This is a genomic window from Pseudomonas fildesensis, from assembly GCF_001050345.1.
In the GTDB taxonomy this organism is placed as follows: Bacteria; Pseudomonadota; Gammaproteobacteria; order Pseudomonadales; family Pseudomonadaceae; genus Aquipseudomonas; species Aquipseudomonas fildesensis.
Map to the genome: position 1 here is coordinate 57,672 of NZ_LFMW01000024.1, position 57,671 is coordinate 115,342.

The 57,671-nt window shown below is 60.5% G+C and carries 53 protein-coding genes (1 of these 53 only partly in view); 11 read left to right on the plus strand and 42 right to left on the minus strand.

The features are described 5' to 3' along the window. A protein-coding gene (locus ACR52_RS26130; protein WP_048730884.1) for an SDR family NAD(P)-dependent oxidoreductase crosses the window boundary here: on the minus strand, positions 1-426 show its 5' portion. It extends 375 nt beyond the left edge of the window; the window shows 426 of its 801 coding nt (coding positions 1-426); its start codon is at positions 424-426; the stop codon falls past the left edge of the window. Positions 427-739: 313 nt separating this feature from the next. Here ACR52_RS26130 and ACR52_RS26135 point away from each other — a divergent pair, with 313 nt between their 5' ends. After that, positions 740-2,608 carry a sigma-54-dependent Fis family transcriptional regulator gene (locus ACR52_RS26135; protein ID WP_048730886.1) on the plus strand — a complete coding sequence of 623 codons (1,869 nt, stop codon included), beginning with the start codon at positions 740-742 and terminating at the stop codon, positions 2,606-2,608. Between the two features lie 42 nt (positions 2,609-2,650). Here ACR52_RS26135 and ACR52_RS26140 read toward each other — a convergent pair whose 3' ends face one another. Further along, a complete protein-coding gene (locus tag ACR52_RS26140) occupies positions 2,651-3,580 on the minus strand; it encodes an electron transfer flavoprotein subunit alpha/FixB family protein (RefSeq protein WP_048730889.1) in 930 nt (309 codons plus the stop codon). A 16-nt stretch (positions 3,581-3,596) separates the two neighbouring features. Next, positions 3,597-4,346 carry an electron transfer flavoprotein subunit beta/FixA family protein gene (locus ACR52_RS26145; protein WP_048730891.1) on the minus strand — a complete coding sequence of 250 codons (750 nt, stop codon included), beginning with the start codon at positions 4,344-4,346 and terminating at the stop codon, positions 3,597-3,599. 522 nt (positions 4,347-4,868) lie between these two features. Here ACR52_RS26145 and ACR52_RS26150 point away from each other — a divergent pair. Further along, entirely contained in the window at positions 4,869-6,533 is a 1,665-nt protein-coding gene (locus ACR52_RS26150; protein ID WP_048730893.1) for an electron transfer flavoprotein-ubiquinone oxidoreductase, read from the plus strand. A 178-nt stretch (positions 6,534-6,711) separates the two neighbouring features. Here the strand turns inward: ACR52_RS26150 and ACR52_RS26155 are convergent, their stop codons facing one another. Next, positions 6,712-7,605, minus strand: coding sequence for an AraC family transcriptional regulator (locus ACR52_RS26155; protein ID WP_048730894.1), 894 nt, complete (start codon positions 7,603-7,605; stop codon positions 6,712-6,714). 221 nt (positions 7,606-7,826) lie between these two features. Here ACR52_RS26155 and ACR52_RS26160 point away from each other — a divergent pair, with 221 nt between their 5' ends. Further along, positions 7,827-8,879: an NAD(P)-dependent alcohol dehydrogenase gene (locus ACR52_RS26160; protein ID WP_048730896.1), complete on the plus strand. Its 1,053-nt coding sequence runs from the start codon at positions 7,827-7,829 to the stop codon at positions 8,877-8,879. Here ACR52_RS26160 and ACR52_RS26165 read toward each other — a convergent pair whose 3' ends face one another. From ACR52_RS26165 to ACR52_RS26190, 6 genes are all read right to left on the minus strand, one after another. Then, complete coding sequence (locus ACR52_RS26165; protein ID WP_048730897.1) at positions 8,880-9,683, minus strand: IclR family transcriptional regulator; 804 nt, start codon at positions 9,681-9,683, stop codon at positions 8,880-8,882. It lies immediately after the preceding gene. Positions 9,684-9,986: 303 nt separating this feature from the next. Further along, positions 9,987-10,952 (minus strand): L-arabinose ABC transporter permease AraH, encoded by a 966-nt coding sequence (gene araH, locus ACR52_RS26170; protein ID WP_048731059.1) that lies wholly within the window; start codon positions 10,950-10,952, stop codon positions 9,987-9,989. Between the two features lie 19 nt (positions 10,953-10,971). Further along, on the minus strand, positions 10,972-12,471 hold the full coding sequence (araG, locus tag ACR52_RS26175) for an L-arabinose ABC transporter ATP-binding protein AraG (protein WP_048730900.1): 1,500 nt from the start codon (positions 12,469-12,471) through the stop codon (positions 10,972-10,974). Continuing rightward, the gene (locus ACR52_RS26180; RefSeq protein WP_048730902.1) at positions 12,468-13,463 is read right to left on the minus strand and encodes a substrate-binding domain-containing protein; all 996 of its coding nucleotides are present in this window, start codon (positions 13,461-13,463) and stop codon (positions 12,468-12,470) included. The genes araG and ACR52_RS26180 overlap by 4 nt, the downstream gene beginning before the upstream one ends. A gap of 19 nt (positions 13,464-13,482) precedes the next feature. Further along, positions 13,483-14,304: an SDR family oxidoreductase gene (locus ACR52_RS26185; RefSeq protein ID WP_048730904.1), complete on the minus strand. Its 822-nt coding sequence runs from the start codon at positions 14,302-14,304 to the stop codon at positions 13,483-13,485. A gap of 318 nt (positions 14,305-14,622) precedes the next feature. Next, on the minus strand, positions 14,623-15,102 hold the full coding sequence (locus ACR52_RS26190; RefSeq protein ID WP_048731061.1) for a GNAT family N-acetyltransferase: 480 nt from the start codon (positions 15,100-15,102) through the stop codon (positions 14,623-14,625). 189 nt (positions 15,103-15,291) lie between these two features. Between ACR52_RS26190 and ACR52_RS26195 the strand changes: the two genes are divergently transcribed. The 3 genes from ACR52_RS26195 to ACR52_RS26205 are packed head-to-tail and all read left to right on the plus strand — an operon-like array spanning position 15,292 to position 17,230. Then, positions 15,292-16,539, plus strand: a complete 1,248-nt coding sequence (locus tag ACR52_RS26195) for an MFS transporter (protein ID WP_048730905.1) — start codon at positions 15,292-15,294, stop codon at positions 16,537-16,539. A gap of 34 nt (positions 16,540-16,573) precedes the next feature. Beyond that, positions 16,574-16,912 carry a hypothetical protein gene (locus ACR52_RS26200; protein ID WP_048730907.1) on the plus strand — a complete coding sequence of 113 codons (339 nt, stop codon included), beginning with the start codon at positions 16,574-16,576 and terminating at the stop codon, positions 16,910-16,912. A 51-nt stretch (positions 16,913-16,963) separates the two neighbouring features. After that, complete coding sequence (locus tag ACR52_RS26205) at positions 16,964-17,230, plus strand: hypothetical protein (RefSeq protein WP_048730909.1); 267 nt, start codon at positions 16,964-16,966, stop codon at positions 17,228-17,230. Positions 17,231-17,295: 65 nt separating this feature from the next. On the opposite strand, the gene ACR52_RS26210 is transcribed toward ACR52_RS26205, so the two are convergent. From ACR52_RS26210 to ACR52_RS26305, 20 genes are all read right to left on the minus strand, one after another. Beyond that, positions 17,296-18,213 carry a PfkB family carbohydrate kinase gene (locus tag ACR52_RS26210; RefSeq protein WP_048730912.1) on the minus strand — a complete coding sequence of 306 codons (918 nt, stop codon included), beginning with the start codon at positions 18,211-18,213 and terminating at the stop codon, positions 17,296-17,298. Further along, positions 18,206-19,672, minus strand: coding sequence for a purine-cytosine permease family protein (locus ACR52_RS26215; RefSeq protein WP_048730914.1), 1,467 nt, complete (start codon positions 19,670-19,672; stop codon positions 18,206-18,208). Before ACR52_RS26215 ends, ACR52_RS26210 begins: the two co-directional genes overlap by 8 nt. 211 nt (positions 19,673-19,883) lie before the next feature. Then, positions 19,884-20,885, minus strand: a complete 1,002-nt coding sequence (locus ACR52_RS26220; RefSeq protein ID WP_048730916.1) for an ADP-ribosylglycohydrolase family protein — start codon at positions 20,883-20,885, stop codon at positions 19,884-19,886. Next, on the minus strand, positions 20,882-21,595 hold the full coding sequence (locus ACR52_RS26225; protein WP_048730917.1) for a GntR family transcriptional regulator: 714 nt from the start codon (positions 21,593-21,595) through the stop codon (positions 20,882-20,884). Before ACR52_RS26225 ends, ACR52_RS26220 begins: the two co-directional genes overlap by 4 nt. 70 nt (positions 21,596-21,665) lie before the next feature. Further along, positions 21,666-22,226 (minus strand): DUF1285 domain-containing protein, encoded by a 561-nt coding sequence (locus tag ACR52_RS26230; protein ID WP_048730919.1) that lies wholly within the window; start codon positions 22,224-22,226, stop codon positions 21,666-21,668. A 29-nt stretch (positions 22,227-22,255) separates the two neighbouring features. Further along, positions 22,256-22,861, minus strand: a complete 606-nt coding sequence (locus ACR52_RS26235) for a DUF4823 domain-containing protein (RefSeq protein WP_048730921.1) — start codon at positions 22,859-22,861, stop codon at positions 22,256-22,258. A 116-nt stretch (positions 22,862-22,977) separates the two neighbouring features. After that, on the minus strand, positions 22,978-23,946 hold the full coding sequence (locus ACR52_RS26240; RefSeq protein ID WP_048730923.1) for a GTP 3',8-cyclase MoaA: 969 nt from the start codon (positions 23,944-23,946) through the stop codon (positions 22,978-22,980). 114 nt (positions 23,947-24,060) lie between these two features. Then, positions 24,061-24,729, minus strand: coding sequence for a TetR/AcrR family transcriptional regulator (locus ACR52_RS26245; RefSeq protein WP_048730925.1), 669 nt, complete (start codon positions 24,727-24,729; stop codon positions 24,061-24,063). A gap of 447 nt (positions 24,730-25,176) precedes the next feature. Beyond that, complete coding sequence (locus tag ACR52_RS26250) at positions 25,177-25,962, minus strand: TatD family hydrolase (protein WP_048730927.1); 786 nt, start codon at positions 25,960-25,962, stop codon at positions 25,177-25,179. A 63-nt stretch (positions 25,963-26,025) separates the two neighbouring features. Next, positions 26,026-27,015, minus strand: a complete 990-nt coding sequence (locus ACR52_RS26255; protein ID WP_048730929.1) for a DNA polymerase III subunit delta' — start codon at positions 27,013-27,015, stop codon at positions 26,026-26,028. Further along, positions 27,008-27,640: a dTMP kinase gene (gene tmk / locus ACR52_RS26260; protein ID WP_048730931.1), complete on the minus strand. Its 633-nt coding sequence runs from the start codon at positions 27,638-27,640 to the stop codon at positions 27,008-27,010. The genes ACR52_RS26255 and tmk overlap by 8 nt, the downstream gene beginning before the upstream one ends. Before the next feature lie 19 nt (positions 27,641-27,659). Further along, the gene (gene mltG, locus ACR52_RS26265; protein WP_048730932.1) at positions 27,660-28,793 is read right to left on the minus strand and encodes an endolytic transglycosylase MltG; all 1,134 of its coding nucleotides are present in this window, start codon (positions 28,791-28,793) and stop codon (positions 27,660-27,662) included. A gap of 1 nt (position 28,794) precedes the next feature. Beyond that, entirely contained in the window at positions 28,795-29,610 is an 816-nt protein-coding gene (gene pabC / locus ACR52_RS26270) for an aminodeoxychorismate lyase (protein WP_048730934.1), read from the minus strand. Then, on the minus strand, positions 29,610-30,854 hold the full coding sequence (gene fabF / locus ACR52_RS26275; RefSeq protein ID WP_048730935.1) for a beta-ketoacyl-ACP synthase II: 1,245 nt from the start codon (positions 30,852-30,854) through the stop codon (positions 29,610-29,612). The genes pabC and fabF overlap by 1 nt, the downstream gene beginning before the upstream one ends. 146 nt (positions 30,855-31,000) lie before the next feature. Beyond that, positions 31,001-31,237 (minus strand): acyl carrier protein, encoded by a 237-nt coding sequence (gene acpP, locus ACR52_RS26280; protein ID WP_003442511.1) that lies wholly within the window; start codon positions 31,235-31,237, stop codon positions 31,001-31,003. Positions 31,238-31,430: 193 nt separating this feature from the next. Beyond that, positions 31,431-32,174 carry a 3-oxoacyl-ACP reductase FabG gene (gene fabG / locus ACR52_RS26285; protein WP_048730941.1) on the minus strand — a complete coding sequence of 248 codons (744 nt, stop codon included), beginning with the start codon at positions 32,172-32,174 and terminating at the stop codon, positions 31,431-31,433. 45 nt (positions 32,175-32,219) lie between these two features. Next, on the minus strand, positions 32,220-33,158 hold the full coding sequence (gene fabD, locus ACR52_RS26290; protein ID WP_048730944.1) for an ACP S-malonyltransferase: 939 nt from the start codon (positions 33,156-33,158) through the stop codon (positions 32,220-32,222). Between the two features lie 140 nt (positions 33,159-33,298). Further along, positions 33,299-34,309 carry a phosphate acyltransferase PlsX gene (gene plsX / locus ACR52_RS26295; RefSeq protein WP_082143249.1) on the minus strand — a complete coding sequence of 337 codons (1,011 nt, stop codon included), beginning with the start codon at positions 34,307-34,309 and terminating at the stop codon, positions 33,299-33,301. A gap of 4 nt (positions 34,310-34,313) precedes the next feature. Further along, complete coding sequence (gene rpmF, locus ACR52_RS26300; RefSeq protein WP_008152339.1) at positions 34,314-34,496, minus strand: 50S ribosomal protein L32; 183 nt, start codon at positions 34,494-34,496, stop codon at positions 34,314-34,316. A 13-nt stretch (positions 34,497-34,509) separates the two neighbouring features. After that, complete coding sequence (locus ACR52_RS26305; protein WP_048730948.1) at positions 34,510-35,040, minus strand: YceD family protein; 531 nt, start codon at positions 35,038-35,040, stop codon at positions 34,510-34,512. Positions 35,041-35,145: 105 nt separating this feature from the next. Between ACR52_RS26305 and ACR52_RS26310 the strand changes: the two genes are divergently transcribed. After that, a complete protein-coding gene (locus ACR52_RS26310; RefSeq protein ID WP_048730950.1) occupies positions 35,146-35,724 on the plus strand; it encodes a Maf family protein in 579 nt (192 codons plus the stop codon). Positions 35,725-35,855: 131 nt separating this feature from the next. Here the strand turns inward: ACR52_RS26310 and ACR52_RS26315 are convergent, their stop codons facing one another. From ACR52_RS26315 to rluC, 3 genes are read right to left on the minus strand one after another with little or no spacing between them, the layout of a single operon-like run. After that, positions 35,856-36,839, minus strand: coding sequence for a S49 family peptidase (locus ACR52_RS26315; protein WP_048730952.1), 984 nt, complete (start codon positions 36,837-36,839; stop codon positions 35,856-35,858). Between the two features lie 21 nt (positions 36,840-36,860). Continuing rightward, positions 36,861-37,523, minus strand: a complete 663-nt coding sequence (locus tag ACR52_RS26320; RefSeq protein ID WP_048730953.1) for an HAD-IA family hydrolase — start codon at positions 37,521-37,523, stop codon at positions 36,861-36,863. Beyond that, entirely contained in the window at positions 37,510-38,469 is a 960-nt protein-coding gene (rluC, locus tag ACR52_RS26325; protein WP_048730954.1) for a 23S rRNA pseudouridine(955/2504/2580) synthase RluC, read from the minus strand. The genes ACR52_RS26320 and rluC overlap by 14 nt, the downstream gene beginning before the upstream one ends. A 768-nt stretch (positions 38,470-39,237) precedes the next feature. Here rluC and rne point away from each other — a divergent pair. Continuing rightward, entirely contained in the window at positions 39,238-42,444 is a 3,207-nt protein-coding gene (gene rne / locus ACR52_RS26330; RefSeq protein WP_048730956.1) for a ribonuclease E, read from the plus strand. 109 nt (positions 42,445-42,553) lie between these two features. On the opposite strand, the gene ACR52_RS26335 is transcribed toward rne, so the two are convergent. The 3 genes from ACR52_RS26335 to ACR52_RS26345 all read right to left on the minus strand — a co-directional run bounded on the left by ACR52_RS26335 (position 42,554) and on the right by ACR52_RS26345 (position 45,708). After that, complete coding sequence (locus tag ACR52_RS26335; protein WP_048730958.1) at positions 42,554-43,144, minus strand: nucleotidyltransferase family protein; 591 nt, start codon at positions 43,142-43,144, stop codon at positions 42,554-42,556. Further along, a complete protein-coding gene (locus ACR52_RS26340; protein WP_048730961.1) occupies positions 43,141-44,127 on the minus strand; it encodes an XdhC family protein in 987 nt (328 codons plus the stop codon). The genes ACR52_RS26335 and ACR52_RS26340 overlap by 4 nt, the downstream gene beginning before the upstream one ends. Before the next feature lie 249 nt (positions 44,128-44,376). Beyond that, positions 44,377-45,708 carry a dicarboxylate/amino acid:cation symporter gene (locus ACR52_RS26345; RefSeq protein WP_048730962.1) on the minus strand — a complete coding sequence of 444 codons (1,332 nt, stop codon included), beginning with the start codon at positions 45,706-45,708 and terminating at the stop codon, positions 44,377-44,379. A 339-nt stretch (positions 45,709-46,047) separates the two neighbouring features. Here ACR52_RS26345 and ACR52_RS26350 point away from each other — a divergent pair, with 339 nt between their 5' ends. Beyond that, on the plus strand, positions 46,048-47,046 hold the full coding sequence (locus tag ACR52_RS26350) for an AraC family transcriptional regulator (protein ID WP_048730964.1): 999 nt from the start codon (positions 46,048-46,050) through the stop codon (positions 47,044-47,046). A 146-nt stretch (positions 47,047-47,192) separates the two neighbouring features. On the opposite strand, the gene ACR52_RS26355 is transcribed toward ACR52_RS26350, so the two are convergent. The 3 genes from ACR52_RS26355 to ACR52_RS26365 are packed head-to-tail and all read right to left on the minus strand — an operon-like array spanning position 47,193 to position 49,540. Continuing rightward, positions 47,193-48,539, minus strand: a complete 1,347-nt coding sequence (locus ACR52_RS26355; RefSeq protein ID WP_048730965.1) for an ATP-binding protein — start codon at positions 48,537-48,539, stop codon at positions 47,193-47,195. Beyond that, positions 48,536-49,213 (minus strand): response regulator, encoded by a 678-nt coding sequence (locus tag ACR52_RS26360; RefSeq protein WP_048730968.1) that lies wholly within the window; start codon positions 49,211-49,213, stop codon positions 48,536-48,538. Before ACR52_RS26360 ends, ACR52_RS26355 begins: the two co-directional genes overlap by 4 nt. 18 nt (positions 49,214-49,231) lie before the next feature. Continuing rightward, positions 49,232-49,540: a hypothetical protein gene (locus ACR52_RS26365; RefSeq protein ID WP_048730970.1), complete on the minus strand. Its 309-nt coding sequence runs from the start codon at positions 49,538-49,540 to the stop codon at positions 49,232-49,234. A 137-nt stretch (positions 49,541-49,677) separates the two neighbouring features. Here ACR52_RS26365 and ACR52_RS26370 point away from each other — a divergent pair, with 137 nt between their 5' ends. Continuing rightward, positions 49,678-50,394, plus strand: a complete 717-nt coding sequence (locus tag ACR52_RS26370; protein ID WP_048730973.1) for a 4'-phosphopantetheinyl transferase family protein — start codon at positions 49,678-49,680, stop codon at positions 50,392-50,394. Positions 50,395-50,475: 81 nt separating this feature from the next. On the opposite strand, the gene ACR52_RS26375 is transcribed toward ACR52_RS26370, so the two are convergent. Both ACR52_RS26375 and ACR52_RS26380 read right to left on the minus strand, forming a co-directional pair. Beyond that, complete coding sequence (locus ACR52_RS26375; protein ID WP_048730974.1) at positions 50,476-52,086, minus strand: ATP-binding protein; 1,611 nt, start codon at positions 52,084-52,086, stop codon at positions 50,476-50,478. Continuing rightward, positions 52,083-52,808: a response regulator gene (locus tag ACR52_RS26380; RefSeq protein WP_048730976.1), complete on the minus strand. Its 726-nt coding sequence runs from the start codon at positions 52,806-52,808 to the stop codon at positions 52,083-52,085. Before ACR52_RS26380 ends, ACR52_RS26375 begins: the two co-directional genes overlap by 4 nt. A gap of 727 nt (positions 52,809-53,535) precedes the next feature. On the opposite strand from ACR52_RS26380, the gene ACR52_RS26385 reads away from it, so the two are divergent. Then, positions 53,536-56,433 (plus strand): ribonucleoside-diphosphate reductase subunit alpha, encoded by a 2,898-nt coding sequence (locus tag ACR52_RS26385; protein ID WP_048730977.1) that lies wholly within the window; start codon positions 53,536-53,538, stop codon positions 56,431-56,433. Positions 56,434-56,526: 93 nt separating this feature from the next. Here ACR52_RS26385 and ACR52_RS30825 read toward each other — a convergent pair whose 3' ends face one another. Then, positions 56,527-57,570: a hypothetical protein gene (locus ACR52_RS30825; protein WP_048731062.1), complete on the minus strand. Its 1,044-nt coding sequence runs from the start codon at positions 57,568-57,570 to the stop codon at positions 56,527-56,529. Positions 57,571-57,671: the final 101 nt, after the last annotated feature.

A 57,671-nucleotide genomic window follows, 5' to 3' on the forward strand; every position in this document is an offset into this window, starting at 1 on the left:
GCCGAAGTTATGCTCGCGCATCAGTTTGAGTTCGGCCTGGCAGCAGAGGAATACGCCACGGGCGTTGATGTTCATGATGCGGTCCCACTCGCTGACGGCCAACTCATCGACACGACCGAGGCTGACCACGCCTGCGTTGTTGACCGCCACATCCAGACGGCCAAATTGCGCCCTGACCTGCTCGATCAAACTGGCGACACTCTCGGGTTTGCTGACATCAACTTGCAGGGCCACAGCCCGACGACCCTGGGCCTGGACCAAGGCGGCAGCTTCTTGCGCGATTCCCAAGTCGTAATCGGCCAGCACCAGGTCTGCGCCCGCCTGGGCGAGGCTCAGCGCAATACCCTGGCCAATGCCACGGCCAGCGCCTGTTACCAGGGCAACCTTGCCGTCCAGGGAGAAATTCACAGCGTTGAATTCGCTCATGTACTGCCTCTGTCTTTATTGTTGTTGAGATGCGACCGTTCGACGCGGCCTGCTGAGACTGACAGAGCAAGTCGGATGCCAACACTTGGATACCCGGCCACAACGCCCGGAATAGAGCGCTAAACACGTAATTTTTCACAACCACCATGCCAGCCGCCGCAAGACATAACCGCTCGTGTCTCCCGTGGGACGCTGCGAATGCTGAGCGGTTATGTCTCACCGGCACCGGCTGACGGAATCAGCTTGAAGGGATTGGCCAAGCCGCCTTTAATGGCCATCAACAGAAAAATAAGATCTAACCTTCGGAGGTACCATGTCCTCTGGTTTTTCGAAGACTCATGTGGAACACGTGAGTCGCGTACTGCGCACTGCCCAGAATGCCCCGACGCTGCCGGTGCCCAACGCCATCCTCGATTCCTGGCGTCGCTCGGTACAGCATTACAAGCTCGACCCGGGGTCCTTACAGGGGCCCAGGGTGCTGGAGGCTCACCAGATCATTGAGCACCGCCAGCGAGTGGACGATTTCCTGCACCTGGCAGGTGATGAAATGTCACGGCTGCACAGTCGCGTTCGCGACGCCGACTACTGTGTGATGCTCACCGATACGCAGGGATGTACCGTCGACTACCGGATCGACTCGGCCCTGCGCGGCGAGTACCGCCGCTCCGGCATGGACGTCGGCACCTGCTGGTCGGAGAAAGAAGAAGGCACGACGGCTGTCAGCGCGGTGCTAATCGACAAATTGCCGGTCACCGTGCACAAGCTCGATCATTTCCGTGCAGCGTTTATTGGCAATACCTGCTCTGCGGCGCCGATATTTTCACCCAGCGGCGAGATCCTGGCGGTATTGGACGTTTCTTCAGTGCGTGCTCCGGATGACCGGCGTAGTCAGCATTTGATTCGGCAAATGGTCATTCAAAGTGCTACCGAACTCGAAAATGCGTACTTCATGTACAGCACCCAAGACCTCTGGGTATTACGCGCACACCCCCTGCCGGGTTACGTCGACAGCCAACCGCAATGCCTGTTCGCCTGGAACCGGGATGGCCGCATAAAAGCTCTCAACCCCGCAGCGCGGCGACTGCTGTTACAGCGTTGTGGCCGAATCCCCGCCCATATTGACGAAGCCTTTGCCTCAGCAAAGCTGCCCGCCGCCGGGGACGACAACATCCACTTTTTGCCGTCGATGGGGTTGCACGTGCGCCTCAAGGCGCCCCGCCGCCCCATAAGCTCCCCACTGGCCAGCAGCCCGTCCTCAGCGCTGGACCCCAAGGTTGCGCAGGCGATGGAGCTGGCGGTACGCGTCAAGGATCGCGGTTTGCCTGTGCTGATCCATGGTGAGACCGGTGCGGGCAAAGAGTTTTTTGCCCTGCAACTGCATGCCGCGAGCAAACGTCGAGACAAGCCCTTTGTCGCAGTGAACTGTGCAGCGATTCCCGAAAGCTTGATTGAGAGTGAATTGTTCGGTTATGCCGCTGGCGCTTTTACCGGCGCTTCGACCAAAGGCATGCGGGGTCTGTTGCAGCAGGCTGACGGCGGCACGTTGTTTCTCGATGAAATCGGCGACATGCCCCTTGCCCTGCAAACCCGCCTATTGCGAGTACTCAGCGAAGGTGAAGTGGCGCCGTTGGGCGGTGCACGCACCCAGGCCATCGATATTCAGGTGGTTTGTGCCAGCCACCGCGATATTGGCACGCTGGTTGAAGCCGGCAGCTTTCGTGAAGACTTGTTTTTCCGCCTGAGCGGTGCACGCTTCGATATACCGCCACTGCGTGAACGCAAAGACAAACTGGCGTTGATCAACACACTGCTGAACGACGAGTGCGAGCGCTCCGGCGAGCGTGTGGAACTGAGCGAATCTGCACTGGAAATGCTGTTGAATTACAGCTGGCCGGGCAATATGCGACAACTGCACCACGTGCTGCGATACGCGTGTGCCGTGTGTAAAAGCCCGGTGATCGGAGTGGATGATCTGCCAGTGACACTCGGTGCGAGTGCGCCGGTAAAGGGACCGGAGACCGTCAGTGGCAGCCCGGAACGCCAGGCGCTGATTGACACACTTGTGCGCAATCGCTGGAAACCGCTGTTGGCCGCGCGAGAACTGGGGATTTCCCGTGCAACGCTATACCGCAAAGTCAACTTGCATGGCATCACAATGCCTGGCAAGGGTTCGTACGACTGAGCCTGCGGCAGACGAACTCTTTGCTCGCCTGCCGCTGGATCCTTACAGTGCCTGCTGCAGCGCAGGTACGGCTTCGAACAAATCCGCCACCAGGCCGTAATCAGCCACCTGGAAGATCGGTGCTTCTTCGTCCTTGTTGATCGCAACGATCACTTTGGAGTCTTTCATACCGGCCAAATGCTGGATCGCGCCGGAGATACCGACGGCGATGTACAGCTGTGGCGCAACGATTTTGCCGGTCTGGCCGACCTGCATGTCGTTGGGTACGAAACCTGCGTCGACGGCCGCGCGGGAAGCGCCGACCGCAGCGCCCAGCTTGTCGGCCAGGGCGTACAGGTGTTTGAAGTTGTCACCGTTCTGCATGCCACGACCGCCGGAAACGACGATTTTGGCAGCGGTCAGCTCAGGACGATCCGACTTGGCCAGTTCTTCGCCAACGAAGCTGGAAATGCCAGCGTCGTGGGCAGCCGCAACGGCTTCAACAGCAGCCGAACCACCTTCAGCAGCAACCGGGTCGAAACCGGTGGCACGCACGGTGATCACTTTGATGGCAGCGGTCGATTGCACGGTGGCAATAGCGTTACCGGCATAGATCGGGCGCTTGAAGGTGTCGGCGCTTTCTACCGAGATAATCTCGGAGATCTGGTCAACGTCCAGTTGCGCAGCAACGCGCGGCAGGATGTTTTTGCCGTTGGAGGTCGCGGCAGCCAGGATGTGGCTGTAACCGGCGCCCAGCTCAGTAATCAGAGGGGCAACGTTTTCCGGCAACTGGTGAGCGTAGGCCGCGTTATCGGCGACCAATACTTTGCTCACACCAGCGATTTTTGCAACGGCTTCAGCCACGGCGCCAACGTTCTGGCCTGCGACCAGAACGTGGATATCACCACCGATTTTGGCGGCTGCGGCGACAGTGTTCAGGGTGGCCGGGGCCAGCACCTTGTTGTCGTGTTCTGCGAGTACCAAGATAGTCATGATTCGGCTCCCCAATTCAAAGCACCTTCGCTTCGTTTTTCAGTTTCTCGACCAGTTCAGCCACCGACTTGACCTTGATGCCTGCGCTGCGTGCAGCCGGCGCTTCAACTTTCACGGTCTTGTTGGTGGAGGCGGTGGAAACGCCCAAAGCATCCGGAGTCAGCACTTCGAGAGGCTTCTTCTTGGCTTTCATGATGTTTGGCAGGGACGCATAGCGCGGCTCGTTCAAACGCAGGTCGGTGGTGACGATGGCCGGCAGTTTCAGGGAAACCGTCTGTGCGCCGCCGTCGATTTCGCGGGTGACGGCAACGCTGTCGCCGCTCACTTCGACTTTCGAGGCGAAGGTGCCCTGGCCGTAACCGGTCAGTGCAGCCAGCATCTGGCCAGTCTGGTTGTTGTCGCTGTCGATGGCCTGTTTGCCGAGGATCACCAACTGAGGCTGTTCCTTGTCGACAACGGCTTTGAGCAGCTTGGCAACGGCCAGGGAGGTCAGCTCTTCAGCGGACTCAACCAGCACGGCGCGGTCGGCGCCCAGTGCCAGCGCGGTACGCAGCTGCTCTTGAGCAGTGGTCGGGCCGATGGAAACCACGACGATTTCAGTTACCACGCCTTTCTCTTTCAGGCGTACGGCTTCTTCCACGGCGATTTCGCAGAAAGGGTTCATCGACATCTTGACGTTAGCGAGGTCGACGCCGGAATTGTCCGCCTTGACGCGAACTTTCACGTTGTAATCGACAACGCGTTTGACAGCTACAAGAACCTTCATGGATTCCTCGTTACTCTCCGGTGAAAAGAAAGTCGCCTAGGCGAACCTGGCGGTTTGATGCTCATCGGCACACAAGGGCACCTCCAAAAACCTCAGCGGACTGACGCACATGGGATAGCGATGACCGTTCGTCAGTGGTGACCGAGAGGTCATTCTTTATCGCGGCGTGTAAACTGCGTGCCATCGTTTGGCACACATGCCTTTAGCCTGTCTTTGGACGTGCTCTTGAAACCTGCAGTCTGCCTACGGTAAGCGCAAAACCGACCGTATATTGACCGGAACACCTATTCTGGTCAATACAGCAAAATGGTCAGTCATAAGCCGCGTTGCTTTGATTTATCTAGCCTGCGGGCAATTCAAACAAACGTTTGTATTGGACGCTGCCAGTGGTGTAGATATAATGCGCCACCTAGAGAGAAAGGTGGGTCATCCCCTGCCCTTAGATGCAGCGATGGCGGACGCGACACCGAACCTCCACCCATTAGAAAAAAAGCCTGTTGAGCCTTGAGTAGGAGATAGCCTGTGGAACGCGAATACATGGAATTCGACGTGGTCATCGTCGGCGCCGGCCCGGCGGGCCTGTCTGCCGCCTGCCGACTGAAGCAGAAGGCCGCCGAAGCCGGTAAGGAAATCAGCGTCTGCGTGGTCGAGAAAGGCTCCGAAGTCGGCGCGCATATCCTCTCCGGTGCCGTGTTTGAACCCCGCGCCCTGAACGAACTGTTCCCGGACTGGAAAGCGCTCGGCGCCCCGCTCAACACCCCCGTTGTGCGCGATGACATCTATGTACTGCGCAGCGCCGACACCTCCACCAAGGTGCCTGACTTCTTTGTGCCCAAGACCATGCACAACGAAGGCAACTACATCATCTCCCTGGGCAACCTGTGCCGCTGGCTGGCCCAGCAGGCTGAAAACCTCGGCGTGGAAGTCTACCCGGGCTTCGCCGCCCAGGAAGCGTTGTTCGACGAAAACGGCGTGGTACGCGGGATCATCACCGGTGACCTCGGTGTCGACCGCGAAGGCAACCCGAAAGAAGGCGTCTACACCCCGGGCATGGAACTGCGTGGCAAGTACACGCTGTTCGCCGAAGGTTGCCGTGGCCACATCGGCAAGCAACTGATCCAGCGCTTCAACCTGGACAGCGACGCCGATGCCCAGCACTACGGCATCGGCCTGAAGGAAATCTGGGAAATCGACCCGGCCAAACACCAGCCAGGCCTGGTGGTGCACACTGCCGGTTGGCCGCTGGACATCATGAGCAACGAGAACACCGGCGGCTCGTTCCTCTATCACCTGGAAAACAACCAGGTGGTTGTGGGCCTTATCGTCGACCTGTCCTACAGCAACACCTTCCTGTCGCCGTTCGACGAGTTCCAACGCCTCAAGCATCACCCGGTGCTGGCCCAGTACCTGGAAGGCGGCAAGCGCATCAGCTACGGCGCGCGTGCCCTGGCCAAAGGCGGCATCAACTCGTTGCCGAAGATGGTGTTCAAGGGCGGCGCATTGATCGGCTGTGACCTGGGCACCATGAACGTGGCCAAGATCAAGGGCAGCCACACCGCGATGAAGTCCGGCATGCTGGCCGCCGACGCCGTCTCCGAGCGCCTGTTCGCCGACTCTGAAGGCGGCGACGAACTGACCAACTACGTCGACAGTTTCAAATCCAGCTGGCTCTATGAAGAGCTGTTCGCCAGCCGCAACTTCGGCCCGGCAATGCACAAGTTCGGCCCGATCATCGGCGCCGGCTTCAACTGGTTCGACCAGAACATCCTGGGCGGCAAGATGCCGTTCACCCTGCACGACACCAAGCCGGACTACGCCTGCCTCAAGCTGGCCAAAGACAGCAAAAAGATCAACTATCCAAAACCCGACGGCAAGCTGAGCTTCGACAAGCTGAGCTCGGTGTTCATCTCCGGCACCAACCACGAAGAAGAGCAGCCGTGCCACTTGAAGCTCAAGGATCCGAGCATCCCGATCAGCACCAACCTGCCGCTCTACGATGAACCGGCGCAGCGCTACTGCCCGGCTGGTGTGTATGAAGTGGTGACCAAGGAAGACGGCGAGAAGCGCTTCCAGATCAACGCCCAGAACTGCGTGCACTGCAAGACCTGTGACATCAAGGACCCTTCGCAGAACATCACTTGGGTTACGCCGGAAGGCGCGGGCGGGCCGACTTACCCGAATATGTAAGGCGGCTGCTTGACCAAAAAGGCTCTCAAACGAGGGCCTTTTTTGTGCGAGCGATTCGGTCAAATGTGGGAGGGGGCTTGCTCCCGATGGCAGTGGATCAGTCAGTACATCTGTGACTGACCCACCGCCATCGGGAGCAAGCCCCCTCCCACATTTTTAATCCCACGGTTCAGTAGGATTATGCAGCGCGCTCTTCACCTGGGTTACGCTCGAAATAGCGCTTATATTCCCGGCTGAACTGCGAAGTACTCTGATACCCCACATTGTGCGCCGCCTGCGCCACGCCCATGCCTTGCACCAGCAGCAACTGCTGGGCCTTGAGCAGGCGCAAACGCTTGAGGTACTGCACCGGCGACAACAAGGTGCAACGCTTGAAATGCTCATGAAACGTCGACGCGCTCATGTGCGCATAACCGGCGAGTGTCTCGATGTTCAGCGGCTCGGCGTAATGGGCATGCAGGTGATTCAACGAGGTGGCGATACGCGAAAACTGGCCCTGTTGCTCCACCAACGCGCGCAACACATCCGCCTGCGGCCCGCGCAACGCCGTGAACAACAATTCGCGCACCCGCGCCGGGCCCATGATCCGGCTCTCCAGCGGATCGTGCAGGCACTGCAGCAGCCGCTCGACACAACCACGCATCGCATCATCGAGCACCACCGAACTCATCGACTCCAGGGTCTGCGCCGTTGGCGGCGGCCCGGCCTGAATGCCCATGGCCATCACCAACTCCCCCAGCACCACCCGGTCAATCCCCACCGTGATGCCCAGCAGCGGAGCATCGGGCGCCAGGGCGAACGTCTCGCACTCAAACGGCACCGGCATCGCCTGGATCAGGTAGTGGCCGGCGCCATACTCCAGCGTCCGTGGCCCCAGATAAGCGACTTTGCTGCCCTGGGCAACGAACATCAGGCTCGGCTCATAGATCTGCGGCCCGCGCGCCACGTCGCAACTGGCGCGCAGCACTTGCACGCCAGGCAGGTTGGTCGGGGAGAAGCCGTCGCAAGGCGTCAGCCTCTCGATCAAGGAAACCAGCGTGGCGTTGGCGTCGAGGTGGCGGGTCAACAACATAAAAGCAGTTCTCGGGAATTTTCTGATCTGGCCGTCTGCAAGCTTCAAGCCTCAAGCTGCAAGAGAGCGTGCAGTTTATAGCGTGCAGCTCGAGACTTGACGCTTTTAGCTGCTCCTCCGGAGCTTTAGGCATGAGACTCGGAGCAATCGCCATGGCCGTCCGGAGGGTCGGCGCGGAAAATGGCCCACCTCACTTGTCACTGTTTTTGCGAGGTTTGCTCATGTACACCGCTATCGGTTACGCCGCCCAGTCGGCCACCACCCCCCTCGCCCCCATGTCCTTTGAACGCCGCAGCCCTCGCGCCGATGACGTGGCGATCGAGATTCTCTACTGCGGCGTCTGCCACTCCGACATTCACCAGGCGCGCAACGAATGGGGCATCGCCGTGTACCCTTTGATGCCGGGCCACGAGATTGTCGGCAAGGTCACCGCCGTCGGCGCCAGCGTCACCGCGCATAAAGTCGGCGACCTGGTCGGCGTGGGCTGCATGGTCGACTCGTGCCGTCACTGCGACGCGTGCAAATCGGACCTGGAGCAATACTGCCTCGAAGGCCCGACTATGACCTACGCCACCCCGGACCGGGTCGATGGCAGCAACACCATGGGCGGCTACTCCGACAGCATCGTGGTCAGCGAGCACTTCGTGGTGAAGATCCCGGCCAAGCTGGACCTGGCCAGCGCCGCGCCGATCCTGTGTGCGGGCATCACCACCTACTCGCCGCTCAAGCACTACGGCGTAAAAGCCGGCGATAAAGTCGGCATCCTCGGCATGGGTGGCCTGGGCCACATGGGCATCAAGTTCGCCAAGGCCATGGGCGCGCAAGTCACGCTGTTCACCCGCTCCGCGAGCAAGGCCGAAGAAGGCCGTCGCCAGGGCGCCGATCACGTGATCGTGTCCACCGATGCCGAACAGATGAAAGCTGCTGCCGGGCACTTCGACTTCCTGCTGGACACCATCCCGGTGCAGCACGACTTGAACCCCTACCTCGACGTGCTGCGCTTTGACGGCGTGCATATCCTGGTCGGTTTGATCGAGCCGGTGGACCCGCCCGTCAATGCTGCCAAGCTGGTATTGGGCCGTAAAGTGCTGGCCGGCTCGTTGATCGGCGGCATTGCCGAGACCCAGGAAGTGCTGGATTTCTGCGCCGAGCATGGCATCACCTGCGACATCGAAATGCTCGACATCCGCCAGATCAACGAAGCCTACACCCGCATGATTGCCGGTGATGTGAAGTACCGCTTCGTGATCGACATGGCGACCTTGAAGGCCTGATCAAGCCTTCGCGCCCAACTCCGCTGAAAGCCTTGCTGCCACCTGCTTGATCACCGGAATCAGCTCGGCCATTTTCTCCAGCGGCATATAGGGCACGGTACTGGCAATGCTGATGCCGGCGACGATTCGCCGGCTCGCATCGCGCACCGGGGCCGCGACGCAACGGATCGACGGTTCGTTGTCTTCCAGATCGAACGCATAATCGCCCACCACGTATTCACGCATGCGCTGCTCGAACTGCGCCCAGGATTGCTCCGGGTGCTGCGGCCATTGCAGGTTTTTCCCACCCGTCGGCAGGCTGACTTCGTACAGGCGCTGCCACTCCTCCACACTCTCATCCAGCAGCAAGGCCTTGCCGATGCCAGTGCGCGCCAGCGGCATGCGATGGCCAACCCGCGAGCGCATTTCCGGGCCGTAGCGGCCAGGGTTCTTGTGCAGGTAGAGCACGTCGTCGTACTCGCGAATCGCCAGGTGGATGGTGTCGCCGGTAAGCGCCGACAACTCGTCCAGGTACGGCACTGCCAGGGTCACCAACGGCAGCTCTTCGCGCGCCTGAAACCCAAGCTCAATCAGCTTCGGCCCCAGCAGGTAGCCGACTTGCGGCACAACGCGCAGGTAACGCTCTTCCACCAGGCAACTGGCCAGGCGGTGCGTGGTGCTGCGGGTGGTGCCGATGCGCTTTGCGATCTCTTTCAGATCCCGCGCACCGGCCGCCACTGCTTGCACCACGCCCAGGCCACGCAGCAGGGTCTGGGTGCCGGTGGGAGCGGCGTCTTTGACGGGAATGTGGGCGTTTTCCTGCATATCGAGCCTATGTGGTGGTACGAAAACGGCGAGCATTATGGTCTGTGGGGCCTGTTGTGGCGAGCAAGCATGTTGTGGTGGCGAGCTTGCTTGTTGTGGCGAGCGGGCTTGCCCCGCGTTGGGCAGCGAAGCGGCCCTAAAACCAAGCGCCGCGTTTTACCAGACAAATCGCGGTGACTTTACTGGGGCCGCTTCGCGCCCCAACGCGGGACAAGCCCGCTCGCCACAACAATCCCGCTCGCCACCACAACCTCACTAGCCACAACAAGCACCGCTCGCCACAGAAAGCATGTCAACGGCAACCTAGCGTTGTTTCATACGGTCGATGATGACCGCCAGCAACAGGATCGAACCCCGGATCACGTATTGGTAGAAGGTGTCGATGTTCTTCAGGTTCATCGCGTTCTCGATGATCGCCAGGATCAGCACACCGGCGATCACATGGCGGATCATGCCGATGCCGCCACTCAACGACACCCCGCCCAGCACGCAGGCGGAAATCACTGTCAGCTCGAAGCCCTGGCCGATCATCGGTTGGCCCGAAGTCATACGTGAGGCGAGGATCACCCCGGCCAGCGCCCCGATCAAACCGTGCACGGCAAAGATGATGATCTTGGTGCGGTCGACGTTCACCCCGGCGAGCAACGCTGCTTCCTGGTTGCCGCCGATGGCCATGGTGTTGCGCCCGTAGGTGGTGTAGTTGAGCAGCCAGCCGAAGAACACAAAGCACAGCACAGTGATGATGATGGGCACCGGCACGCCCATCAGTTGGCCGTTGCCGAACACGAAGAAGCGCTCGTCCATCACCCCCACCGCCTTGCCGTTAGAGAAGATGTAGGCCAGGCCCCGCACGATCTGCATCGTCGCCAGGGTCGCAATCAACGCGTTGATGCGCAGCTTGGCGATGACGATGCCATTAATCAGCCCTACCACCAGGCCCATGGCCAGCGCTGCCGAAACGCCGAGCACCACGCTGTCGGTGTCGCGAATCACGATCCCCGCCACCACGCCGGCGCAGGCGATCACCGAGCCCACCGACAAGTCGAAGTGCCCTGACGCCAGGCAGAACAGCATGGTGCACGCCGCGATGCCCACGGTGGAAATCGCCAGGCCCAGGCCACGCATGTTCAGCGGTGAAAGGAAGTTGTCGATAAACAGCGCGCTGAGCACAAAGATGCCCAACGCGGCCAACAGCATCACCCAATCATCCAGAAACTTGCGCTGGTTGAAACCCGGCCAAAAGCCCTTTGCAGTTTTTACCTGAGACATACCTGTGCCCTCGAATTCTTCAAGCCCGCGTACGCGGGAGTGCCAGTTGCAGCAACCGTGCTTCATCCGCTTGGTCGCGGGTTAATTCGCCGGTCAAGGCGCCTTCGCTCATGACCAGGATGCGGTCGGAGATGCCCATCACTTCCATCAGGTCGCTGGACACCACGATCACCGCAATGCCGCTGGCCGCCAGGTTATGGATGATCTGGTAGATCTCCGACTTGGCGCCGATGTCGATGCCGCGCGTCGGTTCATCCAGCAGCAAGACCTTCATCGGCATCGACAGCCAGCGGCCAAGAATGGCCTTCTGCTGGTTGCCGCCCGACAGGTACATGATTTTCTGTTCGGCGTTCGGCGTTTTGACTTTCAGCGCCTTGATCTGCGTGTCGGCATTGCCCTTCTCCCAACCGTCGCGCAACAGCCAGCCAAACGCGGCATGAGCGCCACGGGCACTGATGTTGATGTTTTCGGCGACGCTTGCGAGCGGGATGATGCCCTCCTTCTTGCGGTCTTCCGGGCACAGCAACACGCCACCGGCGATGGCGTCGCGCGGTGAGCGCAATTGCAGGGTTTGCCCGCAGAGTTCCAGGTGCCCGGCGGTGGTGCGTTCGAGGCCACTGAGCAACCGCAGTAACTCGGTACGCCCCGCGCCGACCAACCCGAACAGCCCAAGAATCTCGCCTTTGTGCACCTGGAAACTGACCGGCTCACGCAAGCCCGGGCCGAGCAAACCGTCGACTTTCAGCGCCACGTCACCCTGCTCGCGCGGGCGATAGTCATAGATGTCCTGGATGTCGCGCCCGACCATGCAGGTCACCAACTGGTCGTGGGTCAGCGTGGCCATGTCGTCAAACGTGCGCACGTAGCGGCCGTCCTTGAACACCGTCACCGCATCGCAAATACGGAACACTTCTTCCATGCGGTGCGACACGTACAACACCACTTTGCCCTCGTCGCGCAGGCGCGTGATGATCGCCATCAACCGGTCTATTTCCCGCGCGGAGAGGCTGCTGGTGGGCTCATCGAACGCAATCACATGGGCGCCACGAGACAGCGCCTTGGCGATTTCCACCAATTGGCGCTGGCCCAGCGACAATCGCCCGAGCTTCTCCTGCGGGTCGATTTCATCGGCCAAGCCCTTGAGGCACGCCAGCGCCTGCTTGCGCAGCAAACCGCCGTTGACCACACCGAAGCGCGACGGCAAATGCCCGAGGAACAGGTTCTCGGCGACGGTCATTTCCGGCACCAGATGCAGCTCTTGGTGGATCACCGCAACACCACTGGCGATGCTGTCGGCCGCAGATTTGAAGTCCATGGTCTGCTCGCCGATGTGCACTGTGCCGCTGCTTGGCAGGTAGGCGCCGCCGAGGATTTTCAACAGCGTCGACTTGCCGGCGCCGTTCTCGCCCATCAGCGCGTGCACCGAGTGCGGCCGCGCTTCAAAGCTGATCTGCGCCAGGGCTTTCACCCCGGGAAACTCCTTGCCGATCCCGTTGAAGCGCAGGGCCGCGCCGGTCATTTCCACAGCCCGATTTTGCTCAACTCGTCCTTGAAGTTTGCGCGGGTGATCAGGGTGACGTTGTCGAGGGCGGTGAACTTGGCGGGCTCAATGCCCTTGGTGACCCACTCGAACATCGCCGTCGCGGTTTTGTAGCCCGACGCGTCAGGGCTCAGCAGCATCGAACCGTAGAAGCCGGTGTCGGTTTTTTTCAATTCTTCGATGGCATCGGTGCCGTTGATACCGACACCGATCACATTCGCCGCCTTGAAGCCGGCGCTTTCGGTCGCGCGGACGCCGCCGAGCACGGTGCTGTCGTTCATGCCGCCGATGATCAGGTTTTTTGCGCCGCTGGGCAGTTTCACCAGGGCGGAGTTGGTGGAGTCCATGCTGCCCGGCACGTCGAGGGTTTTCTGTGCGCTGAACAGGATATGGTCGGCGGGCAGGCCTGCAGCCTTGAGGCCTTCTACCGAGCCGTCGGTGCGTTTTTTGCCGGTTTCCAGCTCGTCGAAAGTGTTGATGACAGCGTAGGTTTCTTTCCAGTCCCAGTTGCGTTTTTTCGCTTCGGTGGCCATGGCCTCACCCTGTTTCTGGCCGATCTTGTAGGCATCGAGGCCGACGTAGGGCACGTCTTCCATGGGCTTGCCCTTGGCGTCGACGAACCGGTCATCCACCGCCAGCACTTTCAAACCGTTGAGCTTGGCCTTGGCCATGATCGCCGGGCCGAGGGACACGTCCGGCGGGCAGATCACAAAACCCTTGGCGCCGTTTGCGGCGAGGGTGTCGATGGCCGACAGGGTTTTTTCGCCGTCGGGCACGGCGATCTTGATCACGGTGAAGCCCTGGTCCTTGCCGGCTTTTTCGGCGAAAGCCCATTCGGTCTGGAACCAGGGTTCTTCGGCCTGTTTGACCAGGAAGCCGATCTTCACTTCTTCGGCCGATACGATGCCGCTGAAAGCCATCGCGAGCGCCAAGGCGCCTAGTGTCTTCTTGAACCTGTTTTTTACACGCATGGGGCACCTCTTGTTGTTTTTAGTCGTGGTACATCACAGAACGCCCGCCATCGATCATCAGGCAGGTTGCATTGATAAAAGGCGCCTCGTCAGTCGCCAAAAACAGCGCCGTCATAGCCACCTCAATGGGTTGGCCGATGCGCTTGGGCGGGTGCAGGTCGAACGCGCGCTGGCGCTCGGCGTGGGGATCGGCGAAACCGTTCCAGTAGTCGACGTTGAGCTGGGTCTCGATATAGCCCGGCGCGATGGCATTCACGCGGATGCCCTTGGGCGCGTATTCGATGCCGAGGGCACGGGTCAGCCCGAGCAGGCCGTGCTTGGCGACGGGGTAGGGAAAACAGCCGGGGATGATGTGGCTGGAATGGGTGGAGGCGATGTTGATGATGTTGCCGATGCCCTGCTCAATCATGTGCGGCAACACGCTACGGCAACCGTACCAGGCGCCGTCGAGGTCGATAGCAAAGCAGCGGCGCCAATCTTCGTCGGTCATCTCCAGCGGGTCGCGGAACACATTGACCCCGGCGCAGTTGACCAGCACGTCCACGCGACCGAAGCGCTCGATAGCCAGATTGACCAGCGCCTGCCATTGGTCTTTTGAAGTGATATCGACGGGGTGCGCGACAATCTCGGCACCGTGTTCGCGCCAGTGAGCGGCGACTTTCTCGACCTTTTCGCCCTGGATATCCGCGATGACCAGACGCGCCTGCTGGGCCTGGAAACAGGCGACAATCGCCTCGCCAATGCCCTGGGCGGCGCCGGTGATGATCACCACCTTGTTTTTCAGCCGCTCGCCGTAAGTCGGCTCGGGTACGGCGGGTAATGACAGCGGTTGTGCCTGCATCGCTTCACCTGTTTTATTTTTGGTAGTGAGTGCTGATGCAGCCGACTATAAACCCAGACCCTGAAATATCTCAATATATAAATTTGCATCCCATATAGTGAGATAAAACACAAAAAAACCAGCGTTTCAGGACCAATGCCAAACAGTCAAAAGCGAACGCTGTACCTGTGGCGAGGGAGCTTGCTCCCGCTGGGGCGCGAAGCGACCCTAAAAATGGGCCTGCTGCGCAGTCCAGCGGGAGCAAGCTCCCTCGCCACAGGTACGGTGTTTACCTTTAATTGAATGGCATCAGGCGCTATGGCCGGTTTTTATGAGCAATCAACCTTGAGCAAAATCGCGCAGCGCATCGCCTTCCATGCGATAACGCACCCACTCTTCCTGCGGCTGCGCGCCGATGGATTTGTAGAAGGCAATCGCCGGTTCGTTCCAGTCCAGCACACTCCATTCGAAGCGCCCGCAACCGTTGTCGCAGGCAATCTTCGCCAAATGGCGCAGCAACTTTTTGCCCGCCCCGCCACCGCGTTGTTCCGGGTTGATGTACAGGTCTTCAAGGTACAGGCAGTTACTGCCCAACCATGTGGAATAACTGAAAAAGAACACCGCAAACCCGATCGGCAAGCCGTCCCGCGAACAGATCAACCCATGGGCGGTAGCGCCCTCGCTGAACAGGCTGCGCTCGATATCCACCACGCTTGCGATCACTTCATGGCGGGCCTTCTCAAACTCGGCGAGCTCGGTGATGAACGTCAGGATCTGCGCAGCATCGCTGGGCACGGCGGGGCGAATCTCGATGGTCATGGGCAAGCCTTGGGCAAATTCAAAGCACACATAGTAAGGCGCTTTTATTGCCTGTTGCAGCGCAATTTTGGGGTGACGACCGGATTCATACTCCGTCGAGGACTAATGCAAGCACCACCAACTACGAAACAAACCGCCTGGAAACGCATGGTAAAAAGTAAGTCATCACAACTCTTCCAAGGCTTGCCCATGCACCCCACCCCCTCGGTGAGCGCAAAGACATTCGCCCTTTTCTGTCTTGCCAGCTTCCTATTGTCCCTGTCCTACGGTTCGACGTTTTTGTTGTCGCTGTTGATTCACTCACGCGGTGGCAATGAGCATGATGCGGGCAGCGTGATTTCGACGGCGATGCTCAGTACCTTCGTCGCCGTGGTGCTCTCCGGGCATTTGTCGGATGCGTTGGGCGCCGCGCGGGCCATTGCGGTAACAGGGCTATTGCTGGTGGTGGCGTGCCTGGGCTTCGCCCTGACACCAGGGTTCGGAGAAGGCCTGATGCTGTTCGGGTTGTCACTCGGGTTGGGCTGGGGAGTATTCTACAGCCTTGGCCCTATCATCGTGGCCATGCTAGTGGCCCCCCAACAACGCGCCAAATACTTCGCGTTGCTCTCTGGCAGCATGATGAGCGGCATCGGCGCGGGACCGTTGCTTGGGCGTGCCGCCAGCGCGCTGGATCTGCCCCCGACCACAGCGTTCTACATTGCCGCACTGGCGAGCCTGGCCGGGGTGGTGATGTTCTGGCAGTTGGGCAGGCGGCTCAAACAGCACGCTAATGCGCCGATGTCGAAAATCTCCTGGGCCACCAGCCGCCGTGTGCTGTCCTCTCGAGCGGTATTTGCAATTGTCATGGTCGGCCTGGGGGGCTGCATATTTGGCGGATTGTCCACCTTCCAGACCAGCTATGCGACGGCACATGGGCTGGATTACTCGCTGTTCTTCGCGGGGTTCCTGAGCGCGGCGATTACCAGCCGCCTGTTGATCGCAGGCCTGGTGGTCAAGCGTGATGCGTATAGCGCAGCCTGTGTATTGTCCGGGGTGATGTTGACGTCGATCCTGCTGTTCGCTTTTGGGGTCACCGGCAGTGCCAGCTATCTGTTGGCAGCGGTCATGCTTGGGCTCGGTTACGGCCTGACGTATTCGGTGATCAATGGGCTGGTGGCAAATGAGGCGCCAGCCGGCACCACGTCCCAGGCATTGCTGTTATTCAGCCTTTCGTACTTTGTCGGGGTATTTGGGTTTCCCTGGCTCGCGGGCAAAGTCATCGTCGACTACGGCCTGCCAGCGCTGATGTTGAGCGTGCTGGCTGTCGCTTTATGCAACTGGTTGATCACGTTAGGACGGCTGATCTGGCGTAGGGTCTTGTCACACAAAATCTTACAGGTGACGCGCTACCGCTCGTCGACATCAAGGCACGAACGCGAGAGCGGGGCTGACCAATAGAGGGTAAGGACATTAATCATATGGAGACACCCTCATGAAGAATTCCAAATTTGCTGTTGTCGCCCTCACCGGCCTGCTGTCTGCCGTTTCGATGAGCGCATTTGCCGCGACGTCGTCCACCGGACCGACCGATCCAACGCCTGGAGCCACCACTGAGTCCCAGAAATCCATGGGCACCGGCATGGAAACCAACGGTGGCGCAGTGATCGACAACACCAATGGCGTCGACCCGCACACCAAAGGTCAGGACACCGGTCGCCAAAGCCCACCGGCCGTCGGTAACGGCAAAATGGGCCCGTCGGTGAATGAGCCAAAAATCAACAAAGGCGATGACTCGAACATCCCTGGCGAGCCAAAACAGCCTGCGCCTTGATCCATCGATTGCAAGACGAACACCCGATCATTCCCCAGTGAAGAGGTACGCATGAACGTCGACAAAAACCTTGAGAAAGAAGTCCTCACCCGCCTGTTGCACGCCCACCCCACCGGTCTGGGTAAAGAGGTGCTGGATAACTACCGCGGTGAAAAGGAGGTCGCCAGTGTCTTGGCGTTCCTGCAAGACCGCGGATTTATCAAGGATGGGCATGTGACCACCGACGACGCCGGTGAATACTCGTTAAACCTGCCGATCAAGCTGACCGCGTCCGGTGTGGATGAAGCGCGCAAGCTGGAAGGTGACGCGAGCCAGTAGCCCAAGGCATACCCCAAAACAAGGTAGGAACCGGGCTTGCCCGGTTCCTACAGTTTTATCTGCGTTTATTCAGCCAGTAGCGCGTTGACTTCAGCAGTACCCGGAGAAGTGGCCGGTCCCCAACGCGTTACGGCCAACGCCGCTGCTGCATTCGCTCGACGTGCGGCTTCAGACGGATTCAGGCCGTTGGCCAACCCCGCAATAAACACACCGGCATGGGCATCGCCCGCGCCATTGCTGTCGACGGCCTGCACCTTGAAGCCAGGTACATGCTCGATCTCATCCGCACGCCCCACCCAGCAGCCATTCGGCCCGTCGCGTACAACCAGCAGCGTCTTGGCAGGCAGGTGCTGGTTCAACGCGGACAACGCTGCAGCAATATCCACCGCGCCGGTGAACGCCAGCGCCTCCGGACCATTGCTGGTCCAGATATCGATACGAGGGAGTAACGCCGCCATCAGCGCCGAGTCCGGCGCCTTGACCAGCGGGCCCGGGTCGAACACCACTACGATCTCCCGTGGCAGCGCCAACAGCCAGTCGATCAGCGGCTGTGCCTTGCCCTCAAGGAGCAGGCTGTAGCCACTGACATAGACGTAGTCGTCAGGTTGCGGCGTCAGGTTCGACAAATCCTCGGCACTCAGCGCACCCTCGGCCCCAATATGAGAAATGAACGTGCGCTCGGTAGTCGCTTCTGTCAGCGACACACATAACCCGGTGTCCTTGCCCTCACTGGCCGCCAGCGCCATCTCGACACCCTCGGCCTGCATCGCCGCGCGGGCCAGGTCGCCAAAGCGCCCGTTACCGTGACGACCCAGGTAAACCACCGGCAAGCCGTTGCGCCGCGCGGCGGCCATGACATTGAAGCCGCCGCCGGCTTCGAAACTGGCGGATTTCGCCAGCACGTCGCCGCCGGTTGCAGGCAGGGTATCAAGGGCCATGACCAGGTCGACGATGACCTGGCCGGTGTGCAGCAATCTAGGCATTGGGGCTCTCGACTAAAGCCGGGCGACGGTCAGCCGCGCCACCCAGTACCGCATAAATCCCGCCGGCCACCAGGAAGGTGACGATCCAGCCCAGGCCATTGTGGCCCAGCCAGGAGTCGGACAAAGGCCCGGCGAACCAGATTTTTTCGGCCGTGGTGCCGATGGTGGTAAAGCTGAAGCCCAGCACGATCGCCACGGCCCAGGCGCCAAACGCACGCCATTCAACGCCGCCACGGTACCAGTAGGCGCTGCTCGGGCTGACGTCCAGCAGGTCCTTGGGGCTGTAGTAGTGACGGTGAATCAGGTCGACCACGAAGATTCCGACCCACGCCGTGATCGGCACCGCCAGCAACGAGATGAAGGTGATGAAGGGGCCGTAGAAACTGTCGGCGATCAGCATGAAGTAGATCGAACCGGCAAAGATCGCGACGATATCGACGATCACTGCGTGCACGCGTTTGACCTTCAAACCCAGGGTCAGTGTGGTCAGACCGGCCGAGTACACCGACAGGTTGTTGGAGAGCAGCAGCCCGCCGAACGCGGTGATCAGGTACGGCACGGCCATCCAGGTGGGCAGCATGTCGCGGATCGCGATGATCGGGTCAGTGGCCGACGCCAGGTCGTTGCTGCCCACCGACAGCAGGCCGCCGAGGGTGATCAGCAACACCAGCGGAATCCCTGCACCAAACGCGGCAGACGCCACCAGGCGCACGGCCTTGACGCTGCGGTGCTGGTAGCGCGACATATCGGCGCCGGCGTTGGCCCAACCGATCCCGGTGCCCGCCGCCATGACGCCCACACCGATGATCATCGCGCTCAGCGGCGCTGGGGTGGCGTTGAATACGGCGCTCCAGTCGATGGTGGCGCAGAGGAAGCCGCCCACCACGATGTTCAAGACGCCGAACACGTAGGTCGCCCACTTCTGGATCACCAGCAAGGTGGCGTGGCCCAGGCCGGAAACGGACAGGGTCAGCAGCACGAAGATGGCGATGAATATGAGGGTGAGCACCGGTGCGCTTTTTGCCTCGACCGGAGAACCAAACAGGATCGAGCACAACGACAGCAGCACGAAAGCGGCGGTGGTGGTGTTGACGGTTTCCCAGCCCAGGCGCGACATCAGCGAGACCAGGGTCGGGCCGATATTGCCGCGCACCCCGAAGATGGCGCGGGACAGGGTCAGGCTGGGCGCACGACCGCGTCGGCCGGCGATGGAGATGATACCTACCACCGCGAAGGAACCGGCGGCGCCGAGGATCGCGACAATGATCGCCTGCCAGATGGCCAGGCCGCGAAACGCTACCAGCGTCGCGCCCAGTGGCAAGCCGAGGATGCTGATGTTGGCCGCGAACCACACCCAGAACAGTTGCAGCGGATGGCCGTTGCACTCGCCTTCAGGGACCGGTTCGATACCGCGTGTTTCCAGTTGCCCGGCGCTTTGACCGGAAGAGGTGCTGCTCATGAAGGGTTGCTCCTGATGCCTGTATTGTTGTGGTTGTGGCAGAGAATCAAATTTTAACCGGTCATCCTGACTCGGCGAATCACTGTAGAAGCGAGGCGGGCGGCTAGCCCTTGCTCGAGAAAAATTTGAGGGCGCTGCGCCTCGTCTGGCTTCCCGCGTTATCGTTGACCACTTTCGTGAGCAAGCTCGCCCCTACAGGGGAATCGGGCGCTTATCGCAGTGCGAGCAGCCCTTCGACCAACGGCTGTAATTCAATGCCATTGACCTGTTTGACCTGCTCGATCATCACCTCCGGCCAGCACTGCATGCCCAGGCACGCCCCCAACATGGCGCCGAGAATCGCGGCGATGGTGTCGGTGTCGCCGCCAAGGCTGGCGGCCAGGCACAAGGCTTCGAAGGCATTCATCTCGCCCACCGCCACTTGCTGGGCCAGGGCAAACGACACCACCACCGACTCCTGGGAGGCGACTGAGGTGCCGATCAATTCATAGAGCAGGTCGGCAAACAGGGCCTTGTCGCCGCTGCCCACGCTCAAGGTGCGTGCCCAACTGATGCGCGTGGAAATGCGTCCACCGGCAATCCAGTGACCATGGTTCTCCGCTTGCTGGGCGATCTGTGTGCCGATGTTCAGTGCTTCCCCCAGGTCCACGCCGTTGATGCCAGCCGAGACCACCGCTGCCACCGCCGCCGCGCTGGAAATACCCAGCGTGGTGTTGTGGGTGACCTGGCAGGCCTGGATAACCGCCTGGATAAACTGCGTCGGGTTGCTGACATCGGCCGCGATGCCGACCGGCGTGATGCGCATCGCCGCGCCGTTGGTGGTGCCGTAGCGCCCGGACTCTTCCGGGGTGTGGCCGGCGAGGATCATGTCGATCGCTCGCTTGGTCGACGGGCCGAGCAAATCCTGGGAGCCCTTGGCACGCATCACCGCTTCCCAGTCGATCAGACGCTGGGCGAGCACGGTGGGCGCGATCTTGCCCTGGCCTTCCAGCAACAACTCGCCGACCAGAATCGCCTGCTCGGTGTCATCGGTGATGGAACCGGCGGGCATGTTCGGCGCGATAGGCTGGTCGGCGTCGGCGTCTTCCAGACGGGTGATAGCACCGAAGCGCGCCCGAACTTGTTCGCGGCTCAGGGACTGGGTGGGCATGCCCAAGGCATCGCCCAACGCCAGACCGTAGAAGGCGCCGAGGGCGCGATTGTGCGGGGTCATTTCGAAGCCCCAAACTGCAAATGCAGGCGAAAGTGCAGCGGGTCGAGCAAACTTTCGACGTACTCCATGAAGCGCTCACGACGGTCGTAGGTGGTGCGCGAAGCTTTGAGAAATACCGTGCCGGCGGGGCGGCCGAGCAACTCGGCGTCTTCATCAGTCAACGGTTCAGCGCCGATCCACTGGTCACCTTCGGCACCGACGTAGCCGTAGGCCGCCAGGGTGATGGTCAGGGAGTTGTCGATCAGGCCGACGCGGGGCAGGCTTTCCAGGCTACCGGAGGCGGGCATCAGCGAGCGTTCCAGGGACACGGCGGTGCCATCGGTGGTGCGGCGGCGCCGGTCGAGGGCGATGAACTGGTCGCTGCCGAAGCGGCTGAGCAAGTCCGGGCGGGTCACCGCTTCGAGGCGCAGGATGTCGGTGATCACCAGGGCGCCGGTATCCGCCAGGGCCTGGGCCCAACCGCTGGTTTGGTCAAGCACCATGCCGTCAAACGTGACGATGGAGCCGACACCGCTCTGGGTGGCGATGTAGTTGCGGCGCTTGAGCTCAGCCAGGGCTTCGCGCAGGGTGCCGCGGCTGACCGCGAACTCTACGGCGAGTTGATGCTCTCCCGGCAGCAGGAAACCGTCGGCCATCACCCCTCCCTCGATACGGCGGATGAGCTCGTCGACGACGCGTTTTTTCTTATCAAATCGGACATGTCTAATCATGTACAAATTGATAACCGAAAGCGCCCAATCACAGCAAGCGAATTATTTCAGAGAGATGAAAAAATCGGCCTCAGGGTTCCAGGCCAATACGGAAAAACTCCCCGCCGCTCCAAACGCCGAGCCAGTTTTGACCGTTGATCGGACGGCTCACCGCCAGCTCGACCAATTGGTAGAACACGTTGCGATGGATGAGGGCTTCGAGGTTGGTGCGCACCCTGAGGTAAGGCGCAGGTTCCTGGGTGATGGGGTCGATTACCACCCGCAGCGGATGTTCCAGCCCGGCCTCGATTTGATCGTCGACATTGCTGGTAAATCGCAGAACTTGGCCTTCGCCCTGCCCTTCCACTTCGAGGGTTACCGCGATAAACGGCGCGTCATCGACGATGATCCCGACTTTTTCCACGGGAGTAACCAGGAAATAATCATCGCCGTCGCGGCGGATGATGTTGGAGAACAGCTTGACCATCGGCTTACGCCCGATCGGTGTGCCCTGGTAGTACCAGGTGCCGTCGCGGGCGATGCGCATGTCGATGTTGCCGCAGAAATCCGGGTTCCACAGATGCACCGGCGCCGGCCCCTTGCCCTTGGGCAGTTGAGCCAATAGATCGTTGGCCTTGGCGGAATCGGTCATGGGGCTCTCCCTTTTTTTACCTGCTGGTCTTACTGGTCGCTCATGCCCAGCAGGCTGCGGGCGTACTGCGCCAGGGGGCGAGCAATCAGGTCTTGGGGCGTATTGTCGTGGAACGTCAGTAAACCGCCACGACTGCGAATCCGTGCAGTATCAATCAAATACTGAGTGCTGGTCTCGATCAACATGATCTGGATGACACCGCTGTCGAGGCCGACGCGGTCGAGGGCCTGTTGATCGGTCCACTCATCGGCATTGCCGATACGGTCATCCGCCTTGGCGAAGCGGCAGTACAGGAGATAGTGGGCACCGGCCGCACGGGCTTCGGCCATCGCCTGTTCAAGCCCTTCCGGCTGACGGGCGCGGCGCACCATGGGGAAGTATTCGACGAAACCGTTGAAGGCTTCTTCGGCCACCACGTTTGGTCGCGGGTAAGCGCTGCCCGGCGGCACAAAGGCGCCCTGGGCGATGAAGATAAAGGAATCCGGTTGCACGCGAATAGAGGCCGTACGACGGGTGTCGCTGTGGTCCAGCAACCCGGCGTCGCTCATCTGATAGCGGGTGCCTTCGGCCATATCGCTGACGGTCATGCAACCACTCAGTGCCAATGACGCCAGCAACAAAACCAGACTACGCATCCTAATCCTCCAGAAGCCGGTGACGGAAAACCGGCGAATGGACACGAGATGCAGGTTCTGGGCCATAGGAGCAGCCTCTAGCTGCAAGCTTGCAGCTTCAAGCGTGAGGCTCGGCGTCAGCCGCCGATAATCTTCATGATGGTGGCGCCGCCGGAGAACGCGACTTCCTGTTTGTCGCCCAACGCCTTCACCAACAGGCCTTGCAAGGCCGGCAGCGCCTGGTGACGCGGTTTGTCCAACAGGTCGCCGACATAGTGCCGGTTGCTCGACGACAGGCAGCCATGCAGCCAACCGGTGGAGGACAGCCGCAGCCGCGAACAGGTGCGGCAGAACGGCACGCTTTCATTGGCGATCACGCCAAAGAAGCCCTTGCCTGGAATTTCGTAGCGCACCGCCGTGGCATCGACGGGAGCGTTGGCTTGCAGGTATGCGTGATGTTCGCCGATCAGGCTCAGCAATTGCTGGAGGCTGACGAACTGCTGCAGGAACGCGTTGGAATCCTTGGCGAGGTGGCCCATGCGCATCAGTTCGATAAAACGCAGCTCGTAGCCACGTTCGAGGCAGTAGTCGAGCAACGGCATCACCTGGTCCAGGTTCTGCCCGCGCAACGGCACCATGTTGACCTTGATCTTGATCCCGGCCGCGCGCGCCTGGTCCATACCATCGAGCACGGTGGCCAGGTCGCCGCCACGGGCGATACTGCGGAAGGCATTTGCATCCAGGGTGTCGAGGGAGACGTTGATGCGTCGAATGCCGGCGTCCACCAGCAGCGGCAGTTTGCGCGCCAGCAGTTGGCCGTTGGTGGTCAGGCTGATGTCACTGAGGCCCATCCCACCCACTGCGCCCATAAAGGCTTCCAACTTGGGGCTGACCAGCGGTTCGCCGCCGGTGATGCGCAAGCGGTCGATACCGGCCGCTTCGATCAGGTATTCCACACCACGGGCCATGGCCTCGGCCGAGAGTTCGTCTTGTGCAGCCACCAGCCGCTTGCCGTTAGGCACGCAGTAGGTACATGCGTAATTGCAGGCTGAGGTCAGGCTGATCCGCAAATTGCGAAAACGCCTGCCTTGACGATCAACGATCATGGATCACTCCGGCAGAGGATAATTCGGGCGCTCTAAAAGCTGACTTATAATTCAGCTTTTAGCAAGTTCCTTGCCTGAGTATATTCCTGGGGTATTGCGCCTGGCAGCAAATCATTACGTGGCAGGCGTTTCGGCGGGCGCGGCCTCAACCAGTGCTGGCTCGGTGCTGTGCTTGCGTTTGTTGCCCATGCGTACGCCGATGTCCATCAGGAACTGGAAGAAGCCTTCCTGATCTTCCAGCACATTGCTCCAGAACGGCGAGTGGTACAGCGCCACGGCGCCATGCACCAAGGCCCAGGCGGCGCAGTAATGGAAGTACGGCGGCACGTCTTCGAGTTTGCCTTCGGTGATGCGGCCTTTGATCAGGAGGGTCAGGCGTTCGAAGTTCGAGGCACGGATCTTGTGCAGCTCCTCGACCATTTCCGGCACCTGATGGCCCTTGACCACTTTCTCTTCCAGGCGGTCGAACAGGCGATAGCGCTGCGGGTCACGCATGCGGAACTCAAAGTACGCCCGGGAGAGGGCTTCCTTGTCCTTGTCGACATCCGCCGAATGCAGCAGCTCGTTCAAATCACGCTCGTAGTCGAGCATCAGGCGCAGGTAAATCTCGGCCTTGGATTTGAAGTGCTTGTAGATAGTGCCTTTGCCGATACCCACGGCATCCGCAATCATCTCGACAGTGACGCTGTCTTCACCTTGTTCGAGAAACAACTTGAGTGCGGTGTCGAGAATTTCCTGCTCACGGCGGCGAAACTCACGGACCTTACGGGGTTCTTTGTGCATGAGTAAGAGGTCTGCAGAGGTGAATAGGAGGAGGGTTACGCAGGGCCACGGATACGTGGCGATACGATTTACCCGGTGCGAGGGATTATCCCGACTGAACGGTCGTTGGGCAACGCCTATGTGAACCCGCCATGCACTTTACTTTCAGCGCGCCGACGAATTCATTGATATCGGTCAGAAATAAAACGCATCACCTGGGTGTGTGTATTCGGCAATGAGAACTCAAGCGAAGCGCGCGTATTCCAAATTTGTTTAAAAAACGATCAGATACGGCTGGACTGAATCGGATACTGATCAATACTTCAACTGTCGGCGCGACATCTCCCCCAAGTGACGCGGCGACCTGGGTACCGACGGACTGTGTGCCCTTGTTTTACTCCTAATGGTCTTAGCCCGGATTCCCCCCCCAGAACCCGGGTTTTTTTTGCCTGCGATTTGAGCCCGGGATTACGCGGCGACGTGAGCCAGCGGGAACAGGCGCTTGAAGTTCTCGGTGGTCTGCTCGGCGAAGCGCTCGTAGGACTCCCCCCGAAGCATCGCCAGATAATCCGCTACATCACGCACATACTCCGGCAGGTTCGGCTTGCCGCGATGAGGGATGGGCGCAAGGTACGGCGAGTCGGTTTCCACCAGCAGGCGATCGGCAGGCACTTGCCGCGCCACGTCACGCAGGGCGTCGGCATTGCGGAAGGTGACGATGCCTGACAGGGAAATGTAGAAGCCCAGGTCCAGAGCCGCCCTGGCCATGTCCCAGTCCTCGGTGAAGCAATGCAACACGCCGGCCTGGGGCAATGCGGCTTCGCGCAGCAGGGTCAGGGTGTCGGCACGTGCACCACGGGTGTGGACGATCACCGGCTTGCCGGTCTGCTGGGCGGCTTGCAGGTGCAGGCGAAAGGATGCCTGCTGCAGCTCCGCAGCTTCGGGCTCGTAGTGGTAGTCCAGGCCAGTTTCGCCAATGGCTACCACCCGCGGGTGATTGAGTTCGCCGAGCAGCCAGTCGAGTGCGGGGGCTTCGCCGGGCTTGAGGTCCAGCGGGTGGATACCGACCGAGCAATCCACATCGGCATAACGCTCCGCCAGGGCTTTGACGTCGGCGGCGTTGTCGGCGCTGACGCCGATGCACAGGAAGTGCCCTACCCCGCGCTGGCGTGCCGCTTCAAGCGCAGCGTCGAGGGAGCCGCCGTGCTGGGCAAGGTCGAGACGATCAAGGTGGCAATGGGAATCTACGAGCATAGGAAATTACGACTTAAATCACGGAAAATGTCTGGCCAACGATACACCCGTCGGCCACTGAAATTAACGGCGGCCGAGCAAACCAACCCATTGCACCAACAGCGCTTCAAGCAACAGCACGCGGTTGAGGTTGGCCTTGCCGAGGACCTTCTGGCGTTGCGCGAGTATCCAGTCCTGAATATTCAGCACCTTGTCCTGTGCGCTCTTCTGCGCAAGGTATTGCACGACCTTGCGCATATCCGGCAAGCCCAGGCCATCTTCATCCTGGGTCAACTGGTAGCGCAGGATCAGGCTCGACCAGTCGCAGAACCAGTCGAACAGCAACAGTAAGGGGATGTCCTTCCAGGCGCTTTCAGCCAACTGAGTAGCGGATAGCTCCTGCTTCAGCAGTTTTTTCACGCCATCCACCACCAGCGCGCGTTGCTCGCGTACGCCCTGAGCTTGCAGCTTCACCGCTGCCAAGGGTGAACCGGCAGCGAGGGTCAGCAGCTCGACGCGCTCGTCCGCGCTGCAATCGGGCAACGCCTGCGCCAGCCACTGCAGGCTCATCGCTTCGCTCGGCAAAGGGCATGCCTGCTGCACACAGCGGCTGCGTATGGTCGGCAACAAGCGGCTGGACTGGTGGCTCACCAACAACAGCACCGTGTCGCCGGAGGGTTCTTCCAGGCTCTTGAGCAAGGCGTTGGCAGCGTTGATGTTCATCGCCTCCACCGGCTCGATCAGCACCACCTTGCGCCCGCCCATTTGCGCGGTTTGCACCACGAAGCTGACGAGGTCACGCACCTGGTCGACCTTGATCGCCTTGTCCGCTTCCTCGGGTTCCAGCAAGTAATTGTCCGGATGACTGCCGGCCTTGAGTAGCATGCAGGATTTGCACACCCCACAGGCTTCCAGATTGACCGGCTGCTTGCACAACAGGCTGGCCATCAAGCGCTCTGCGAGGTGACGCTTGCCGATGCCAATCGGTCCATGCAGCAGATAGGCATGGGCGTGCTGGGCACGGCCGGCCAGTTGCTGCCAAAGACTGTCCTGCCACGGGTAGGCTTCAGCCACGGGCGCGCTCCAGCAGTTGCGGCAACAGAGCATCGATGGCCTGCTGCACCTGGACCAACGGCTGGGCCGCGTCCAGCAGGTAATAACGCGCTGGTTCAGCTTTGGCACGCGTGAGGAACGCAGTGCGTACAGCGTCGAAGAACGCCTGGCCTTCCAGCTCGAAACGGTCCAGGCGGCCACGCGCGCTCGCGCGGGCCAGGCCGACTTCCACCGGCAGGTCGAACACCAGGGTCAGATCGGGGCGCAGATCGCCCTGCACGAAGGTTTCCAGAGTGGCAATGCGCTCCAGAGACAAGCCCCGGCCACCGCCTTGGTAGGCGTAGGTGGAATCGGTAAAGCGGTCACAGATCACCACGGCGCCGCGCGCCAGGGCCGGGCGAATCACTTCGGCCAAATGCTGGGCACGGGCGGCAAACACCAGCAGCAACTCGGTGTCCGGGTTCATCTGTTCTTCACCTGGGGCCAGCAACACCTCGCGGATGCGCTCGGCCAACGGCGTACCGCCAGGCTCGCGGGTCAACACCACCTCGATGCCCTCGACGCGCAAGCGCTCGGCCAGGTAATCGCGGTTGGTGCTTTTGCCGGCGCCTTCCGGGCCTTCCAGGGTAATAAACAAGCCAGTCACAGGCAGTCCTTAGTCAGAGTCATTGCGGGCTTTGCGGTGCGGCCGTGTCCGGCGCAGGCTCGGCCGGAACTTCAGTCGGTGCCTCGGCAGGTGGCGCCGCGTCTTCCAGCGGTTTCACCACTGGCGCCGGGCTGGAACGGTAATCGGCGCGACGCTTGATCTGATACTCACGCACCGCGGCATTATGCGCATCCAGGTTATCCGAGAAAATATGGCTGCCATCGCCACGCGCGACAAAATACAAGCTGCTGCCCGGCACCGGATTGAGCGCCGCGTGGATCGCCTCGCGACCGACCATCGCAATCGGCGTCGGCGGCAGGCCGGAAATCATGTAGGTGTTATAGGGGTTGGCTTCCTTCAGGTGGGCACGGGTCAACTTACCGTTGTAGCGCTCACCCAGGCCGTAGATCACCGTCGGGTCGGTCTGCAGCAGCATGCCGATTTTCATGCGCCGCACAAACACCCCGGCGATCTGCCCGCGCTCTTCCGGCACACCGGTCTCTTTCTCGACCAAGGAGGCCATGATCAGCGCTTGATAAGGCTCGGTGTACGGCACATCGGCGGCGCGCTTGCTCCACTCCTGGGCAAGTACGTCGTCCAGGCGGTTGTAGGCTTTTTTCAGGAATTCGACATCGGTCATGCCGCGCACGAAGCGGTAGGTATCGGGAAAGAACCGCCCTTCCGGAAACACGTCAGGGTGGCCGAGTTTCTCCATCACTTCGCTGTCACTCAGGCCCGAGAGGCTTTGCACGATCTTTTCATGCTTGGCCAGCGCCGAGCGCACCTGACGAAAATTCCAGCCTTCCACCAGGGTCAGGCTGTACTGCACCACTTCGCCACGCTGCCACACGCCAATCAGACCTTGTGCGGTCATGCCTGGGGTCATGCGGTATTCGCCACTGTGAAGTGGCTGGCCCTCAAGGTTGAAGCGCCAGTACAGGCGCAGCCAGAAGGCGCCGTCGAGCACACCATCAGCTTCCAGGCGATTGAAGGTGCCCGTCGGAGTCGCTCCGGCCGGCACATCGAGCAACTGCTCCTGGGTCAGATTCAAGGGCTGCTTCAAGGCAGAATCGAGCTTCCAGGCAGAAAAGCCCAACAGCAAAGCCGCCGAGAACAGACCGACCAGCAGCAGTACAAGCAATTTTCGTATCAACTCAAATATCCAATAGCGCGCGAACAATGCCCTGCAGTTTACGGGTGAGCGGCCCAACCGGCCAGCTCATCGCAGCGCACCCGCGCACCGGCCAAATGCCATAAACGCTGTTGCACACGAAGACTTCATCCGCCTGCTGCAATTCTTCAAGGCTGATGTCGGCCACGGCCACCGGGACGTCCAGCGCATGTGCCTGGGCCATTACCTCGGCGCGCATCACGCCGGCGACACCGCAGCGATGCAGATCAGCGGTTAGTAACAAACCATTGCGCACCAAAAACAGGTTGCTGAACACACCTTCGATGACGCGGCCGGACATATCCAGCATCAAACCTTCGGTATGCTCGGCGTCTTGCCATTCGGCACGCGCGATCACTTGTTCGAGGCGATTGAGGTGCTTGAGACCGGCCAGCAGCGGCTGCTCGGCCAAGCGGGTGGCGCACGGAAACAGGCGGATGCCGTCCGTTCCATGGGCCTGGGGATAGGTGGCGGGCGGACTGCCCTGCAAGATACGGCGCACCAGAGCGCCAGGGTTGATGCCATAACCGCGCAGGCTGTCGCCACGGGTGAGGATCAACTTGAGAACACCGTCGCCGAGGGCAGCGGCATAAGCCAGCACTTCGCTGCGGACCAGCACGTGATCCGCAACCAGCGCCAACCGCCTGCACCCCTCATCGAGACGTTGCAGGTGGCGGTCGAGCAGCAAGGGCTGCCCGGCCTTGACGGCGATGGTCTCGAACAGGCCATCACCATACGCCAGGCCGCGATCTTTCAGGGGCACAGTGTCCGCTGGCTGACCGTCGACCCAGCTGTGCATCACTCGGCGAACCGGCGGAACACCAGGGAACCGTTGGTGCCACCAAAACCGAACGAGTTGGACAACACCACGTCGATCGGCATTTTCTGCGCTTCGTGAGGCACGAAGTTCAGGTCGCAGCCTTCGTCCGGCTCATCAAGGTTGATGGTCGGCGGAGCAACCTGGTCCTTGATGGCCATCACACTGAAGATCGCCTCGACCGCGCCTGCCGCACCCAACAGGTGGCCGGTCATGGACTTGGTAGAGCTGACCGCCAGCTTGTAGGCGTGCTCGCCGAACACCGACTTGATGGCCTCGGCTTCCGCCAGGTCACCCGTCGCAGTCGAGGTGCCGTGGGCGTTGATGTACTGCACCTGGTCCGCATTGATCTTCGCATCGCGCAAGGCGTTGGTAATACAACGCGCGGCACCGGCACCGTCGGACGGTGGCGAGGTCATGTGGTAGGCGTCGCCGCTCATGCCAAAGCCGATAAGCTCGGCGTAGATGGTGGCACCACGCGCTTTTGCGTGTTCCAACTCTTCCAGCACCAGAGCACCGGCGCCGTCCGCCAGCACAAAACCGTCGCGGCCTTTGTCCCACGGACGACTGGCACGGGCCGGTTCGTCGTTGCGCGTCGACAACGCACGGGATGCGCCGAAGCCACCCATGCCCAGGCCGCAGGCGGCCATTTCAGCACCACCGGCGATCATCACGTCCGCTTCGTCATAGGCGATGTTGCGCGCGGCCATGCCGATGCAGTGAGTACCCGTAGTGCACGCCGTTGCGATGGCGTAGTTGGGCCCCTGTGCGCCCAAGTGGATGGACAGGAAGCCGGAAATCATATTGATGATCGAACCCGGGACGAAGAACGGTGAAATTCGACGAGGGCCGGACTCGTGCAACGTGCGGCTGGTTTCTTCGATATTGGTCAGACCGCCAATACCCGAACCCATGGCAACGCCGATGCGCTCACGGTTGGCGTCGGTGACTTCCAGGCCAGCGTTACGCACTGCCTGAAAACCGGCTGCCAGGCCGTATTGAATGAACAGGTCGAGTTTGCGGGATTCTTTGACCGAGAGATATTCCTCGACATTGAAACCCTTTACCGAGCCGCCAAAACGGGTGGAATAGACAGAAAGGTCCGTGTGTTCGATCAGACCAATACCACTGCGGCCAGCCAGAATGCCCTGCCAACTGCTCGGCACATCCGTACCCAGTGGCGACAACATACCCATACCGGTGACTACGACGCGTCTACGCGACACAGCACTCTCCTTTTTTTCTTGATGACGACACTTCGCTTCAGCGCTCACTCTTCATCAGAGCTAGGTTTCATCAAAGCTAAAGAAAAAACCGCACGCCGTTACAGCAGTGCGGTTTTTCCCTAACAGCAAGCGACGACTACAAACTATTACGCCTGGTGGTTCGTAACGTAGTCGATAGCAGCTTGAACAGTAGTGATTTTTTCAGCTTCTTCGTCCGGGATTTCGGTCTCGAATTCCTCTTCCAGAGCCATCACCAGCTCAACGGTGTCAAGGGAGTCGGCACCCAGGTCTTCAACGAAGGAAGCAGTGTTGACCACTTCTTCTTCTTTAACGCCCAGTTGCTCGGCAACGATTTTCTTGACGCGCTCTTCGATGGTGCTCATACCTTGTTTTCACTCCTAATGGACAAATTCAGGCAGCTGGCCAGTGGGTAAGTGTATAGAAAGACTTTTCAGTTTTTCAACTGAAAGCTTCACCCTCGTACCCGGTCGGCCACCTGCCTATAAATTAAGTTGCAGCTTTATAACGGATTTTAGACAGCTCGTATGACATTTTTTTGAAGCGATCCGTCACAATTTAACTCATGTACATCCCGCCGTTCACCGGGATTGTAGCCCCAGTCACGTATGCCGCACCGTCGGATGCCAGGAAAGTGACCACATTCGCGATCTCTTGAGCCTGGCCCAGACGGCCCAGCGGAATCTGCGTCAGCAAGGCTTCACGCTGCGCTTCCGGCAGTTCGCGGGTCATATCGGTGTCGATGAACCCAGGGGCCACCGAGTTGACCGTAATCGACCGCGAACCGACTTCACGCGCCAATGCGCGGCTGAAACCTTCCAGACCGGCCTTGGCCGCTGCGTAGTTTACTTGGCCTGCGTTGCCCATGGCACCCACTACGGAGCCAATATTGATAATTCGACCCCAACGCGCCTTGGTCATGCCACGCAAAACACCCTTGGACAGGCGAAACAGACTGTTCAAGTTGGTATCGACCACGTCATGCCACTCGTCGTCTTTCATGCGCATCATCAAGTTATCGCGGGTGATACCGGCGTTGTTAACCAGAATAGCCGGTGCGCCAAACTGTGCAGTGATCGCAGCCAATACGGCGGCCACGGATTCATCGCTGGTCACGTTCAGCTCAAGGCCGGTGCCTTGAACGCCGTTTTCCTTCAAGGTCGCGGCGATACGCTCGGCGCCCGAGGCGGAAGTGGCGGTGCCGATCACAACGGCGCCCTGACGGCCCAGTTCCAGGGCGATCGCCTGGCCAATGCCACGGCTGGCGCCCGTGACCAGTGCAACTTTACCTTGCAGACTCATGCAGGCTTCTCCTAAGTTCGGGGATCGTGATTCAGGATTAAGAGTTCAGGCCTGTGCCGCACGAGCGGCAGCGAAGGCATCCGGGGTATTGAGGTTGGCAGTCGACACGCCTTCGGCGCAGCGCTTGTTCAGCCCGCCCAGGACCTTGCCCGGGCCACACTCGACCAGCACAGTGGCGCCGTTGGCAGCCAGGGTCTGGACCGATTCAACCCAGCGCACAGGCTTGTAGAGTTGCTCCAGCAGGTCGCGCTTGAGTGTCTCGAGGTCGGCGACCACGGCCGCGCTGACGTTCTGCACCAGCGGGATCTGCGGCGCCTGCCAGTTGATGGCCTCGATGGACTCGGCAAAACGCTCCGCTGCCGGGCGCATCAGCTCGCAGTGGGAGGGCACACTCACCGGCAACGGCAGCGCACGCTTGGCACCACGAGCCTTGCAGCCTTCGATGGCACGCTCAACAGCAGCCTTGGCACCGGCAATCACCACCTGGCCAGGGGAATTGAAGTTCACCGCACTGACCACTTCACCCTGGGCCGCTTCGGCGCAGGCTGCAATCACGTCAGCATCTTCCAGGCCGAGAATAGCGGCCATGCCGCCCTGCCCGGCCGGAACGGCTTCCTGCATCAGTTGGCCACGACGCTCGACCAACTTGACCGCCTCACCGAGGGTCAGGCTGCCCGCCGCCACCAGGGCGCTGTATTCACCCAGGCTGTGACCGGCCACGTAAGCCGGGCGCGCGCCGCCTTCGGCCAGCCACAAGCGCCACAGGGCGATCGAAGCGGTCAGGATGGCCGGCTGGGTTTTATCGGTTTGATTGAGCTGTTCTTCCGGCCCCTGCTGGGTCAACGCCCACAGGTCGTAACCCAGGGCATCGGAAGCTTCCTTGAAGGTTTCCAGGATCAACGGATATTGCGCGCCCAACTCGGCCAACATGCCGAGGGACTGCGAACCCTGCCCTGGGAAGACGAATGCGAGGGATGTAGACATGTAACAAGCCCCTAAATGATCGGGTCGTCGGAAATAGTCGCTCCCGATCTTAAAATGAATGGTGGGAGCGCACGAAACTGACAGATTGGATGGTCAATTGAACCGGCCGGTCACATTTAAGCATTCCCGGGCCGATTCGCCTAAGACAACAGATCCTCAAGACGGCCGTGCAAGCGTTGCGGCAGGTTTTCCTGGATCTCGATAAGGGCCCGCGCAATCGCGCTCTGAAAGCCCTGTACGCCCGCTGAGCCATGGCTTTTCACTACGATGCCCTGCAACCCGAGAAAACTCGCCCCATTATGCCGTGCCGGCGCCAGGTCGGCCTGCAGCCGACGCATCAATGGCAACGCCAGGGCGCCGACCATGCGTGACACCAGGCTCTGCTTGAACAAGGCTTCGATGCGCGTGGCGATCATCGTCGCCAGGCCTTCGCTGGACTTGAGCAGGATATTGCCGACAAAACCGTCGCACACCACCACATCCGCCTCGCCCCGGTACAAACCGTCACCTTCGACATAGCCGATATAGTTCAGCCCCCGCGCGCCCTGCAACAACGTGGCGGCGAGCTTGACCTGCTGATTACCCTTGATGTCTTCGGTGCCGATATTCAGCAAGGCCACCCGCGGCCGGACAACGCCCAGCGCTTCGGCAGCCACCGACCCCATCACGGCAAACTGGAACAGGTGCTCGGCGCTGCAATCGACATTCGCCCCAAGATCCAACAGCTGGCAATAGCCTTTCTGCGTTGGAATCGCCGCCACCATCGCAGGACGATCTATACCCGGCAGCGTCTTGAGCACATACCGCGACAACGCCATTAACGCTCCAGTATTGCCGGCACTGACACACGCTTGCACCTTGCCATCACGCAACAGCTCGAGGGCCACCCGCATTGAAGAGTCGGGCTTGCCACGCAAGGCCGTCGCAGGCTTGTCGTCCATGCTGATAGTTTCACTGGCCGGAGTAACCGTCAGGCGCGCGCGATCCACCGCCGGATGGCTGGCAATCAGTTCTTCAAGAAGGGTAGGTTGACCGACGAGGGTCAGGTGCAGCGAGGGCGTGGCAGTTAGGCTGGCAATGCAGGCCTGAACAATGCTGCGGGGACCGAAGTCCCCGCCCATTGCGTCAATCGCGATGACTTGAGCAGACAAGTGATTACTCGTCAGCGCCCTTGTCGATCACTTTACGGCCACGGTATACGCCTTCTGGCGATACGTGGTGACGCAGGTGAATTTCACCGGTGGTTTTTTCTACAGACAGAGTGCTTGCCGTCAGGGCGTCGTGCGAACGACGCATGTCACGGGCAGAGCGGGATTTTTTGTTCTGCTGAACAGCCATAATTGATTAACTCCTAAACGTTTGGGTCACGCTTTAACTGCGCCAATACACTGAACGGGTTGGACCGCGTTACCTCGTCCTCGCTCGGTTCGAGCTCGTCATCGAGCCCCTCCGGCTGCTGGCATTCTTCCGGATGATGAGCAGGCACAATGGGCAAGGCGAGCAGAAGCTCCTCCTCGATCAGTGCATGCAGATCCAATGGATCTTCGCCCAGTTCCAGCACGTCATAACCTTTCGGCAACGACTGGGTATTCGCACCCTCTTTCACCACAGCATAACTGCACTCGCTGTGGATCGGCAGGGTGACCAGCTCAAGACAACGCTGGCAAACCATTTTGACCTCGGTGTCGATAAAGCTGTGAATTACCACAGATTTACGTTCATCTCGTTCAAAAACGAATTTGGCCTGCACCGTACCGACAGTGTCGGAAAGCGGGTCGCAGAGTCTCTCCAAATCGGCCAGCAGCAACTTACCTTCAAGGGAAGTGCCACGATCAGCCAATTTGCGCGGGTCAATGTGAGGTGGAATCGGGTCATTCAACATAGGCGCAGCATTATAGGGATGCACCCAGCCATGTCAAAGGAAATTCAGCCCTGTGCGTCGGCCGGTCGCCCCGTTAGAATTCGAAGCTGCCCCGAGGAGACGCCCATGCTGCCTTTATTACTCGCTTCCAGCTCGGTTTATCGCCGGGAATTGCTCAGCCGCCTGCACCTGCCGTTCACCTGCAGCTCGCCGGATATCGACGAAAGCCATCGCACAGATGAGTCCGCCGTCGAGCTGGTCAAGCGCCTGGCCGAACAGAAGGCCCGCGCACTCGCCGGCAGCCACCCAGGGCACCTGATCATCGGCTCGGACCAGGTGGCCGCGCTCGACGGCCGGATCATCGGCAAACCCCACACCTTCGAGAACGCACGCGAACAACTGCTGGCAGCCAGCGGCAAGCGTGTGAGCTTCCTGACCGGGCTTGCCCTGCTGAACAGCGAGACCGGACACTGCCAGGTCGACTGCGTGCCGTTTACCGTACACATGCGCGAGCTGGACGCAGAACGTATCGAACGTTACCTGCGCATCGAGCAGCCCTACGACTGCGCAGGCAGCTTCAAGGCGGAAGGGTTGGGGGTGAGCCTGTTTCAAAGCACCGAAGGGCCGGATGCGACAAGCCTGGTGGGACTGCCGCTGATTCGCCTGGTGGATATGCTGCAGGCCGAAGGCGTGCAAATCCCTTAAATACACCGCAAAACCAAATGTGGGAGGGGGCTTGCTCCCGATTGCGGTGGGTCAGCTACAGATAAGCTGGCTGATCCACTGCTATCGGGAGCAAGCCCCCTCCCACATTTATCTACACAGACCTTGAGATCTCAGCGCAGGGTCGGGCCCTGGAAGCCCATGTACAGGGCCAACTTCTCCGCCACGCTGGCGCCGAGCTTCTTGGAGAAACGATCAAACGGCGACTCCTCAACGGTGAAGTCCACCAACTCCTTCTCACCAATCACGTCCCGCGCCACCGAACTGGCACTGCCCAGACCATCGATCAAGCCCAGCGGCAAGGCCTGCTCACCCGACCAAACCAGCCCAGAGAACAGCTCTGGATGATCTTTATCCTTCAGCCGATCGCCACGCCCCTGCTTGACGCTGGCAATGAACTGACGATGAGTGGTATCGAGCACGCCCTGCCAGAACTGGGTTTCGTCAGCCTTTTGCGGTTGGAACGGATCGAGGAAGGACTTGTGCTCACCCGAGGTATAAGTGCGGCGCTCCACACCCAGCTTCTCCATGGTGCCGACAAAGCCGTAACCGGCCGCCGTCACACCGATGGAACCCACCAGACTGGCCTTGTCGGCATAGATCTGGTCGGCGGCACTGGCTATGTAATAGGCGCCCGAGGCACCCAGGTCGGAAATCACCGCATACAGCTTGATTTCCGGGTGCAGGGCGCGCAGGCGGCGAATCTCGTCATACACATAACCCGACTGCACAGGGCTGCCGCCCGGGCTGTTGATGCGCAGGATCACACCCTTGACCTTGGGGTCTTCAAACGCGGTGCGCAGGCTGCTGACGATATTGTCGGCACTGGCGGCCTCCTTGTCGGCAATCACGCCACGCACTTCGATCAGGGCGGTGTAATTGGCGCCACGGGTCGCGCTTTTTTCCATGTCCATCAGCGGACTGAACAGCGCCAGCATGCCGAGCAGGTAAACAAAGGTCAGCAGCTTGAAGAAAATCCCCCAACGCCGTGAACGACGCTGCTCCTGGACGCTGGCCAGGAGGGTTTTCTCCAACAGTTTCCAGCTCTTGTCATCACCGCTCTCGGCCTTTTCGGGCGCCTTCCATTCGTCACTCATGCCATTAACCCCAGCAAAGACTTATTGAGCCCGGCCGAGCCAGGCGTGCAACTCAGAAAAATGATCGATCGTCAGCCTGGGCTCATAAACCTGCAAGGCCTCGGCAGACTGGGCGCCATAACTGACCGCCACACTGTCAATGCCAGCATTGCGCGCCATCATCAGGTCGAAGGACGCATCACCCACCATCAATGCCTCGCGCGGCGACACGCCACAGTGCGCAAGGATCTGCTCGAGCATCAGAGGGTGAGGCTTGCTGGCGGTTTCATCCGCAGCGCGGGTGATATCAAAGTAATTTTCCCAGCCATGGGCACCGAGCACGCGATCCAGTCCGCGACGAGCCTTACCAGTGGCCACGGCGAGGTGATAGCCCTCGGCGCGGAACGCCGCCAGGGATTGCCTCACACCGTCGAACAGCGGCGACGGCTCGGCCTCCAGGGCGATGTAGTGATCGGCGTAGTGCTCGCGGAACGCTACCAGCTCAGTGTCATCGATCTCGGGGTACAAGGTGCGGATCGCCTCAGGCAAGCCCAGGCCGATAATGCCCTTGACTGCCAGGTCGCTGCACAGCTCATAGCCCGAACGGGTCGAAGCCATGTGCATCGACTCGACAATCCGGCCAATGGAATCACACAGGGTGCCGTCCCAATCGAAAATCAGCAGCTTGTAATCACGGTGCGACACTCAAACGCTCCACGGTCTTGGCCCACATCTCATCGACCGGCGCCTGCAGCTTCAGCTCGCCACCATCGGGCAGCGGCACGGTGAGCATGTAGGCGTGCAGGAACAGGCGCTTGCCGCCCAGATCGCGAATCTCCTTGGAGAAACCCTCGTCGCCGTACTTGGTGTCGCCGGCAATGCAGTGGCCCGCATGCAGGGTGTGCACGCGAATCTGGTGAGTACGCCCGGTGACCGGCTTGGCCTCAACCATGGTGGCGAAATCGCCGAAACGGCGCAGCACCTTGAACAGGGTCAGGGCTTCTTTGCCCTCCTCATCCACTTCGACCATACGTTCGCCGGAGCGCAGGTTGCTCTTCTGCAACGGCGCGCGGACGCTCTTGATCGAACTGGCCCAGTTGCCACGCACCAGCGCCATGTAGCGTTTGTCCACGCCATCGCCACGCAGGGCGGTGTGCAGGTGGCGCAACATGCTGCGCTTCTTGGCGATCATGAGCAGGCCAGAGGTGTCGCGGTCCAGACGGTGGACCAGCTCCAACTCCTTGGCATCCGGGCGCAGTTGGCGAAAGGCCTCAATCACCCCGTAATTCAGACCGCTGCCGCCGTGAACCGCAATGCCACACGGCTTGTTGATCACGATCAGCTTGTTGTCTTCGAAGACAATTGAGGCTTCCAGGCGCTGTAAAAGGCCCTGGGCCAGCGGCACAGGTTCGTCACGCTCAGGCACGCGCACCGGAGGCACACGGACGATATCGCCCGCCTGCAACTTGTACTCGGGCTTGATCCGGCCCTTGTTCACGCGCACTTCGCCTTTACGCAAGATGCGGTAGATCAAGGTCTTGGGCACGCCTTTGAGCCTGGCCAGGAGAAAATTGTCGATGCGTTGGCCGGCATATTCCGGCGAGACCTCAAGCAGCTGGACGCTGGGGGTCTGGGGGGCGGTAGTCGTCATAGCGGCGATGATAACAATTTTTTATGGAATTGAAGCACTTAATCATTGCTGCTATAGTCGCGAACGCCGCCAAAAGCGGCCTGGACAGAGGACTTGCGGCAAATTGCCGGCCCTGACCATCGCAATTCATCAGGACGCGAGGCCGTCCTACGGGGCTTTCGCCACCTTGGAAGGCTCAGGATTGTAACAAGCGCAGGTGACATGAGGCCTGAAGCGAGTGCAGATAGCAGAGTGAATACTCGCATTTTGCGCCGATATTTACGGCCAGTTCACAAAGTGCAGTCAGTCTTGAGGCACACCACGGCGAATGCTTCGGAAACAACGCCTGTTAAGAGCCGAGTGAGAGCGCAGTCGCCCACACTTGGTCTTGTTTAGCCATGAGCGTGGACTCCCCATTGGAGAACACGGTAAATGCCAACCCGCTGCGGATTCTGCGCGCGGCAGCACCCGAATTATCAGGGATACGTGTAGGGTGGAGATGCACAACCGTCGGACCGTGTAGCACTAGGCTTATATTTAGACGCTTCATCTCGTCCACAGTCGCCGGTTGATTCCTCCTCCTGACCTTAGCTTTTGTTGAAGTGGTGCCTTTGTCACCACCGCTAACAAGCAGGACGCGTCCGTCGCGATACCAGCCCAATTGGCCGGTTATTGCTGGACACTGGAGTGGCCAACCACTCTTGACGCACCTGACACCGACCGTGAGAAGTCGTGTGTGCCGAACGCCGTTTCCGGCAGCCCGGAAACCGACGGTACAACATGAAAAGAATGCTGATTAACGCAACTCAACCCGAAGAGTTGCGTGTTGCACTGGTAGATGGCCAACGCCTCTACGACCTGGACATCGAATCCGGTGCACGCGAGCAAAAGAAGGCCAACATCTATAAAGGCCGTATTACTCGCATCGAACCAAGCCTTGAGGCTGCCTTTGTCGATTTCGGCTCCGAGCGCCACGGCTTCCTGCCCCTCAAAGAAATCTCCCGCGAATACTTCAAGAAAGCCCCTGAAGGCCGCGTGAACATCAAGGACGTCCTGAGCGAAGGCCAGGAAGTCATCGTTCAGGTGGAAAAAGAAGAACGTGGCAACAAGGGCGCCGCCCTGACCACCTTCATCAGCCTGGCAGGCCGTTACCTGGTCCTGATGCCGAACAACCCGCGTGCTGGCGGTATCTCCCGTCGCATCGAAGGCGAAGAGCGCAACGAACTGCGTGAAGCGCTGAACGGTTTGATCGCACCCGCCGACATGGGCCTGATCGTTCGCACTGCAGGCCTGGGCCGCAGCAGCGAAGAAATGCAGTGGGACCTCGACTACCTGCTGCAACTGTGGACCGCCATCAAAGAAGCCTCGCTGGATCGCTCCGCGCCATTCCTGATCTACCAGGAAAGCAACGTGATCATCCGCGCCATCCGCGATTACCTGCGCCAGGACATCGGCGAAGTACTGATCGACAGCGTTGAGGCCCAGGACGAAGCCCTGACCTTCATCCGCCAGGTGATGCCGCAGTACGCCAGCAAGATCAAGTTGTACGAAGACAGCGTTCCGCTGTTCAACCGTTTCCAGATCGAAAGCCAGATCGAGACCGCTTTCCAGCGCGTGGTCGAACTGCCTTCCGGCGGCTCCATCGTGATCGACCCGACCGAAGCCCTGGTGTCCATCGACATCAACTCGGCGCGCGCCACGAAGGGTAGCGACATCGAAGAAACCGCCCTGCAGACCAACCTGGAAGCGGCTGAAGAAATCGCCCGCCAGTTGCGCCTGCGTGACATCGGCGGCCTGATCGTGATCGACTTCATCGACATGACCCCTGCCAAGAACCAGCGCGCCGTGGAAGAGAAAGTCCGCGAATGCCTGGAAGCTGACCGTGCCCGCGTGCAAGTCGGCCGCATCTCGCGCTTCGGCCTGCTGGAAATGTCCCGTCAGCGCCTGCGTCCATCCCTGGGCGAAAGCAGCGGCATCGTCTGCCCGCGCTGCAACGGCACCGGCATCATCCGTGACGTTGAATCGCTGTCCCTGGCGATCCTGCGCCTGATCGAAGAAGAAGCCCTGAAAGACCGCACTGCCGAAGTCCGCGCGCAAGTGCCGATCCCGGTTGCAGCCTTCCTGCTCAACGAAAAACGCAACTCGATCACCAAGATCGAACTGCGCACCCGTGCACGTATCGTCATCCTCCCGAACGACCATCTCGAAACGCCGCACTTCGAAGTGCAGCGCCTGCGTGATGACAGCCCGGAAGCCCACACCAATCAGTCCAGCTACGAAATCGCTGCTGCCGCTGCCGAAGTGGAAGAAGTCCAGCCAGCCGCCGCGACCCGCACCCTGGTTCGCCAGGAAGCTGCCGTGAAGACCGCACCGGCGCGTGCCAACGCACCGGTTCCGGTTGAAGTCACCGCTCCGGTTGCCGCGCCGGCCGCCCTTCCTGAGCCAAGCCTGTTCAAAGGCCTGGTGAAGTCGCTGGTCAGCCTGTTCGCTACCAAGGAAGAGCCTGCTGCTGCGGTTGTGGTCGAAAAACCTGCCAGCGAACGCCCGGCGCGCAACGAAGAACGTCGCAACGGTCGCCAGCAGAGCCGTAACCGCAACGGTCGCCGTGACGAAGAACGCAAGCCTCGTGAAGAACGTGCACCGCGTGAAGAACGCGCCCCCCGTGAAGAACGTGCGCCTCGCGAAGCCCGTGAAGACACCCCGGCCGTAGCCCGCGAAGAACGTGCACCGCGTGAAGAGCGCGCACCACGTACTCCACGTGCCCCGCGCGAAGATCGCAAGCCACGTGGCGAGCGTGAAGAGCGCGTGCGTGAACTGCGCGAGCCACTGGACGCTGCGCCTGCCGCTGCTGTTGCCGCTGTTGCCGACACCGAAGAACGCCCGGCTCGCCAGCCGCGTGAAGAGCGTGCGCCACGTGAAGAGCGTCAACCACGTGCACCGCGTGAAGAACGTCAACCGCGTGCCGAACAAGCCGCTGCCAGCGAAGAAGAGGAAGTGCTGAACGGCGAAGAGCAACTGCAGGACGACGGTCAGGACAACGCCGAAGGCGATCGTCCACGCCGCCGCTCCCGTGGCCAGCGTCGTCGCAGCAACCGTCGTGAGCGTCAGCGTGATGCCAACGGCAACGTGATCGAAGGCTCGGAAGAGACCGGCGAGAACGCAGAAGCCGCTACCGGCGAACCGACTGGCGCCGAACTGGCTGCCGGCCTGGCCGTTACCGCTGCTGTTGCCAGCTCGGTCATCAGCGCACCTGCTGAAGCCCAGGCTCACGAGCAGGCTGAACGCGCCACCGCCTCCGTCGAAGAGACCACAGTAGTAGAAGCGCCAGTCGCCGAGACTCCAGTGGTTGAAGCGCCGCTCGTTGAAGCCACCACCCCGATCGAAGCCCCAGTGGTTCCGGAAGTGGAAGTGGTACCGGTTCACGAAGCCCAGCCAGAAGCCGAAGTAGCCGCTGTTGAGCCAGCACCTGTGGTTGAACAACAGCCAGTGGTTGAAGCCGTTGTTGAAGCCCCGGTTGTGGAAGAAGCTGCCCCGGCAGTGCGTGAAGTTCGCGAAGAACAGACCGCCTTCCAGTGGACTGCAGAGCCAGCTGCCCCGGCTGAAGCGCCAGTCGCTGCCCCTGTGGTAGAAGAAGCGCCTGCTCCGGTTGCCGAAGTGGTTGAAGCCGCTCCGGTTGTGGTTGCCGAGCCTGAGCCTGTGATTGAAGCGCCAGTGGTTGCCGAAGTCGCCGCTCCGGTGGTTGAAGCTGCGCCTGCCAGCGCCCTGACCGAAAACGGCCGTGCGCCGAACGACCCACGTGAAGTGCGTCGTCGTCGCAAGGAAGCCGAAGCTGCCGCCGCTGCAGCCGCTGCCGCACCGGCTGCTGCCGAAGTGGTCGAGGCGCCAGCGCCGGTTGCTGAAACCGTGGTTGAGCACACTGCCCCATCCGTCGACGACGTGGCAGAGCACCACCCAAAGGCCCTGGAAGAAGAGCACGAGCCTAAACCCCTCGTCTGATTCCATCAGCCACTAAAAAGCCCCGCCTGAGTGATCAGGCGGGGCTTTTTTATGCACGCAAGTTTTGTGCTGGCTTAGAGGCCGTCATCACTGACAAGCCAGCGCCTGATCAGGTGGGAGCGAAACTCAATGATTGCGGCACATCCACATCCCAGAGCACGCCAGGGTCATCCAACGGCACCTCCCTTACGGTGGCGTGCGCAAATAGCGGCTTGGCCCCACGATCCCCCTTCAACGCCATCAAGCTCGGCCCGAACGCAGAGCCAAACGCCACAGGATGCCCGTACTCATCACCGCACACGGGCACGCCGATGCCGTCTGCCGTCACCGCGTCAATCACCCGTTCAATACTCGACGACAGAATAAACGGCATATCTCCCAGCACTACCAACCAGCCATCCGCCGAACCACTGGCCGCAACGGCCGCCGCAATACTGTCGCCCATACCCGCCGAGCGCAGCAGCAACACTTCGCAGCCGTAGGCTTCTGCCAAGCGTATGACATCGAGCCGATCCGGCGAGGTCACCACCCAGCGCTCCACAACGCCCTCTGGCAAATTCACCAGCACTTGCTCGATCACCGGCCGCGTCACGCCATCCCTGCCTACGCAATCTGCCAGCAACTTATCCTGACCCGCCCCCGCTTCAGCCCGAAAACGACTGCCCTGCCCCGCCGCCAGAACGATCGCCGTGACCATCACTCAGCCACCACCGCCAGCGGCTTTTTCTGCAACGGCGCCACGCCGTTCTTGATCGCGACAATTTCCGCCATCAGCGACAACGCAATCTCCGCAGGTGTGTGGCTGCCGATGTGCAAACCAATCGGCCCGTGCAAACGCGCGATGGCATCGGCAGACAGTCCCAACGCCGCCAGGTTTTCCCGGCGTTTCTGGCTATTGACCCGCGACCCCAGCGCACCGATATAGAACGCGCTGGAATTCAACGCCGTCAGCAACGCCATATCGTCCAAACGCGGGTCATGGGTCAGGCAGACGATGGCGGTGCGCTCGTCGGTCTGGATATTCAGCACCGCTTCATCCGGCATACCGGGCACGAAGCGGCCGTGCTGTTCTTCCCAGCCGTAGACAAATTCTTCGCGCGGGTCGCAGATGAGCACTTCGAAATCCAGCAATCGCGCCATTTGCGCCACATAACGCGACAGCTGCCCGGCGCCGATCAACAGCAGGCGCCAGCGCGGGCCGTAGATGGCGCGCAAGCGCTCGCCATCGAATGTCACGATGTCGGTCTTGCTCGCTCCGCTCAAGCTCACTTCGCCCGTGGCCAGGTCCAACTCCCGGGCGACAATTTCATGGGCTTCACAGCGCGCCAGCAATTGGGCGACCCAATCCCACTCATCCACGCGTTCCTCGGTCAGGCGCAGGGTGCCGCCACAGGGCAGGCCAAAACGTGCGGCTTCGTCGCGCGTCACGCCGTAGGTCACCAGTTGTACCGGTGGCCCGTCATCAGCCAAGCGACCATCCTGTAGGCGCGCAATCAAGTCGTCTTCGATGCATCCACCGGACACCGAGCCAATCACCACCCCATCGCCACGCAGGGCCAGCATCGCCCCCGGCGGGCGCGGCGCACTGCCCCAGGTCTGGACCACGCTGTACAACACCACCCGCTGCCCGGCGCGGCGCCATTCCAGCACGCTGCGCAGGACATTCAGATCCACACTGTCCACAAAACCTCCTGCACGCGCTTGAGCGCAAATGCCCGCATGATGATTGGGTTTAGAACGGGGTAGCGGGTGCGAGTTTCATCGGCGCACCGTTAGGCGCTGCTTTGGATGAACTGCCTCACGCGAATCTGATGAAGTATTCACTTTATGTAAATCAAAAATCTCGATAAGTGATCGGCAGAAACGCAAACGCCCCGAACCAGTCGGGGCGTTTGCGGATTGCTGTGGGCGTCAGTTCACGCCATCAGCGTCTTACTTGATAACCGGTGCAGGACCTTCAGCCACGCCCAGGTCATCTTCTTCACGGGTATCGGAGATACCACGACCACCGGAAGCCAACTCGCTTTGCAGCTGATCGGTGTCCAGTTCCTTGACCCACTTGGCCACAACCAGGGTGGCAACGGCGTTACCGACCAGGTTGGTCAGTGCGCGGGCTTCGGACATGAAGCGGTCGATACCCAGGATCAGCGCCAGGCCGGCAACCGGCAAGTGGCCAACAGCCGACAGGGTTGCAGCCAGTACGATGAAGCCGCTACCGGTCACGCCTGCAGCGCCTTTGGAGGACAGCAGCAGCACCAGCAGCAAGGTGATCTGGTGAGTGATGTCCATGTGGGTGTCAGTCGCCTGAGCGATGAACACGGCAGCCATGGTCAGGTAAATCGACGTACCGTCGAGGTTGAAGGAGTAGCCAGTCGGGATCACCAGGCCTACTACGGATTTCTTCGCGCCCAGACGCTCCATCTTGATCAGCATGCGTGGCAGTGCGGATTCGGAGGAGGAAGTACCCAGTACGATCAACAGTTCTTCACGGATGTAGCGGATCAGTTTCAGTACGCTGAAACCGTGAGCGCGGCAGATACCACCCAGTACCACCAGCACGAACAGCAGGCAGGTGATGTAGAAGCAGATCATCAACTGGCCCAGTTGCACCAGGGAACCTACACCGTAGGCACCGATGGTGAACGCCATGGCGCCCAGGGCACCGATTGGCGCGAGCTTCATGATCATGTTGATGATGTTGAACATCACGTGGGCGAAGCGATCGATGAAGTCCAGCACCGGCTTGCCGTAGGCACCCAGGCGATGCAGGGCGAAACCGAAGATCACCGAGAACATCAGCACTTGCAGGATATCGCCGTTGGCGAAGGCGCCGACGATGGTGTTAGGAATGACGTTGAGGATGAAGCCGACGATGCTCTGGTCCTTACCGGCAGTCACGTAGGCCGCTACTTTGGAGGCGTCCAGGGTCGCTACGTCGATGTGCATGCCGGCGCCCGGTTGCACAACGTTCACCACGATCAGGCCGATCAGCAGGGCGATGGTAGAAACGACTTCGAAGTACAGCAGCGCATAACCGCCGGTTTTGCCGACCGATTTCATGTTTTGCATGCCAGCGATACCGCTGACAACGGTGCAGAAGATGATCGGGGCGATGACCATTTTGATCAGTTTGATAAACCCGTCACCCAGCGGCTTGAGGGCCACACCGGTCTGCGGGTAGAAGTGACCGAGCAAAATACCGATAACGATTGCGACGATCACCTGGAAATACAGGGATTTATAGATTGGCTGACGAGTCGTCATTGCAAAGTTCCTCAATCGTACCGTGTGGCAAATATCCGCCATTGCCCACGACACTTGAATTGCGAACCCTCCTGCACTGGAGGGATTTGTTGTTTGCGAGACCTGTAGGACCAAGCCTGCGCTGTAATCTTTATCGCAAACGTCGTGCCACTTTTCTGAAAATCCCTGGAGGCCCTTAGACATCAGGCCTGGGCGGTTTCACACGCTTGTCAGGGCTGCCAACAAGGTGGCGGATTTCCGCCCACCCACCCAGTCTCGTCCTACAATTTGGCGGATATCCGCCTTGTCGCCTCTGCGGGTGCTGGTTACCATCCACCCCTCCATGGACGAGGCACTTGCATGCGTGAACGTACCATCGCCAGTCACTACGCCCGGGCCGCCCTCGGCGGTGCGCGCCGGGCCGGTTACGACTACTCGGGCCTGCTGCAGCAGGTGGGCATCACCCCGCAACTGCTGACCGAACCCCGAGCCCGCATCGCGCCCGAACAATTTACCCGGCTGCTGCAAATGCTCTGGCTGGCGCTGGACGACGAGTACCTGGGATTTGCCGAAGGCCCGAGCAAGCGCGGCACCTTCGCCATGATGTGCCACGCATTGATCCATTGCCGCACCCTGGAGAAGGCTCTGGAACGCGGCTTATTATTTTATGGCCTATTCCCGCAGGGACCGCGCTGGCAGCTGACTCGCGAAGGCGAAATGGCTCGTTTGAGCCTGGACGACTCGCAGCTGTGGGACCCGGATCACTTCCTCAGCGAGTGCCTGTTGGTGATCTGGCATCGCCTGGGCAGTTGGTTAATCGGCCAGCGCATCCGGCTGGAGCAGGCCACATTCAGCTACCCAACGCCCGCCCACGCCAGTGAATATGACCTGCTCTTCCCCTGCCCTCAGGTATTCGGCGCGCCGAACAGCAGCCTGGTGTTTCATGCGCGCTACCTGAGCCTGCCGCTGTTGCAGGACGAGCGCACGCTCAAGCATTTCCTGGAACGATCCCCCGCCGACCTGTTGTCTCGCCCGGATGAAGGCGACAGTTTGAGCAGCCAATTGCGACGCCTGCTGAGCCGCGACCGCACGCCCTGGCCAGACCTGGAAGCCGTCGCCCAGCACCTGCACATCAGCCCGCAGACCCTGCGCCGGCATTTGCGTGAGGAAGGCACCAGCTTTCAGGCACTCAAGGATGAACTGCGGCGGGACATCGCCATCTTCCACCTGGGGCGGGCGGACTTGTCATTGCAGGAGATTGCCGAGCAGTTGGGGTTTTCTGAACCGTCGGCGTTTCATCGCGCGTTCAAGAAGTGGACGGGATTGACGCCGGGTGCTTACCGCGCACAAGAGAATTAGGGCCTAACATCGCATCCTATGGCTGTTGTGAGCCGGTTTGTTGTGGCGAGCGGGCTTGCCACAACAAGCCCGCCCACTACAACAAGCCCGTTTGCCACAACAAGTCCATTTGCCACAGAAGAACCCTCATCGGCACAGGAACGCGATCAGACCACCAGGAAATGAATCTTGAATGCCGCGCCCCCTAGAGGTGAGTCACCCAGGGTCAGGCGCGCGCCGTAGCTTTCAATGATGTCCTTGACCACCGCCAGGCCGATCCCCTGCCCCGGATGCTGACGGTCCAGCCGTTCGCCCCGTTGCAAAATCCGCGCGCGCTGGTCGGGTGGCACACCGGGGCCGTCATCTTCGATGCACAGTTCAGTGCCTTCAAGGTTTTCTGCGAAGCTGATGCGCACTTCACTCAGGCACAGGCGATAGGCATTTTCCAGCAGGTTGCCGAGCATTTCGAGCAAGGCGCCCTTCTCGATGGGCACGTCGCATTCTTCCGGCAAATCGAAGGACACCGTGACACGCTTGTCGCGGTACACCTTGTCCAGCGTATCGCACAGGCTTTGCAGCACAGGTTCCAGGTGCACCTGATGGCGCACCAGGCCGCTTTTGCGCAGGCTGGCGCGCTGCAACTGGTAGCTGATCTGCTGGCTCATGCGCTCGATCTGCGATTGCAGCACCCAGGCCTGGTCGCGGTCTTCGGGGCGCTGGGCCATGTCTTCGCTCACGCCCTGCAATACCGCCAAAGGGGTTTTCAGGCTGTGGGCCAGGTCGTCGAGGGAGTCGCGGTAGCGCGCACGTTGTTCCCGTTCACTGTGCAGCAAGCGGTTAAGGGAGCCGGTGAGACGCAGCAGTTCGCGGGGGTGTTGTTCGGTGAGGCTTTCGCGGGTGCCGCCTTCGATCTGGTCGAGCTCCTGACTCAGCCGCCGCAGCGCTTGCAGGCCCCAGGTCAGGCCCAGCCACAACAAGGTCAGCAGCACCAGCAACGCCGCGCCGAAGCCCAGGTAGAGATTTTCGCGCAGGCCTTCGAGGGTCAGTTGGTATTCGCGCACCGGTTGCAGGGCGACAATACTGAACGCCGCGCTCTTGCCCCCCAGCAGCTTGACCTCCACGTCATACACGAAGAATTCCTGGCCATTGGCCTCGCGAATCCGTGCAAATTCGTTGCCGCGCCCGTCGTAGCGCGGCTTGTAGTTGATGTTTTCTTCTCGGGTAGCCCGCGAACGCCATACCAGATGGCCTTCACGGTCGTAGATATAGCCGAGCAGCCGGCTGTCGGTGAGGTTGAAACGTTCGTCGGGCAACTGCGCCGGCATCAGCAGCCGGTTGTTTTCAACCCGCGCCGCAGAAATCAATGTGGTCACATCCGACGCCAGGCGCTGCTCGATGGAGTCTTGCAACGCCAGGCTGAAAGCGCCCTGCATGGCCGGTAACAAACCCAGCATAAACAACACGGCCAGGGTGGCGGCCGCGAGCATCAAGCGCACACGTAACGAGCGAATCAACGGCAGCGCTCATTGAACAGGTAACCCAGGCCGCGCACGGTGTCGATCGGTTTGAACCCGGCAGGTCCTTCCAGCTTGCGGCGCAGGCGGCCGACCAGCACTTCAATAACGTTCGGATCACGCTCGTCGTCATCGGGGTAGAGCTGTTCCATCAAGCGGTCCTTGGCGACCACCTGTTGATGGTGGCGCATCAGGTATTCGAGGATCCGATATTCGTAGGCCGTCAGTGCAAGCGGCTGCTCATCCAGGGACGCCTGCTTGCGATTGAGGTCGAGCAGCAAGGGCCCGGCGGTGATGGTCGACTGCGTAAACCCGCTGGAGCGGCGCAACAAGGCGTTCATCCGCGCTTCCAGTTCTTCGAACTGGAATGGCTTGACCAGGTAATCGTCGGCGCCGGAGGCCAAGCCTTCCACCTTGTCCTGCCAGTTGCCGCGGGCGGTCAGGATCAGGATCGGGAAGGTCTTGGCCTCGGTGCGCAGTTTGCGGATCAGGTCCAGGCCGCCCATGCCGGGCAGGCCCAGGTCGATGATCGCCAGGTCGTGATTGAACTGCCCGGTCTGGTACAGGGCTTCTTCGGCATTGGCCACCGCTTCGACCACATGCCCGCTGTCGGTCAGGCGGGTCATCAGGTGATGACGCAGCAGCGCCTCATCTTCCACCACCAGCAATTTCATAAGGCTCTCCAAGGCAAATCAACTGTCCGACAGAGGGATATCATAGCGGCCCTGCAAGTCTTGCTGGCGCATTTTAATACCGTTGAACTGGCCGGTCAGGTGTTCATAGCCGGCGCGATAACTCGGCTGCGGGGTCGTCAGGCCCAGGGACTGGCCCCAGGGCGTCGGCTGACTGGCTGCGTCTTCGAAGCTGACACGCTGGATCAGCGTGCTGGATTTCTTGGTTTTTTCGCTACCAAATGCCGCAAAGGCACCATCGCTGGCCTGAGCCCCGGCGGTGGCAGTGAGCATGGTTAACGCCAACATCAGCTTCTTGATCGCAGTCATGGTGTTGCCTCATACGCGGTTAGGCTGTGGAGCCCAGACTACGCAAGTGCCCCTGAACTCCCCCTGAACAGGCTCTGAACCTGGCCTGAACCGCTGCGGACTATCCACTGGCGCGTCAACTCGGCAAAATACCGCCCATGACGCCCTTACCCGCTTGCTGCACTCCACTCGACGCCCATTGGCCGCTGCCCGAACCCTTGCCGGGCACGGTGTTTCTCAGCACGCGTTTTGATCCCGCCTTGTTGGCAGCGGATGATTTCCAGCGCAGCGCCGTGCCGCCACCGGCGAGCATCCAGCGCTCGGTGGCCAAGCGCCAGGCGGAATTTCTCGCCGGCAGGTTGTGCGCCCGCGCCGCGCTGCAACGTCTCGATCACCTGGACTGCGTGCCAGCCATTGGCGAAGACCGCGCGCCAGTGTGGCCGCGGCATATCAGCGGTTCCATCACCCACAGCACCGGGCATGCTGCAGCAATTGTCGGCCACAAGGCGCAATGGCGCGGGCTGGGCATGGACCTGGAGAATGTGCTGACGCTGGAGCGGGCCGAGCGCCTGGCGGGCGAGATTCTCACCGCCAATGAGCTGCAGCGCATGGCCAACCTGCCGCGAGATCAGATAGCCCTGCTGGTGACGCTGACGTTTTCGATTAAGGAGAGCCTGTTCAAGGCGCTTTATCCGATCGTGCAGAAGCGCTTCTACTTTGAGCATGCCGAGGTGCTGGAGTGGTCGCAGGCCGGGCATGTAAGAGTGCGGCTGCTGACGGATCTGTCGGATGAGTGGTGCCATGGCAAGGAGCTGGAGGGGCAGTTTGCGCTGGATGAGGGGCAGTTGTTGAGCCTGATAGCCGTCAGCGCTTGATAGACAGCTATCGCCGGCAAGCCGGCTCCTACATGTTGGAATGCATTCCCCTGTAGGCGCTGGCTTGCCGGCGATAGGGAATCAGGATTTGTCCTGGTCCCGCGGCCAGCTCAGGCTGAAACACGCCCCGCCCAAATTGTTGCTCTTGCCGATCAACGCCCTCCCGCCGTGCCAATAAATAATCCGCCGCACAATCGACAAACCCAAACCATGCCCGCCCGAGGCGCGCGTTCGGCTGTCGTCGAGACGCAGGAACGGCGTGAAGATGCGCTCCCAGGCGCTTTCCGGCACGCCGGGGCCGTCGTCTTCCACGTCGATGCGGCAGCGTACTTGGCCGACTTGATAGCTGATCAGCACCCGGCCCTGGGCATGCCGCATGGCGTTGCTCACCAGGTTTTGCAGCGCGCGGTGCAGGTAGCGCGGCTCGGCCTCGACCCAGGCGTCATCCCAATGCGCCGAAGACAGGCAAATACCACGGCTCACGCTGACCTGCGGACGCAGTGGCGATAATTCGCCGATCACCTGATCAAGCAAGGCATCGAGGTCTACCCGCTGGAAATTCAGCTCCGGCGCGCCCTGCTCCAATCGCGCGTAAGTGAGCATTTCGTCCACCAGGCCATCGAGATCCTGGATGTCGCTGTCCATGCCTTCCAGGTATTTGCGCCGGGCTTGGGGGGTGGCAGCGTCGCCGATCATCTCCAGGCCGAAACGCAGGCGTGCCACCGGCGTGCGCAACTCGTGGGACACCGCGCGCACCAGTTCGCGTTGGATCGCCAGTAACTGCTGCAAGTGCTCGGCCATGCCATTAAAGGCCGCGGCCAGGCGCCCGACCGAGTCGGCACCGCGCGCCGGTACGCGCACTTCCAGGTTGCCCTTGGCAATCCGGGTGGCAGCAGCCTCAAGACCTTTGAGCCGGCGCTCCAACTGGCGCACCAGTAAATAGACGATCAGGCCGATCAGGGTCAGGCTGATCAAGGCGATCAGGATCAACCACTGCGCCGGGTACGGGTTCATTTGATACAGCGGGCCGATTTCCAGCACCCAAGGTGTCCCGACCATTCCGGCAAATACGCGAATCGAATCGCCGCCCTTGCCGAGTGCCATCACCGTATCGCCCTCTGCCACGCGCCGACGCTGGTCGTCATCCATATCGGCCTGGTCGAGAGTCATCAGGTGCATCTCGAAGCCAAAACCCTTGGCTGCCTTTATATCCGCCAAGCGTTGCGGCTGCTCGGCCACGGGGAAGCGCACCAGTTCGTCGGCCAACAGGTAAATGGTCGCACGGGCCAGTTGTTCGCTGATCTGCTGCACCTCGCCGGTGAGCACCCACTGTTCCTGTTCACTGACCAGCCGCAGCACGCGCGCCGCGTGCGGGCCGGTCTGCTCCACCAACACCTGGCCGCGTTGCAGGCGATTGCGCTGGGTCAGGTCCAGTTTGGCGTCGGCGAGGGTGCGCAGCTCCAGAGGGATGCCCAGCAAACGCTCCCACACCGCCAGGGCGCGCTGGCGCTCGATTGGGCTCATGGGCCGCAGGTTGTCGCCCATCAACGCGAAAGTGCCGTGGGCCAGGCGCTCGCGGTATTGGCCGCTGCGTACCTCGTTGAGCAGGTGCAAGGCCAGCACACCCAGCAGCGCCACGAGGATCAGCGCCGCACACATGCCGCCATAAATGCGCAGGAAGATCGAGTTCACAGCAGCATATCGGCAGCGGCTTCGGGGACGAACAAGTAGCCTTTGCTGCGGATGGTCTTGATCAGGCGCGGGTGGATGGGGTCGTCGCCGATCTTCGGGCGAATGCGCGAAATGCGCACGTCGATGGAGCGGTCCTGGCCGTCGTAGCCGATGCCGCGCAACGCGATGAAGATTTCTTCGCGAGAGAGAATGCGCCCGGCGTTCGCTACCAGCAGCCACAACAGGTCGAACTCGGCGCTGGTCAGCTCGATGCCGCCGTCGTGCAGCCAGGCCTCGCGCAGGGCGTTGTCCACCACCAGCGGGCCGAATTGCAGGCGACGCTGGTTCTCCACCACCAGCGTTTCCGCCGGCTCGCTGCGCCGCAACAGTGCCTGGATACGCGCCAACAACAGGCGCGGGCGTACGGGTTTGCACACGTAATCGTCGGCGCCCATGTCCAGGCCCAACACCTGGTCCATGTCGTCGGTGCGCGCGGTCAACATGAGGATCACCCCGTCGTAACGCTCGCGCACCTTGCGGCAGATGCTCAGGCCGTCTTCGCCGGGCAGCATCAGGTCTAGGATCACCAGGTCCGGTTGTTCGGCGATAATCCGCGCCGCCGCCAGGGCGCCGTCGCCTTCCACCGACACGCGCAGGCCGTTGCTCTCCAGGTACTCACGGGTCAACTCGGCCAATCGTTCATCGTCCTCGACGATCAGTATTTGCCAGGCTTCTTGCTCCATGCGTTACCTCAACTCTAATTATTGTTGAAATGGGGGGACGCCTACATTTGTCATCTGGCGCAGACAAAATGTAGCCGATTGTAGCCATGCCCCAACCCTCCAGCACAAGCCGGGAAATGCATTCGGTGATCGCGTTTTTTTGTGATAGGGTTCGCGCCCTCAAAAATCCAACCCGCTGTTTTTATCTTGGAATATTCGGTGACAAACGGCTTAATCCAGCAGCACTGCGGCCTACACGGGTGTTCCACGTTTCATACACATTTTACCCACAGCGTTATCCACAGGTCTTGCGTTGCGAAGCATCCCAAAACGCATTATCTTGTACCTCGGCGCTAAAAAAACCCTACATGTAGGGTTTTGAGCGAAAAGACCAAACACAAATCAGACAAGAAACTCAAGCCCTTTCTTGCTCCTGTTTGGTCTAAAACCAGCATTTTTTGAAAGCCCAAACCGCTCAAGCGGATGGCAACCGGTTTCAAGCCTCAAGGGCAGAAAGCGGTACGGGTGTTGCAGTGCTTGAACCTGGCAACTGTCACCCATCAGGAATACGGCGAAGGGCTTTTAAGCTCCAAACCGAAGACTTCGGCATGGAAGCGGCGCGATGAGCTCCCTTCCTCCTGTCCCGAGGTTGTTATGCCAGGCCCAGGCCTGCTGTAAGTGCTTCAGGACGGAACGGTGGGCACCGTGATGGTGCCCAAATAAATATAGAATGTGGAGACAACCCCCCATGCAAACCGACACAACTCGCGAGAACCCGCAGGGCTCCGTGCCGCAGGCCGCTGATTCGAATATGGATCTGTCCGCCACTGCACCTGGCCAACTGCGCGTGATCAAGCGTAACGGCACTGTCGTTCCTTACACCGATGACAAAATCACCGTCGCCATCACCAAAGCGTTTCTTGCAGTTGAAGGCGGCACCGCTGCTGCCTCGTCGCGCATCCACGACACCGTTGCCCGCCTGACCGAACAAGTCACCGCGACCTTCAAGCGTCGCATGCCTTCGGGCGGCACCATCCACATCGAAGAAATCCAGGACCAGGTCGAACTGGCCCTGATGCGTGCCGGCGAACAGAAAGTGGCTCGCGACTACGTGATCTACCGTGACGCCCGTTCCAAGGAACGTGCCGTGCGCACCCCGGCCGAAGAAGCCGCCGTTCAAGCGCATCCGTCGATCCGCATCACCCTCGCCGACGGTACTTTCGCACCGCTGGACCTGGGCCGCCTGAACACCATCATCACCGAGGCCTGCGAAGGCCTGGAAGAAGTCGACGGCAATCTGATCCAGCGCGAAACCCTGAAGAACCTGTACGACGGCGTGGCCCTGACCGACGTCAACACCGCTCTGGTGATGACCGCCCGTACCCTGGTTGAGCGCGAGCCGAACTACTCGTTCGTGACCGCGCGCCTGCTGATGGACACCCTGCGTGCCGAAGGCCTGGGCTTCCTCGGCGTGGCCGACAGCGCCACCCACCACGAGATGGCTGACCTGTACGCCAAGGCCCTGCCGGCCTACATCGCCAAGGGTATCGAATTCGAATTGCTGAACCCGATCCTGGCCACCTTCGACCTGGAAAAGCTCGGCAAGGCGATCAACCACGAGCGCGACCAGCAGTTCACTTACCTGGGCCTGCAAACCCTGTACGACCGTTACTTCATCCACAAGGACGGTATCCGCTTCGAACTGCCGCAAGTGTTCTTCATGCGCGTGGCCATGGGCCTGGCGATTGAAGAGAAGAACAAAGAAGACCGTGCCATCGAGTTCTACAACCTGTTGTCGTCCTTCGACTACATGTCGTCGACCCCGACGCTGTTCAACGCCGGCACCCTGCGTCCACAGCTGTCCAGCTGCTACCTGACCACCGTGCCGGATGACCTGTCGGGCATCTACCACGCGATCCACGACAACGCCATGTTGTCCAAATTCGCCGGCGGCCTGGGCAACGACTGGACGCCAGTGCGTGCACTGGGTTCGTACATCAAGGGCACCAACGGCAAGTCCCAGGGCGTTGTACCGTTCCTCAAAGTAGTGAACGACACCGCCGTCGCCGTTAACCAGGGTGGCAAGCGCAAAGGCGCTGTGTGTGCTTACCTGGAAACCTGGCACATGGACATTGAAGAGTTCATCGAGCTGCGCAAGAACACCGGTGATGACCGTCGTCGTACCCACGACATGAACACCGCCAACTGGATCCCGGACCTGTTCATGAAGCGTGTCTTCGATGACGGCCCGTGGACCCTGTTCTCGCCATCCGAAGTGCCGGACCTGCACGACCTGACCGGCAAGGCCTTCGAAGAGCGCTACGAGTACTACGAAGCACTGTCCCAATACCCGGGCAAGATCAAGCTGTTCAAGACCATCCAGGCCAAAGACCTGTGGCGCAAAATGCTGTCCATGCTGTTTGAAACCGGCCACCCATGGCTGACCTTCAAAGACCCGTGCAACCTGCGCAGCCCGCAGCAGCACGTGGGCGTGGTCCACAGCTCGAACCTGTGCACCGAGATCACCTTGAACACCAACAAGGACGAGATCGCCGTTTGCAACCTGGGCTCGATCAACCTGCCGAACCACATCGTCAACGGCAAGCTGGACACCGTCAAGCTGGAACGTACCGTCAACACCGCAGTGCGCATGCTCGATAACGTCATCGACATCAACTACTACTCGGTGCCACAGGCGCAGAACTCCAACTTCAAGCACCGTCCAGTGGGACTCGGCATCATGGGCTTCCAGGACGCTTTGTACCTGCAGCACATTCCTTACGGTTCGGATGCTGCGGTCGAGTTCGCCGACAAGTCCATGGAAGCGGTCAGCTACTACGCGATCCAGGCTTCCTGCGACCTGGCCGACGAGCGCGGTGCCTACGAGACGTTCCAGGGTTCGCTGTGGTCCAAAGGCATCCTGCCGCTGGATTCGCAACAGATCCTGATCGAGCAACGTGGCCAGAAGTACATCGACGTTGACCTCAACGAATCCCTGGACTGGGCACCGGTACGTGCCCGTGTGCAGAAAGGCATTCGTAACTCCAACATCATGGCCATCGCACCGACCGCTACCATCGCCAACATCACTGGCGTGTCGCAGTCGATCGAACCGACCTACCAGAACCTGTATGTGAAATCGAACCTGTCGGGCGAATTCACCGTGATCAACCCGTACCTGGTTCGCGACCTGAAAGCCCGCGACCTGTGGGACTCGGTCATGATCAACGACCTGAAGTACTACGACGGTTCGGTTCAACAGATCGAGCGCATCCCGCAAGAACTCAAAGAGCTCTACGCGACTGCCTTCGAAGTGGACACCAAGTGGATCGTTGACGCCGCCAGCCGTCGTCAGAAGTGGATCGACCAGGCTCAGTCGCTGAACCTGTACATCGCCGGCGCTTCGGGCAAGAAGCTCGACGTGACCTACCGCATGGCTTGGTACCGTGGCCTGAAAACCACTTACTACCTCCGTGCCCTGGCCGCGACCAGCACTGAGAAGTCGACCATCAACACCGGTAAGCTGAACGCTGTTTCCAGCGGCGGCAACCACGGTGACGATTCGGTCCTGGCTGCTCCTGCCGGCCCGGCGCCAGTGCCAAAGGCCTGCGCGATTGACGAGCCGGATTGCGAAGCTTGCCAATAAGCTGAGCCGGTCCCGGGCTTGAACGCCCGGGATTGAAAAACCGATAAACCCCTGCTGCTGAGGGTTTATCGGTTTTTTTCGTTTAGCGACCCGTTAGAGAAACGCGTACGCGATACCCTGCTTGGGCGCACCGCCTCGCCGTCCCCACAACTCGACTCGGCCATCAATTACCGCCATTGAATGCCTGTCGTAGGCCACGACCCCCAGCTTGCCATTCCCGAGCTCATTGCTCGAAGATCGCCTGTAAAGCCCCTTCAACCCCAGGCGATCCAACGCTTCATGGGGCATTTCGCCGTTGTTCAAGCTTTGCATGGCATGGGCAAAACTCCTTTTCGCATCATTAGGGTTGTCGTCCAGGCCATTTCCCTCCAACTGGGCACGCTTGGCACTCGCTGCGAACATAAAGTTGGCATCGGTCATCATGGACGGGTTATCACCCTTAAACTGTGCGTATCTGGCCGCGTGCTTCAGTTCATCCTTGGACAATTGCAGTTCGAACCCATCCCGCATTTTCACGTTATAGCCACCCTCCGTCTCTTTCACGTCTTTAAATACATCAGTGGGTTTCTGACCAAACTTCATCATTGCGCCCTTTATCGCTGAAACGGTGACGCAATTGCCGTCAGGCCCTTGGCTGAACCCACTCCAGATATTGTCCGGCTTTTTCCCTGGATTACTTGCATCGGGCCTGTAGTTGAAATGCTTGGAGCCCTCGGTAATCGGCAGGTTAGTCATGGGCTCGCTAGGGCCAAAACCACCTGGATTGACCGTATGGCCACGGCCACCACCACCACCACCACCACCACCACCACCACCACCACCACCTGGCTTAGGGCCGGGAGCTGGCGCTGGCGCTGGCGCTGGCGGCGTCGCGTCTTCTTCAGGAAACAGCAGCTTTATCAATTGCCGAAGAAATTCGCGAAACTGTTCGGACTCCACTTCGTCAATAAGCGTGCGGAGGACCTCCTTGAATTTCTCATCGCCCAGCTTTTCGCGCAGCTCATTCAACGTGTCCCGCACGTCCCTGGCCGTTTGGGGCTTCGAAGTTTGCTCTGCATCGAACAACTCATTGAGCAACTTCTTGACGGTCGACACGTCAGTTGCAGGCTCAACGACGGTCGGCGCCCCTCGTTCCATGCCCGGCACAAACCTCATACCCGCACTATCCGACCTCAACACCCCTGAACTCCACATCCCCCGCCCTCCCCATTGATTGTTGAGCCTCCTGGGCCCTGACC

What these genes read in the sequence shown, in the direction of transcription:
- ACR52_RS26350 (WP_048730964.1), top strand. Translation starts at nt 46,048, where the DNA reads ATGCGTGAACGTACCATCGCCAGTCACTACGCCCGGGCCGCCCTCGGC.
- pabC (WP_048730934.1), bottom strand. Translation starts at nt 29,610, where the DNA reads ATGCACAGCTGGGTCGACGGTCAGCCAGCGGACACTGTGCCCCTGAAA.
- ACR52_RS26235 (WP_048730921.1), bottom strand. Translation starts at nt 22,861, where the DNA reads ATGCGTAGTCTGGTTTTGTTGCTGGCGTCATTGGCACTGAGTGGTTGC.
- ACR52_RS26310 (WP_048730950.1), top strand. Translation starts at nt 35,146, where the DNA reads ATGCTGCCTTTATTACTCGCTTCCAGCTCGGTTTATCGCCGGGAATTG.
- ACR52_RS26220 (WP_048730916.1), bottom strand. Translation starts at nt 20,885, where the DNA reads ATGACCCCGCACAATCGCGCCCTCGGCGCCTTCTACGGTCTGGCGTTG.
- ACR52_RS26180 (WP_048730902.1), bottom strand. Translation starts at nt 13,463, where the DNA reads ATGCGTGTAAAAAACAGGTTCAAGAAGACACTAGGCGCCTTGGCGCTC.
- ACR52_RS26215 (WP_048730914.1), bottom strand. Translation starts at nt 19,672, where the DNA reads ATGAGCAGCACCTCTTCCGGTCAAAGCGCCGGGCAACTGGAAACACGC.
- acpP (WP_003442511.1), bottom strand. Translation starts at nt 31,237, where the DNA reads ATGAGCACCATCGAAGAGCGCGTCAAGAAAATCGTTGCCGAGCAACTG.
- rne (WP_048730956.1), top strand. Translation starts at nt 39,238, where the DNA reads ATGCTGATTAACGCAACTCAACCCGAAGAGTTGCGTGTTGCACTGGTA.
- ACR52_RS26360 (WP_048730968.1), bottom strand. Translation starts at nt 49,213, where the DNA reads ATGAAATTGCTGGTGGTGGAAGATGAGGCGCTGCTGCGTCATCACCTG.
- ACR52_RS26195 (WP_048730905.1), top strand. Translation starts at nt 15,292, where the DNA reads ATGCACCCCACCCCCTCGGTGAGCGCAAAGACATTCGCCCTTTTCTGT.
- ACR52_RS26345 (WP_048730962.1), bottom strand. Translation starts at nt 45,708, where the DNA reads ATGACGACTCGTCAGCCAATCTATAAATCCCTGTATTTCCAGGTGATC.
- ACR52_RS26140 (WP_048730889.1), bottom strand. Translation starts at nt 3,580, where the DNA reads ATGACTATCTTGGTACTCGCAGAACACGACAACAAGGTGCTGGCCCCG.
- ACR52_RS26135 (WP_048730886.1), top strand. Translation starts at nt 740, where the DNA reads ATGTCCTCTGGTTTTTCGAAGACTCATGTGGAACACGTGAGTCGCGTA.
- ACR52_RS26210 (WP_048730912.1), bottom strand. Translation starts at nt 18,213, where the DNA reads ATGCCTAGATTGCTGCACACCGGCCAGGTCATCGTCGACCTGGTCATG.
- ACR52_RS26385 (WP_048730977.1), top strand. Translation starts at nt 53,536, where the DNA reads ATGCAAACCGACACAACTCGCGAGAACCCGCAGGGCTCCGTGCCGCAG.
- araG (WP_048730900.1), bottom strand. Translation starts at nt 12,471, where the DNA reads ATGACCGGCGCGGCCCTGCGCTTCAACGGGATCGGCAAGGAGTTTCCC.
- araH (WP_048731059.1), bottom strand. Translation starts at nt 10,952, where the DNA reads ATGTCTCAGGTAAAAACTGCAAAGGGCTTTTGGCCGGGTTTCAACCAG.
- ACR52_RS26185 (WP_048730904.1), bottom strand. Translation starts at nt 14,304, where the DNA reads ATGCAGGCACAACCGCTGTCATTACCCGCCGTACCCGAGCCGACTTAC.
- rpmF (WP_008152339.1), bottom strand. Translation starts at nt 34,496, where the DNA reads ATGGCTGTTCAGCAGAACAAAAAATCCCGCTCTGCCCGTGACATGCGT.
- ACR52_RS26380 (WP_048730976.1), bottom strand. Translation starts at nt 52,808, where the DNA reads ATGGAGCAAGAAGCCTGGCAAATACTGATCGTCGAGGACGATGAACGA.
- ACR52_RS26225 (WP_048730917.1), bottom strand. Translation starts at nt 21,595, where the DNA reads ATGATTAGACATGTCCGATTTGATAAGAAAAAACGCGTCGTCGACGAG.
- ACR52_RS26250 (WP_048730927.1), bottom strand. Translation starts at nt 25,962, where the DNA reads ATGCTCGTAGATTCCCATTGCCACCTTGATCGTCTCGACCTTGCCCAG.
- ACR52_RS30825 (WP_048731062.1), bottom strand. Translation starts at nt 57,570, where the DNA reads ATGGAACGAGGGGCGCCGACCGTCGTTGAGCCTGCAACTGACGTGTCG.
- ACR52_RS26365 (WP_048730970.1), bottom strand. Translation starts at nt 49,540, where the DNA reads ATGACTGCGATCAAGAAGCTGATGTTGGCGTTAACCATGCTCACTGCC.
- ACR52_RS26160 (WP_048730896.1), top strand. Translation starts at nt 7,827, where the DNA reads ATGTACACCGCTATCGGTTACGCCGCCCAGTCGGCCACCACCCCCCTC.
- ACR52_RS26205 (WP_048730909.1), top strand. Translation starts at nt 16,964, where the DNA reads ATGAACGTCGACAAAAACCTTGAGAAAGAAGTCCTCACCCGCCTGTTG.
- ACR52_RS26315 (WP_048730952.1), bottom strand. Translation starts at nt 36,839, where the DNA reads ATGAGTGACGAATGGAAGGCGCCCGAAAAGGCCGAGAGCGGTGATGAC.
- fabD (WP_048730944.1), bottom strand. Translation starts at nt 33,158, where the DNA reads ATGTCTACATCCCTCGCATTCGTCTTCCCAGGGCAGGGTTCGCAGTCC.
- ACR52_RS26200 (WP_048730907.1), top strand. Translation starts at nt 16,574, where the DNA reads ATGAAGAATTCCAAATTTGCTGTTGTCGCCCTCACCGGCCTGCTGTCT.
- ACR52_RS26190 (WP_048731061.1), bottom strand. Translation starts at nt 15,102, where the DNA reads ATGACCATCGAGATTCGCCCCGCCGTGCCCAGCGATGCTGCGCAGATC.
- fabG (WP_048730941.1), bottom strand. Translation starts at nt 32,174, where the DNA reads ATGAGTCTGCAAGGTAAAGTTGCACTGGTCACGGGCGCCAGCCGTGGC.
- ACR52_RS26155 (WP_048730894.1), bottom strand. Translation starts at nt 7,605, where the DNA reads ATGTTGTTGACCCGCCACCTCGACGCCAACGCCACGCTGGTTTCCTTG.
- ACR52_RS26165 (WP_048730897.1), bottom strand. Translation starts at nt 9,683, where the DNA reads ATGCAGGAAAACGCCCACATTCCCGTCAAAGACGCCGCTCCCACCGGC.
- rluC (WP_048730954.1), bottom strand. Translation starts at nt 38,469, where the DNA reads ATGACGACTACCGCCCCCCAGACCCCCAGCGTCCAGCTGCTTGAGGTC.
- ACR52_RS26240 (WP_048730923.1), bottom strand. Translation starts at nt 23,946, where the DNA reads ATGATCGTTGATCGTCAAGGCAGGCGTTTTCGCAATTTGCGGATCAGC.
- ACR52_RS26145 (WP_048730891.1), bottom strand. Translation starts at nt 4,346, where the DNA reads ATGAAGGTTCTTGTAGCTGTCAAACGCGTTGTCGATTACAACGTGAAA.
- ACR52_RS26370 (WP_048730973.1), top strand. Translation starts at nt 49,678, where the DNA reads ATGACGCCCTTACCCGCTTGCTGCACTCCACTCGACGCCCATTGGCCG.
- ACR52_RS26305 (WP_048730948.1), bottom strand. Translation starts at nt 35,040, where the DNA reads ATGTTGAATGACCCGATTCCACCTCACATTGACCCGCGCAAATTGGCT.
- ACR52_RS26245 (WP_048730925.1), bottom strand. Translation starts at nt 24,729, where the DNA reads ATGCACAAAGAACCCCGTAAGGTCCGTGAGTTTCGCCGCCGTGAGCAG.
- ACR52_RS26230 (WP_048730919.1), bottom strand. Translation starts at nt 22,226, where the DNA reads ATGACCGATTCCGCCAAGGCCAACGATCTATTGGCTCAACTGCCCAAG.